The 56,331-nt window shown below is 65.0% G+C and carries 47 protein-coding genes, 6 pseudogenes and 1 riboswitch (2 of these 54 only partly in view); of the genes and pseudogenes, 22 read left to right on the top strand and 31 right to left on the bottom strand.

The features are described 5' to 3' along the window. A protein-coding gene (locus tag ACQ86E_RS17455) for an MOSC domain-containing protein (RefSeq protein ID WP_431201041.1) crosses the window boundary here: on the top strand, positions 1–626 show its 3' portion. 163 nt of this gene lie to the left of the window's left edge; the window shows 626 of its 789 coding nt (coding positions 164–789); the start codon falls outside the window, past its left edge; its stop codon occupies positions 624–626. Positions 627–747: 121 nt separating this feature from the next. Here ACQ86E_RS17455 and ACQ86E_RS17450 read toward each other — a convergent pair whose 3' ends face one another. Then, positions 748–1,548, bottom strand: coding sequence for a TIGR02594 family protein (locus ACQ86E_RS17450; RefSeq protein WP_431201040.1), 801 nt, complete (start codon positions 1,546–1,548; stop codon positions 748–750). A 215-nt stretch (positions 1,549–1,763) separates the two neighbouring features. Here ACQ86E_RS17450 and ACQ86E_RS17445 point away from each other — a divergent pair, with 215 nt between their 5' ends. Then, positions 1,764–2,627, top strand: coding sequence for an alpha/beta fold hydrolase (locus tag ACQ86E_RS17445; RefSeq protein ID WP_431201039.1), 864 nt, complete (start codon positions 1,764–1,766; stop codon positions 2,625–2,627). 110 nt (positions 2,628–2,737) lie between these two features. On the opposite strand, the gene metW is transcribed toward ACQ86E_RS17445, so the two are convergent. Both metW and metX read right to left on the bottom strand, forming a co-directional pair. After that, complete coding sequence (metW, locus tag ACQ86E_RS17440) at positions 2,738–3,400, bottom strand: methionine biosynthesis protein MetW (RefSeq protein WP_431201038.1); 663 nt, start codon at positions 3,398–3,400, stop codon at positions 2,738–2,740. A gap of 2 nt (positions 3,401–3,402) precedes the next feature. Continuing rightward, complete coding sequence (gene metX / locus ACQ86E_RS17435; protein WP_431206498.1) at positions 3,403–4,605, bottom strand: homoserine O-acetyltransferase MetX; 1,203 nt, start codon at positions 4,603–4,605, stop codon at positions 3,403–3,405. A gap of 86 nt (positions 4,606–4,691) precedes the next feature. Beyond that, a riboswitch (SAM riboswitch) is annotated at positions 4,692–4,771 on the bottom strand. Positions 4,772–4,931: 160 nt separating this feature from the next. Here metX and ACQ86E_RS17430 point away from each other — a divergent pair. Genes ACQ86E_RS17430 through ACQ86E_RS17420 form a run of 3 tightly spaced genes read left to right on the top strand, consistent with a single transcriptional unit; the run spans position 4,932 to position 7,844 of the window. Further along, positions 4,932–5,780, top strand: coding sequence for a chorismate mutase (locus ACQ86E_RS17430; protein ID WP_431201037.1), 849 nt, complete (start codon positions 4,932–4,934; stop codon positions 5,778–5,780). Positions 5,781–5,814: 34 nt separating this feature from the next. Further along, complete coding sequence (locus ACQ86E_RS17425; RefSeq protein ID WP_431201036.1) at positions 5,815–6,912, top strand: pyridoxal phosphate-dependent aminotransferase; 1,098 nt, start codon at positions 5,815–5,817, stop codon at positions 6,910–6,912. After that, on the top strand, positions 6,909–7,844 hold the full coding sequence (locus ACQ86E_RS17420; RefSeq protein ID WP_431201035.1) for a prephenate/arogenate dehydrogenase family protein: 936 nt from the start codon (positions 6,909–6,911) through the stop codon (positions 7,842–7,844). Before ACQ86E_RS17425 ends, ACQ86E_RS17420 begins: the two co-directional genes overlap by 4 nt. A gap of 11 nt (positions 7,845–7,855) precedes the next feature. On the opposite strand, the gene ACQ86E_RS17415 is transcribed toward ACQ86E_RS17420, so the two are convergent. The 3 genes from ACQ86E_RS17415 to ACQ86E_RS17405 form a co-directional block, all read right to left on the bottom strand. Then, the gene (locus tag ACQ86E_RS17415) at positions 7,856–9,424 is read right to left on the bottom strand and encodes a hypothetical protein (RefSeq protein ID WP_431201034.1); all 1,569 of its coding nucleotides are present in this window, start codon (positions 9,422–9,424) and stop codon (positions 7,856–7,858) included. Positions 9,425–9,688: 264 nt separating this feature from the next. After that, positions 9,689–9,916, bottom strand: coding sequence for a hypothetical protein (locus ACQ86E_RS17410; protein ID WP_431201033.1), 228 nt, complete (start codon positions 9,914–9,916; stop codon positions 9,689–9,691). A gap of 248 nt (positions 9,917–10,164) precedes the next feature. Continuing rightward, positions 10,165–11,349: a DUF2125 domain-containing protein gene (locus ACQ86E_RS17405; protein ID WP_431201032.1), complete on the bottom strand. Its 1,185-nt coding sequence runs from the start codon at positions 11,347–11,349 to the stop codon at positions 10,165–10,167. A 110-nt stretch (positions 11,350–11,459) separates the two neighbouring features. Between ACQ86E_RS17405 and ACQ86E_RS17400 the strand changes: the two genes are divergently transcribed. Beyond that, a complete protein-coding gene (locus tag ACQ86E_RS17400) occupies positions 11,460–12,071 on the top strand; it encodes a gamma-glutamylcyclotransferase (protein ID WP_431201031.1) in 612 nt (203 codons plus the stop codon). Here the strand turns inward: ACQ86E_RS17400 and ACQ86E_RS17395 are convergent. The 4 genes from ACQ86E_RS17395 to ftsE form a co-directional block, all read right to left on the bottom strand. Continuing rightward, positions 12,068–12,841 (bottom strand): lysophospholipid acyltransferase family protein, encoded by a 774-nt coding sequence (locus tag ACQ86E_RS17395; RefSeq protein WP_431201030.1) that lies wholly within the window; start codon positions 12,839–12,841, stop codon positions 12,068–12,070. The genes ACQ86E_RS17400 and ACQ86E_RS17395 overlap by 4 nt on opposite strands. Before the next feature lie 21 nt (positions 12,842–12,862). Next, positions 12,863–13,567: a YdcF family protein gene (locus ACQ86E_RS17390; RefSeq protein WP_431201029.1), complete on the bottom strand. Its 705-nt coding sequence runs from the start codon at positions 13,565–13,567 to the stop codon at positions 12,863–12,865. A gap of 73 nt (positions 13,568–13,640) precedes the next feature. Next, on the bottom strand, positions 13,641–14,609 hold the full coding sequence (locus ACQ86E_RS17385) for a cell division protein FtsX (protein ID WP_431201028.1): 969 nt from the start codon (positions 14,607–14,609) through the stop codon (positions 13,641–13,643). Next, positions 14,602–15,261, bottom strand: coding sequence for a cell division ATP-binding protein FtsE (gene ftsE, locus ACQ86E_RS17380; protein ID WP_015688842.1), 660 nt, complete (start codon positions 15,259–15,261; stop codon positions 14,602–14,604). The genes ACQ86E_RS17385 and ftsE overlap by 8 nt, the downstream gene beginning before the upstream one ends. A gap of 181 nt (positions 15,262–15,442) precedes the next feature. On the opposite strand from ftsE, the pseudogene ACQ86E_RS17375 reads away from it, so the two are divergent. Both ACQ86E_RS17375 and ACQ86E_RS17370 read left to right on the top strand, forming a co-directional pair. Further along, positions 15,443–16,320 (top strand): annotated as a pseudogene (locus tag ACQ86E_RS17375) (MJ0042-type zinc finger domain-containing protein). 50 nt (positions 16,321–16,370) lie between these two features. Next, the gene (locus ACQ86E_RS17370) at positions 16,371–16,745 is read left to right on the top strand and encodes a response regulator (protein WP_431201027.1); all 375 of its coding nucleotides are present in this window, start codon (positions 16,371–16,373) and stop codon (positions 16,743–16,745) included. A 106-nt stretch (positions 16,746–16,851) separates the two neighbouring features. On the opposite strand, the pseudogene ACQ86E_RS17365 reads toward ACQ86E_RS17370, so the two are convergent. Then, a pseudogene (locus tag ACQ86E_RS17365) lies at positions 16,852–17,507 on the bottom strand (DUF4175 family protein). A 240-nt stretch (positions 17,508–17,747) separates the two neighbouring features. Beyond that, positions 17,748–19,876 (bottom strand): annotated as a pseudogene (locus ACQ86E_RS17360) (TIGR02302 family protein). A 164-nt stretch (positions 19,877–20,040) separates the two neighbouring features. Here ACQ86E_RS17360 and ACQ86E_RS17355 point away from each other — a divergent pair. Beyond that, positions 20,041–20,424: a carboxymuconolactone decarboxylase family protein gene (locus ACQ86E_RS17355; RefSeq protein WP_014491654.1), complete on the top strand. Its 384-nt coding sequence runs from the start codon at positions 20,041–20,043 to the stop codon at positions 20,422–20,424. A 136-nt stretch (positions 20,425–20,560) separates the two neighbouring features. After that, the gene (locus tag ACQ86E_RS17350) at positions 20,561–21,451 is read left to right on the top strand and encodes an NAD(P)-dependent oxidoreductase (protein WP_431201026.1); all 891 of its coding nucleotides are present in this window, start codon (positions 20,561–20,563) and stop codon (positions 21,449–21,451) included. Between the two features lie 153 nt (positions 21,452–21,604). On the opposite strand, the pseudogene lysA reads toward ACQ86E_RS17350, so the two are convergent. From lysA to argH, 3 genes and pseudogenes are all read right to left on the bottom strand, one after another. After that, positions 21,605–22,869, bottom strand: a pseudogene (gene lysA, locus ACQ86E_RS17345) (diaminopimelate decarboxylase). Between the two features lie 23 nt (positions 22,870–22,892). Continuing rightward, positions 22,893–23,183, bottom strand: a complete 291-nt coding sequence (lptM, locus tag ACQ86E_RS17340) for an LPS translocon maturation chaperone LptM (protein WP_431201025.1) — start codon at positions 23,181–23,183, stop codon at positions 22,893–22,895. Between the two features lie 93 nt (positions 23,184–23,276). Continuing rightward, positions 23,277–24,675, bottom strand: a pseudogene (gene argH, locus ACQ86E_RS17335) (argininosuccinate lyase). Between the two features lie 105 nt (positions 24,676–24,780). On the opposite strand from argH, the gene tlpA reads away from it, so the two are divergent. After that, positions 24,781–25,446, top strand: coding sequence for a thiol:disulfide interchange protein TlpA (gene tlpA / locus ACQ86E_RS17330; protein WP_431201024.1), 666 nt, complete (start codon positions 24,781–24,783; stop codon positions 25,444–25,446). Between the two features lie 4 nt (positions 25,447–25,450). Here tlpA and ACQ86E_RS17325 read toward each other — a convergent pair whose 3' ends face one another. After that, positions 25,451–25,645: a hypothetical protein gene (locus tag ACQ86E_RS17325; protein WP_431201023.1), complete on the bottom strand. Its 195-nt coding sequence runs from the start codon at positions 25,643–25,645 to the stop codon at positions 25,451–25,453. Positions 25,646–25,802: 157 nt separating this feature from the next. On the opposite strand from ACQ86E_RS17325, the gene ACQ86E_RS17320 reads away from it, so the two are divergent. Then, the gene (locus tag ACQ86E_RS17320) at positions 25,803–27,167 is read left to right on the top strand and encodes an IS1182 family transposase (protein WP_431201022.1); all 1,365 of its coding nucleotides are present in this window, start codon (positions 25,803–25,805) and stop codon (positions 27,165–27,167) included. A gap of 175 nt (positions 27,168–27,342) precedes the next feature. Here the strand turns inward: ACQ86E_RS17320 and ACQ86E_RS17315 are convergent. The 5 genes and pseudogenes from ACQ86E_RS17315 to ACQ86E_RS17295 form a co-directional block, all read right to left on the bottom strand. Then, positions 27,343–28,224 (bottom strand): annotated as a pseudogene (locus ACQ86E_RS17315) (3-hydroxybutyryl-CoA dehydrogenase). A 192-nt stretch (positions 28,225–28,416) separates the two neighbouring features. Further along, positions 28,417–29,367: an electron transfer flavoprotein subunit alpha/FixB family protein gene (locus ACQ86E_RS17310; RefSeq protein WP_431201021.1), complete on the bottom strand. Its 951-nt coding sequence runs from the start codon at positions 29,365–29,367 to the stop codon at positions 28,417–28,419. After that, positions 29,367–30,116 carry an electron transfer flavoprotein subunit beta/FixA family protein gene (locus ACQ86E_RS17305; protein ID WP_431201020.1) on the bottom strand — a complete coding sequence of 250 codons (750 nt, stop codon included), beginning with the start codon at positions 30,114–30,116 and terminating at the stop codon, positions 29,367–29,369. The genes ACQ86E_RS17310 and ACQ86E_RS17305 overlap by 1 nt, the downstream gene beginning before the upstream one ends. A gap of 139 nt (positions 30,117–30,255) precedes the next feature. Then, positions 30,256–30,828 carry a cob(I)yrinic acid a,c-diamide adenosyltransferase gene (locus tag ACQ86E_RS17300; RefSeq protein WP_015688857.1) on the bottom strand — a complete coding sequence of 191 codons (573 nt, stop codon included), beginning with the start codon at positions 30,826–30,828 and terminating at the stop codon, positions 30,256–30,258. Beyond that, positions 30,829–31,023, bottom strand: coding sequence for a twin transmembrane helix small protein (locus ACQ86E_RS17295; RefSeq protein WP_015688858.1), 195 nt, complete (start codon positions 31,021–31,023; stop codon positions 30,829–30,831). A 290-nt stretch (positions 31,024–31,313) separates the two neighbouring features. On the opposite strand from ACQ86E_RS17295, the gene ACQ86E_RS17290 reads away from it, so the two are divergent. Beyond that, the gene (locus tag ACQ86E_RS17290; protein ID WP_431201019.1) at positions 31,314–32,207 is read left to right on the top strand and encodes a YihY/virulence factor BrkB family protein; all 894 of its coding nucleotides are present in this window, start codon (positions 31,314–31,316) and stop codon (positions 32,205–32,207) included. On the opposite strand, the gene ACQ86E_RS17285 is transcribed toward ACQ86E_RS17290, so the two are convergent. Continuing rightward, the gene (locus ACQ86E_RS17285) at positions 32,134–33,396 is read right to left on the bottom strand and encodes an ATP-binding protein (protein ID WP_431201018.1); all 1,263 of its coding nucleotides are present in this window, start codon (positions 33,394–33,396) and stop codon (positions 32,134–32,136) included. The genes ACQ86E_RS17290 and ACQ86E_RS17285 overlap by 74 nt on opposite strands. Positions 33,397–33,467: 71 nt before the next feature. Further along, the gene (gene gluQRS, locus ACQ86E_RS17280) at positions 33,468–34,370 is read right to left on the bottom strand and encodes a tRNA glutamyl-Q(34) synthetase GluQRS (protein WP_431206497.1); all 903 of its coding nucleotides are present in this window, start codon (positions 34,368–34,370) and stop codon (positions 33,468–33,470) included. A gap of 120 nt (positions 34,371–34,490) precedes the next feature. Here gluQRS and ACQ86E_RS17275 point away from each other — a divergent pair, with 120 nt between their 5' ends. From ACQ86E_RS17275 to ACQ86E_RS17255, 5 genes are all read left to right on the top strand, one after another. After that, entirely contained in the window at positions 34,491–35,138 is a 648-nt protein-coding gene (locus tag ACQ86E_RS17275) for a DNA-3-methyladenine glycosylase family protein (protein WP_431201017.1), read from the top strand. Between the two features lie 186 nt (positions 35,139–35,324). Continuing rightward, complete coding sequence (locus tag ACQ86E_RS17270) at positions 35,325–37,100, top strand: NAD(P)/FAD-dependent oxidoreductase (protein WP_431201016.1); 1,776 nt, start codon at positions 35,325–35,327, stop codon at positions 37,098–37,100. A 130-nt stretch (positions 37,101–37,230) separates the two neighbouring features. Beyond that, positions 37,231–38,208, top strand: coding sequence for a peptidyl-alpha-hydroxyglycine alpha-amidating lyase family protein (locus ACQ86E_RS17265; protein WP_431201015.1), 978 nt, complete (start codon positions 37,231–37,233; stop codon positions 38,206–38,208). Positions 38,209–38,379: 171 nt separating this feature from the next. Continuing rightward, positions 38,380–38,937: an HNH endonuclease gene (locus ACQ86E_RS17260; RefSeq protein WP_008142962.1), complete on the top strand. Its 558-nt coding sequence runs from the start codon at positions 38,380–38,382 to the stop codon at positions 38,935–38,937. A 430-nt stretch (positions 38,938–39,367) separates the two neighbouring features. After that, positions 39,368–40,642, top strand: a complete 1,275-nt coding sequence (locus tag ACQ86E_RS17255; protein WP_431201014.1) for a glycosyltransferase family 87 protein — start codon at positions 39,368–39,370, stop codon at positions 40,640–40,642. A 5-nt stretch (positions 40,643–40,647) separates the two neighbouring features. On the opposite strand, the gene ACQ86E_RS17250 is transcribed toward ACQ86E_RS17255, so the two are convergent. Further along, positions 40,648–41,529: a DMT family transporter gene (locus ACQ86E_RS17250; protein WP_431201013.1), complete on the bottom strand. Its 882-nt coding sequence runs from the start codon at positions 41,527–41,529 to the stop codon at positions 40,648–40,650. A 182-nt stretch (positions 41,530–41,711) separates the two neighbouring features. On the opposite strand from ACQ86E_RS17250, the gene ACQ86E_RS17245 reads away from it, so the two are divergent. Next, positions 41,712–41,933 (top strand): dodecin, encoded by a 222-nt coding sequence (locus ACQ86E_RS17245; protein WP_431201012.1) that lies wholly within the window; start codon positions 41,712–41,714, stop codon positions 41,931–41,933. Between the two features lie 6 nt (positions 41,934–41,939). Here the strand turns inward: ACQ86E_RS17245 and ACQ86E_RS17240 are convergent, their stop codons facing one another. Further along, complete coding sequence (locus ACQ86E_RS17240; RefSeq protein ID WP_431206496.1) at positions 41,940–45,374, bottom strand: autotransporter domain-containing protein; 3,435 nt, start codon at positions 45,372–45,374, stop codon at positions 41,940–41,942. Positions 45,375–45,798: 424 nt separating this feature from the next. Here ACQ86E_RS17240 and ACQ86E_RS17235 point away from each other — a divergent pair, with 424 nt between their 5' ends. Further along, the gene (locus tag ACQ86E_RS17235; protein WP_431201011.1) at positions 45,799–46,821 is read left to right on the top strand and encodes a helix-turn-helix domain-containing protein; all 1,023 of its coding nucleotides are present in this window, start codon (positions 45,799–45,801) and stop codon (positions 46,819–46,821) included. Positions 46,822–46,827: 6 nt separating this feature from the next. Here ACQ86E_RS17235 and ACQ86E_RS17230 read toward each other — a convergent pair whose 3' ends face one another. From ACQ86E_RS17230 to ACQ86E_RS17205, 6 genes are all read right to left on the bottom strand, one after another. Next, entirely contained in the window at positions 46,828–47,796 is a 969-nt protein-coding gene (locus tag ACQ86E_RS17230) for an ABC transporter ATP-binding protein (protein WP_143843103.1), read from the bottom strand. After that, positions 47,793–48,788, bottom strand: a complete 996-nt coding sequence (locus tag ACQ86E_RS17225; RefSeq protein WP_431201010.1) for an ABC transporter ATP-binding protein — start codon at positions 48,786–48,788, stop codon at positions 47,793–47,795. The genes ACQ86E_RS17230 and ACQ86E_RS17225 overlap by 4 nt, the downstream gene beginning before the upstream one ends. Continuing rightward, positions 48,788–49,705, bottom strand: a complete 918-nt coding sequence (locus ACQ86E_RS17220; RefSeq protein WP_431201009.1) for an ABC transporter permease — start codon at positions 49,703–49,705, stop codon at positions 48,788–48,790. Before ACQ86E_RS17220 ends, ACQ86E_RS17225 begins: the two co-directional genes overlap by 1 nt. Next, positions 49,671–50,630 (bottom strand): ABC transporter permease, encoded by a 960-nt coding sequence (locus tag ACQ86E_RS17215; protein ID WP_431201008.1) that lies wholly within the window; start codon positions 50,628–50,630, stop codon positions 49,671–49,673. The genes ACQ86E_RS17220 and ACQ86E_RS17215 overlap by 35 nt, the downstream gene beginning before the upstream one ends. Positions 50,631–50,659: 29 nt before the next feature. Continuing rightward, on the bottom strand, positions 50,660–52,453 hold the full coding sequence (locus ACQ86E_RS17210; RefSeq protein WP_431201007.1) for a peptide ABC transporter substrate-binding protein: 1,794 nt from the start codon (positions 52,451–52,453) through the stop codon (positions 50,660–50,662). A 262-nt stretch (positions 52,454–52,715) separates the two neighbouring features. Beyond that, positions 52,716–54,134 (bottom strand): M20 family metallopeptidase, encoded by a 1,419-nt coding sequence (locus ACQ86E_RS17205; protein WP_431201006.1) that lies wholly within the window; start codon positions 54,132–54,134, stop codon positions 52,716–52,718. A gap of 292 nt (positions 54,135–54,426) precedes the next feature. Here ACQ86E_RS17205 and ACQ86E_RS17200 point away from each other — a divergent pair, with 292 nt between their 5' ends. Both ACQ86E_RS17200 and ACQ86E_RS17195 read left to right on the top strand, forming a co-directional pair. Continuing rightward, on the top strand, positions 54,427–55,398 hold the full coding sequence (locus tag ACQ86E_RS17200) for a S1C family serine protease (RefSeq protein ID WP_431201005.1): 972 nt from the start codon (positions 54,427–54,429) through the stop codon (positions 55,396–55,398). Between the two features lie 24 nt (positions 55,399–55,422). After that, positions 55,423–56,331, top strand: partial view of a phospholipase gene (locus ACQ86E_RS17195; protein ID WP_431201004.1) — the 5' portion only. It continues 162 nt past the right edge of the window; only the first 909 of its 1,071 coding nucleotides appear in the window; its start codon is at positions 55,423–55,425; the stop codon falls past the right edge of the window.

Here is a 56,331-nt window from a genome sequence, read left to right as displayed (position 1 = left end):
AGCCCCAGTGGAAGCCGAAAATCCAGTTCCTGATGCTGGCGCGCAATGAGCGGCTGGCGTCCCTCGACAGCCGGTTCGAGGACGCGACCAACCGCCTGACCATCCGCAAGGACGGCCAGATCGTCGCCAGCGGCGATCTGGAGACCGAAGCCGGGCGCGCCGCTATCGAGGATTACTTCCGCGCGAATTTTCAGCCGGAGCTGAAGGGGCCGCCAAAAATCCTGTCAGGACGCGACCACAGTTTTTCCGACGTCGCCCGCAAGGTCGTGTCGATCATCAATATCGGTAGCGTCCGCGCCATAGAGACCATGCTCGGGGGCACCAAAGTGCATCCGCTGCGCTTCCGCGGCAATCTCTACGTGAAGGGCTGGCCGGCCTGGTCAGAGCTCGACCTGGTCGGCCAGACGCTTGCAATCGGCCAGGCCCGGCTGAAAGTGGTCAAGCGCATCGTCCGCTGCCCGGCCGTCAACGTCGATCCCGAGACCGCCGTGCGCGATCTCGAGATTCCGCCGACGCTCTCGCGCAATCTCGGCCACATGGATTGCGGCATCTATGCCGAGGTGATCGTCGATGGCGAGATCGGCTTGGGGGATGCGGTGGCGGTGGAAGAGCCGAAGCTGGTGTGAGCCGACGTCGGCTCAACACACTCCGTCATTGCGAGGAGCCCTTGCGACGAAGCAATCCAGACTGTTTCCGCGGAGGGATTCTGGATTGCTTCGCTTCGCTCGCAATGACGAGGCAGCTACGTCAGTTCGGCATCACATACGCATAGATCCGGCCGCGCGAGACCGGCGCCTCGCGGACGCGGTTGCCGTTGTTGCCGGAGATCATGATCGGATTGCCCTGCGCATCGACGCCGGTGATGATGCCGACATGCCCGCCGCGGCGGCCGCGCGACATCACCGCGATGGCGCCAACCTGCGGGCCGGAGACGCGCGTGCCGTAATGCGCGAACGAATTCGCCATGTCCGATCCGGTGCCGCGATGGCCGGTTTTCTCCAGCACCATGTTCATGAAGCGCGCGCACCACAGGCTGCCGCGCCCGGTCGGATTGCCGCCGACATAGCGGCGCGCCTCGGACACGAGACCCGATCCGCCGCCGAAGCCGCTGCTCATGCCCGGGTTGCCGGCATTGCCCATGTCGCCCGTGCCGGCCTTGTTGACGGCGTAGCGCTTGCTCGCGGTACGGCTCATCCTGCCGGCGCGGCTCATGTTTTCGCCGATGCCCATGTCTGCACCGCCGGCGTAGCGCATGCCACCAAAGCTGCCGCCACCCAAGCTGCCGCTATTGGCATTCGGATCGTAGCTGGCCTGAGCGTTCATGAACCCGGTCATCTGCGATTGTGCCTCGCTGCGCTCGAAGCGCGCTCTGCCCGCATGGTGACGGTAGTGATGATATCTTTTGGCGTGCACGTAAGCGTGCCGCTCTGCGCTATGACGATGATGCGGCCGCGCTGAGGCCGGAGATGAAAACGCGGCGACCGCCGCGAAGAAGAGCGCCAGCGCGACAACACAACGCGACAGGCGAGACGCAAACAACTCGAACATTCTTCATCCTTCGTTGACACCCCCAGTTCCCGATCGGCCCGTGCACGGCCGACATCCACGAGGCCGTTAAGCCGCCCGATGTGGCGAGAAAAAGACGCCGCGGCAGCGAATACCTGCGATGATTTTGCGCCGATGCTCGGTCGATGCTGCCGCATTGCGGACAACAACATTAACTGCGATCCTGCAAAGGCGGCTTGAAGAGAGGGAAACAGTTAATGCCCCACGCCACGACCAGGGACGACGTCCGCATCTATTTCGAAGAAGCGGGTCAGGGAACGCCGATACTTTTTCTGCACGAGTTCGCGGCCGACTACACCAATTGGGAGCCGCAGATGCGCTATTTCTCGCGCGGCCACCGCTGCATCACCTATTCGGCTCGCGGCTACACCCCATCGGATGTGCCTGACGGTGAGGTCTACAGCTATCAGCATTTCTACACCGACGCGCTCGCCGTGCTCGATCATCTCAAGATCGAGCGCGCGCATCTCGTTGGCCTGTCGATGGGCGCCTATTCGTCGCTCCAGATCGGATTGAACGCGCCGCAACGCGCGCTGTCCATGACGCTGGCCGGCGTCGGCTCCGGCTCGGAGATCGAGAATCTCGACGCCTGGCGCAAGCAGTGCCGCGCCAATGCCGAACAATTGGAGACGCTTGGCTCGGCGGAAGTCGCAAAGGTCACGCGCGAGGCACCAAGCCGGATTCCGTTCCTGGTCAAGGACCCGCGCGGCCATGCGGACTTCTACGCCGCGCTGGCGCGGCATGACGCGAAGGGTTCGGCCAACACGATGCGCGGCTTCCAGGGCGGCCGTCCGTCGATCTTTACGATGACCGACGCGATCAGAGGTGTGGCAACGCCTGCGCTGATCATCTGTGGCGACGAGGACGATCCCTGCATCGGGGCGAGCCTGTTCCTGAAGAAGCATCTGCCTGCGGCGGGGCTCGCGATGTTTCCGAAGTCGGGCCACGTGCTCAATCTCGAGGAGCCGGCGCTGTTCAACGCAAGCGTGGAGCGTTTCATGACGCTGGTGGAAGCCGGGCGATGGCCGGTGCGAGATCCGCGGTCGCTGGCTGCGCATTAGCGCGGGACGCCATTGCCACATACTCCGTCATTGCGAGCGCAGCGAAGCAATCCAGAATCCCTCCGCGGAAAGACTCTGGATTGCTTCGCTGCGCTCGCAATGACAAGAAACTACTTCCCTTGCCCGCGCGTCAGCAGGAACACGCCCTGCTCGCCGAACAGATTCCACACCCACCACGGCATCCGCAGCCGCAGCGGGCGACCGTAGAGATCGAGCGCCTCGGCGCGCTCCATCTTGACGCCGATCGCATCGCAGAGCTCGACGAAATCCTTGATGGTGCAGAAATGGATGTTGGCGGTGTCGTACCAGCTTGCCGGCAGATTCTCGGTGCGCGGCATGTGACCGCCGACCAGGAGCTGGAGCCGCATCCGCCAGAAGCCGAAATTCGGGAACGAGACGATGGCGCGGCGACCGATGCGCAGCAGATTTTCCAGCACCACCTTCGGCTGCCGTGTCGCCTGCAGCGTCTGCGACAGGATCACGTAGTCGAAAGCGTCGTCGGGATAGTTGACGAGGTCGGTGTCGGCATCGCCCTGCACCACCGCGAGGCCCTTGGCGACGCAGCGGTTGACGCCCTCGCGCGACAATTCGATGCCCCGGCCGTCGATGCCGCGGGTCTCCAGCAGCTGGAGCAGGTCGCCCTCGCCGCAGCCGACGTCGAGCACTTTCGAGCCCGGCTTGACCATCCCGGCGACCAGCAGATGATCGGCGCGAAACGGGCCGGGCTGCTCCGTGGTGAGGCCGCCCAGCGGCAGCACTTCCTGTACGGACATCGCTAGCCCTCCTTGCCGGTGAGCCCGCGCGCCTTGCCGGCCGATTGCAGGAAAGCGCGGGAAATGTCGAGGAATTCGGGCACGTCGAGCAGGAAGGCGTCATGGCCGCGATCGGTTTCGATCTCGGCGAACGACACCCGCGCGCTCGACGCATTGAGCGCATGCACCAGCGCGCGCGATTCCGAGGTCGGGAACAGCCAGTCGCTGGTGAAGGAGACGACGCAGAAGCGCGTCTGAATGCCGGCAAACGCTTTCGCCAGCACGCCGCCGTGATCGCCGGCGATATCGAAATAGTCCATCGCGCGCGTCAGATAGAGATAGGAATTGGCATCGAACCGCTCGACGAAGGACGAGCCCTGGTAGCGCAGATAACTTTCGACCTGGAAATCGGCGTCGAACGAGAAGGTCGGCAGCTCGCGGTCCTGCATGCGCCGGCCGAACTTGCGATGCAGCGCCGCGTCCGACAGATAGGTGATGTGCGCGGCCATCCGCGCCACCGCGAGCCCGCGATGCGGATGGATGCCGTGATCAGCGTAGCCGCCATTGTGCCAGTCGGGATCGGCCATCACGGCCTGGCGGCCGAGTTCGTGGAAGGCAATGTTCTGCGCCGAGTGCCGCGTCGCGCAGGCGATCGCGAGCGCGGAATAGACGCGCCCGGGATAGGCCGCGGTCCATTGCAGCACCTGCATGCCGCCCATCGAGCCGCCGACGACGGCGAACAGCGTATCGATGCCGAGCCGGTCGATCAGCATCGCCTGCGCGCGCACCATGTCGGGAATGGTGATGACGGGGAAATCCAGGCCCCACACCTTGCCGGTGGCGGGATTGATCGAGGCCGGCCCGGTCGAGCCCATGCAGCCGCCGATCACGTTGGAGCAGATGATGAAGTAGCGGCTGGGATCGAGCGGTCGGCCGGGGCCGACCAGGGTTTCCCACCAGCCTGGCTTGCCGGTGACGGGATGCAAATTGGCGACGTGCTGGTCGCCGGTCAGCGCATGGCAGATCAGAACCGCGTTGGAGCGATCGGCGTTGAGCTCGCCGTAGGTCTGGTAGGCGATCTGGAACGGGGTGAGATCGACGCCGCAATCGAGCCGCAGCGGCTGGTCCGCGCCGAACTGCGCAACCTGCGAACTCGGATGATCCACCTCATGCGACCGGTCGTCGGCACTGATCGCGGGACTTGGAATCGACTTGACGCCAACCATCATCGACCTCGTTTGCGACCGGCTGCCAAGCCGGCGCTAAATTCAGGCCATGAAAAACCCGGCCTGAACGATAGGTTCGGCCGGGATCGGAAGCGTCCCCGGCCTGTTTAGCGAGTTTTTTAACGTGGCTGCAAGCCGGCCGGCTCAAATGACCACGGAACGGGCAAAAACTACTGTCTTGGCCGGTTTTCGTCAAGTCGCGGCCTGAATGAACCGGATCTGCCTCTGCCCGGCATGACCAACAGGGCGTCATTTCTCTTTGCTTTCACCGCACTGACTGCCTAATCAGGGCATTCTCCGCAGCCTCTCAGCAGCCCTTGTCAGATATGTCCCAACGCCCGCCCGCGCCACCATCGCTCCAGGAATTGCGCAAGGAGATCGACGCGATCGACGAAGGCATGCACCGTCTGCTGATGCAGCGCGGCGACATCATCGACCGCCTGATCCAGGTGAAGCAGACCCAGGAGGTCGGCTCGGCATTCCGCCCGGCGCGCGAGGCCGCCATGATGCGCGACCTCGTGCAGCGTCATCGCGGCATCCTGCCGCTCGACACGGTCGAGAGCATCTGGCGCGTCATCATCTCGACCTTCACCTATGTCCAGGCGCCGTTCTCCGTGCACGCCGACATCTCGGTGAGCGAGCCCGCCATGCGCGATTCCGCGCGTTTCCATTTCGGCTTCACGGTGCCCTACGTCGCGCATTTCAGTGCGCAGGCGGCGGTCGAGGCGGTGGCGAAATCCAAGGGCGATCTGGCGCTGGTCTCGGCGACCTCGAGCCGCACGCCGTGGTGGCTGGAGCTGGAAGCAGCGGGTGCGCCCAAGATCATCGCGCGGCTGCCCTTCGTCGAGCGCGCCGACCATCCGGCAGCGCTGCCGGTGTTCGCCATCTCGCGCGTCGCCGACAGCGCCCTGGTGACGGAGGTCGAGACCTTCAGCGTGCGCGTGTCCGGCTGGAATGCCGACGTGGCACGCGCGCTGTCACCGCTCGCCGAGATCGTGGCGGTGCCCGATACCGCCTTCGACGGCGCGGCGCTGCTGGTCTCGGTCACGAGCGCGACCAGCATCGACAAAATCAAGGCTGCCCTGATCGAAGCGGGGGCCTCGGTGCGATCCACGGCCCTCGTCGGCAGCCACGCAACGCGCTATATGGTGCCCCCGACCGGGCCGAAATCGTAAATCGCGAACCGCCTTAGCCTATCCGGAGTTGAAGATGTCCCGCCCCGTGCCGGATCCCGGCATTCTCGATATTGCGCCCTACACGCCCGGCAAGAGCCCTGTGCCGGAGCCGGGCCGCAAGGTGTTCAAGCTCTCGGCCAACGAGACGCCGTTCGGGCCCTCGCCGAAGGCCATCGAGGCCTTCAAGAGCGTGGCGGATCATCTGGAGGATTATCCGGAAGGCACCTCGCGCGTGCTGCGTGAAGCCATCGGCCGCAGCTTCGGCCTCGATCCCAACCGCATCATCTGCGGCGCCGGCTCCGACGAGATCCTCAACCTGCTCGCCCACACCTATCTCAGCCATGGCGACGAGGCGATCTCCACCACGCACGGCTTCCTGGTCTATCCGATCGCAACCATGGCGGTCGGTGCCAAGAACGTGGTCGCCGCCGAGAAGAACCTCACCACCGACGTCGACGCCATCCTCAAGGCGGTGACGCCGAAGACAAAGCTGGTCTGGCTCGCCAACCCGAACAATCCGACCGGGACCTATATTCCGTTCGACGAGGTCAAGCGCCTGCGCGCCGGCCTGCCCTCGCATGTGCTGCTGGTGCTGGACGCCGCCTATTCCGACTACGTCTCGCGCAACGATTACGAGATGGGGATCGAGCTCGTCGCCACCACCGAGAACACCGTGGTGACGCACACCTTCTCCAAGATTCATGGCCTTGCGGCGCTGCGCATCGGCTGGATGTTCGGCCCCGAGCACATCATCGACGCGGTCAACCGCATCCGCGGTCCGTTCAACGTGTCGACCCCCGCGATGTACGCCGCCGTCGCCGCGATCGAGGACACCGCGCACCAGGCGATGTCGAAGCAGTTCACCGAGACCTGGCGCAACTGGCTGGCCGAGGAGATTGGCAAGCTCGGGCTGAAGGTGACGCCGGGTGTCGCGAACTTCATCCTGATCCACTTTCCGACCGACAAGGGCAAGACCTCGGACGACGCCGACGCGTATCTCACCAGGCGGGGCCTCGTGCTGCGCGGGTTGAAGAATTACGGTCTACATCATGCGCTGCGCATGACCATCGGCACCGAAGAGGCCAATCGCCTCGTCGTCGAAGGCTTGCGCGACTTCATGGCCGGCAAATGAGCGTCCAGCCGCACTTCCAGCGCGTCGCGCTGATCGGCTTCGGCCTGATCGGCGGCTCGATCGCGCGGGCTGCGAAGCTCCAGGGCCTGGCCGGCGAGATCGTCACCACCGCGCGCTCGGAGAAGACGCGCGCGCGGGTGCTCGAGCTCGGCATCGTCGACCAGGTCGTGGCGACCAATGCGGAAGCCGTGAAGGACGCCGACCTCGTCATCCTCTGTATTCCCGTCGGGGCCTGCGGGCCGGTGGCGCAGGAAATCGCTGATTATCTCAAGCCGGGCGCGATCGTCTCCGACGTCGGCTCGGTCAAGGGCGCGATCGTCAGGGACATGGCGCCGCATCTGCCGAAGAGCGTTCATTTCGTGCCGGCCCACCCCGTGGCGGGCACCGAACATTCGGGGCCGGATTCCGGTTTCGCCGAGCTCTTCATCAACCGCTGGTGCATTCTCACGCCGCCGGAGGGCGTCGACGCGGCGGCCACCGATCGGCTGCGCGCGTTCTGGGCCGCGATGGGCGCCAAGGTCGAGGTGATGACGCCGGATCATCATGATCTCGTGCTCGCGATCACCAGCCATCTGCCGCATCTGATCGCCTACACCATCGTCGGCACCGCCGACGAGCTGGCGCAGGTGACGGAGTCCGAGGTCATCAAGTTCTCAGCCGGCGGCTTTCGCGACTTCACCCGCATCGCGGCCTCCGATCCGACGATGTGGCGCGACGTCTTCCTCGCCAACAAGGAGGCCGTGCTTGAGATGCTCGGCACTTTCACCGAGGATCTCGCCAAGCTCACCCGCGCCATCCGGCGCGGTGACGGCGAAGCGCTGTTCGACCACTTCACCCGCACCCGCGCGATCCGCCGCGGCATCGTCGAGATCGGCCAGGATTCGGCCGCGCCCGACTTCGGCCGGCCGCTTGCGGCACTGAAGAAGCCGTAGCGGCGTCCTGACTAGAACGGATAGTAGCGGATCTGCGTCATGACGACGTTGTCGTCGGTTTTCGGCGCCCCGCCGACGCCGGCGAAAGCGAACCGCTGCGTGTGGGAATACTGCAGGCCGGCTTTCAGGGTGCCGTAATTGCCCTGATAGATGGTGTCGTAAAGTCCCGCCGTGATCTGCCGGACCTCCCTTGTGTTGCCGTTGCAGGTCGCGGCCGGTGAGCTCTCGATGCCGCAGCCGGTGTTGTTGTAGAGCGGATTGCCGTAGCCGAACGGCACCGTTCCGACATTGGCGAAATTCGCCTTGGCCTTCTCAAGACCTGCATAGGTATAGACATCGAGGCTCGGCGTGGCGTGCCAGATCAATCCGGCAGCAGCCGCGGTGATCGTCAGCGGCAGGATGGTGCCGTCCTGCGCCACCGCCGCATCCGGGAACGGCGTCGCAGTGAAGCGGCCGAGCACACCGTGCGAGCCGTACAGCTGGAGGTCGAGCGTCTTCGGAATCAACTCGGCATAAATGTGGCCGCCGAAACTTCCGGTGTCATAGGTGTGGTTCGCATTGTTGAAGCGGTCGAACAGCTGGCGATAGAGCGCCCAGGCCTCGATGTGCAGCTTGTACGGCCCGAGCCGCGGGTCCCACGCCGCCTTCACAGTAACGTCGGGCACCTGGTTCAGGCTGACATTGTTGAGGTTGTTGAAGAAGCTGCCACCCGGCCCGGTCAGATTGACCTGCAGGTTCGGGTTGAGCACGCCCTGCGGCCCGACAGCGGGCGTGCCGACCGCCGGAACGTTGCCTCCGAAGAACGCCGTCTGGGCATTCTCGACGGATGCCGCGATCTTGAACTCGGGTCCGATGTCCTGCCAGACACGCAAGCCCGGCTGGCGGGCGGCCAGAAATCCCGGAACGGATTCAAAGTCGATCACGCCGGGCGCATCGACGCCGCGGGGATCTATGCCCGACCTTGCCGGCGCGTTCAGCGACCAGGATTGTCCGGCGAGGACGTGAAGGCCGAGATCGCTGCGGTCGATTTCGAGGCTGAGCTGCCGCATGCGCGGATTGAACGAATTGGTCGCGACCGAACTCGCCGTCTGCGCCGCGCCCTCGAAGTCAATCTCGCCGTAACCGGCCAGATGCGTGTCGGCGTCGGCGTTACCCTCTGCCAGCACCGAAAACCGGCTCTGGCGCGCGGAGAAGCGCGTTTCCGGAATATTGAAGTTGCGGCTCTGCTGATAGGGGATGAAATTGTAGACCGAGCCGGTATCGGACGCGAGATTGCGCGAGCGGTAGATACCGGTGAGATCGACCCAGCCGCCAAATGTCAGCGTGACGCCCTTGTAGCAGACCTTGCCGGCCGCACATGGATCGGCAGCGAGCGCCTTGTAACTTGCCGGCAATTGAATTGACTTCGCCTGCGCTTCAACCTGCCGCGTCTTGCGTGCTTCCTGGTCGACACGCTGCTGCAGCTCCTTCAGCTTCGCCTTCAGCGACTGGATTTCGGTTGTGACATTGTCGTCGGCAAGTGCTTGCCCCGAACAGGCAGCGAGCATTCCCAGCATCAGTCCGCAATTGATGATCCGCACGTAGACCTCCCTCAACTTGGGAAGCTCGCGCCGTCTGCGGCACCTGCATGCTTCCCTGGTGAGGAGTGATTGCGATCAGGCTGCGATTATTCTCGGTGAGCTGCATCTTCCGCATCACGTTTTCCTGACGATCATGTTCGGAATAATTTCGCGGGATCACCGATCCGCAGGTGCGATTGTCGCCATTGTCCGAGGTCGCGCGCATTGGGCCCGGCCGGGACATGACCGAGCCCAACTGCGCGACGGGCACGTGATGGATGGCGGCTATTTGCCCTTGGTCGCGCGCATCACCGTGGGGCGCGGTGATTTCGGTGAGGGGACGGATGCCATCGTCTCCCGCGTTGCGGGGCTCGCAAGACTGCGATCGCCGTTCGGATACATCGAGGCGTATGCGGCCGGCTCCTGCGACTGAAATTGCCACTGCGCGAACGCTGGCGTCGCGAGCGCCGACGAGACCGCCATGGCGGCAACGAACAGTTTCGACTTGGTCATGATATCTCTCCTGCCTGGGCGAACCGCATCATCGTGCGGCCGGTATGGAGAGAGAGCGGGGATTGCGGCTCCGCATTCCCGGCGGGCAATCACGATCCGGCGAAGAGATCGTGACGAGGTTTCGTCGTGCGAACGATGGAGAGCCTCAGAGCTTTTTCGGTTCTGATTGAATCAGAGCCGAATCTCTAGATTCTTGTTTTGACGCGTTTTATTCACGCGAACCGGCATCCACTTCACTCGAAAACGCTCTAGTACAGCGGCGGGATCTGGCCGACCTTGACCGGGCCGAGCAGCACCGCGCCGTCGGCGAATTTCAGCGGGAAGCTTCTCGCCTTCTTGCCTTCCAGCGTGCTTTCGGTGCCGATCGAATTGATGCCGGCGGCAAGTCCGGCATTGGCGTTCTGCTTGATGACTTTGCCGAGGCCGGGCACGGCACGGTCGAGCGCGCCGAAGAGATTGTTGAGGTCCTGCGACTTCACGCCGGGCGCGACGCGGTCGAGCGTTGCCTGCGGCACGCCCTCTTCCAGCATCTTCTCGATGCCGAGCGCCGGAATCACCCGCTCGAGGCCCGTCACCGTCATCTGCAGCTCGCCGTCGAGCCGGCCATTCGCCGAGAGCCCGAGCGTACCGGCCGCGATCGCGATCATCTCGCCCTGCTGGATGCGCGACTGCACGATCTCGATATGGCCGCCGGCCGCCTGGATCTCGCGGAAGCGCTGCGGCCATGGCTTTGGCGTGAGGTCGGAGAGGCCGGTGATCTTCGCGCGCGTGTCGGCTTCGAACGGCTCGGCCAGCAAGGGATGAACACCCTGGATGCTGCCCTGCGCGATATGGGCCACCGTCTCGATCACGGGATGATCGGCCGGCGATCCGTCGGCGAGACGTCCGTGCAGTTCGACCTGCTTGGCGCGCGCGAGCGGCACCTGCACGCTGCCGTCGAGACGGTTGATGGTGGGATCGTCGAACACGATGGAGGCGCGATCCGGGATCGCCGGCAGGCCGACCACGCTGCTGCGGCCCTTGCTCCAGTTCACAACGAAGGTGTTTTGCGTGACGCCGTCGGTCAGCGTCGCCGGAGAGGAGAATTCGGCGATGACGAGCTTGGGATCGTAGACCTGGGCGACGACCAGGATGTTGTCGAGCCTCGCCGTGAACGGCGTCTTGCTCGCGTTCTGCGACACCAGCGCGACGCTGGCGCCTGAGCACTGGACCTCGAAGCGGAACGGGAAACCCGCGATCGAGCGCTTGGCGCAATCATAGATGCGGCCGGCCTTGGCCTCCTGCGCGCGCCAGGCATCTGCCGCCACTTCGGCCTGCGACGCGGCATAGAACCAGAAGCAGCTCCACGCGACCGCGAGGATCAGGAGGAGAACGGGGGCGATAAAAAGGCCCCAGCGGGAGCGCCGGCCTGCGGCAACGGTCATATCGGACATGCGGCGACCCTTTGGCCCCAGATGATGGCAAATGTAAGCGAGGTTGGCTGGCTCCGAAAGGCGGAGAATTCGCTTCGCTTGCGCGCGCGCTTCTGGTAGCCGTGCCCGAAATGTCGGAAATCACCCTCCCCTCCGTCAGCACAGCCAAGGGCGACCTCTGGGTGTTCGGTTACGGCTCGTTGATGTGGCGGCCGGGCTTCGAATTCGAGGAACGCGTCCCGGCGCGGCTGGTCGGCGAACATCGCGCGCTCTGCGTCTATTCCTTCGTGCATCGCGGCACGCCGGAAAAGCCGGGGCTGGTGCTCGGGCTCGACCGCGGCGGCGCCTGCCGCGGCATCGCCTTCCGCGTCGCCGAGAAAAAGCGCGCCGACGTCGTCGCCTATCTGCGCGAGCGCGAGCAAGTCACCTCGGTCTATCGCGAAGTGATGCGCTCGGTGTGGCTCGAGAACGATGCCCGGGAGCGCGTCTCCGCGCTCGCCTACGTCGTCGACCGCGGCCATGTGCAATATGCCGGCCGCCTGTCGCTTGCCGATCAGCATCGCCACGTGCTCCAGGGCCATGGCCAGTCCGGCGCCAACCGCGACTATGTTACAGCGACGGTGAAAGCGATCGAGGCCGAAGGTTTTCGCGACACGCAATTGCATCAGCTCGCGACGATGCTGCATGGAGATGCGCATCCCCTGCACGCGCCGGCTCCTGCGCAGGATCGGGACAACCGCTAGCTCTCCGACGGAGCATAACTCGGCGAGACGCCGATGAGCTGCTCCTGCTCCTTCCGGCCCGCTTCGACAAGACGTCCGGTCGCGTCTTCGATCGCCGTCTGCACACGCGAGAGAAACTCGTCCTTCGGCAGGCCCGGCGGCAGCGGATCGAGGAATTCCACCACCAGCGTGCCGGGATAGCGCATGAAGGTGCGGCGCGGCCAGAACAGGCCGGAATTGAGCGCGATCGGCAGGCACGGCACGCCGCAGGACGAATAGATCTGCGCAAAACCGGTCTTGTAGTCTGGCGAAGCGCCCGGCGAGCGGCGCGTGCCCTCCGGAAAGATCACGAGCTGCCCGCCGCCGCGCACCGCCTCGCGCGCGCGCCGCGTCATGTCCAGCAGCGCCTTCACGCCGGCCTTGCGGTCGATCGCGATCATCCCGGTCTTGACCAGGAACTGACCGAACACCGGAATCTGCATGAGCTGACGCTTGAGGATGAAGATCGGTCGATTGAAGAAGCCCGGCAGCACAAAGGTTTCCCAGAACGACTGGTGCTTCGCCACGATCACGAGCGGTCCCTGCGGGATCTTCTCCTGTCCGCGGAATTCGACCTTGATGTTGCAGATCACCCGCATCAGGACCAGCGTCGCCTTCGCCCACCAGTTCGCAACCGTCAGCATCGCGCGCGGCGGCAATGCGAAGGTTGGCAGCGCCACGATCGCAAGGCACACCAGCACGGCGTAAAACAACACGTTGAACACGAGCGAGCGCAGGAAAATCAAGAACATCGACGGTCCATCAATTGCCGGTCAATTGGCCTGTGCGGTGGCGGGCCGCTTCGGCTGCAGCCCGGAAGGCTGCTCCGACATCTCGGGCGAAAGGTCAATCCCGAAATCCTCCAGCCGGACCCTGAGCTCGGCCGCGATGTACTTGACGTATTCGGACATCAGTAGCCGCAGCGTCGAAGGCGAGGTCCACCACGGCTCCTCGCGCCATTTTTCACCGACCACCGCGAACGGAATCAGCGTCGTCTCCGGCATCGCGTGCGAGAATTCCACCAGCGCACGCGGCATGTGATAGTTCGAGGTGACCACGATCAGCGATCTGAAGCCCCGCACTTCGGCCCAGCGCCGCGCCTCGGCCGCATTGCCGCGGGTCGAGAGCGCGGTGCGGTCGAGATCGACGCAGCAGGTCATGAAAGACTGGTTTTCCGGCAGCGTCCGCGAGATGTCGCTTGCCGTCGAGGTCGGGTGCACGCCGGAGATCAGCAGCCGCTTCCCGTAGCCCGCCGCAAGCAGTTCCATCGCATCCGAGACCCGCGAGGAGCCACCAGTCAGCACCACGATGCCGTCAGCCTTCCGGCTAGGTGCGATCTCGGCGCCGCGCAATTGCGACAGGAACGCGATGAACCCCGCCGCCGCTCCGACGAAGACGAGCGCGATCGTCGACACAACAGTCGCGCGCAGCCAGCCGCGCGGCAATTTCGGCGATCGATCGTCGGTCGGCGAGGTCATGTGATGTCGGTGATCCCTTCCCCGGATGATTTTAGGACGTTTTGAGGCGAAGTGGAGTCCGGTTTGTCGGGCCCTAGTCGACATCGTTCAGTGTCGCGAACAGCGTCTGGCGCGAGGCGACGGCGGTGATGGCGCCGATCAGTACCGCCTGCACCGCGAGCACGGCATAGCCGGACGGCCGCAGCGAGAAGGTGCCGAGCAGCGCGGCGAACTGGTCGCCGACGGGCGTGCCGGAAAACCAGCCGGCGATCGACTCGGAGAAGCCGAACACCAGCATCGCGGCCCCGCCGCCGATCAGGCCGCCCTCCAGCCCCAGGCGGAGGAAATGGCGCAGGAAGCGGTTGGCGATGTAGCGGTCGCCGGCACCGACGAAATGGAGGACCTCGACGATCGGGCGGTTCGCCGCCATGGCGCCGCGAGTCGCGAACGAGACCGAGATGATGGTGGCGATGATGACGAGCGCGAGAATGCCGAGACCCGCGAGCACCGTGGCGTTGGTCATCGAGCGCATCCGCTCGATCCAGGCGCGGTGGTCGTCGACGCTGGCGCCTGGGGCCGCCTGGGTCACGCGGGCGCGCAAGGCGCCGAGATCGAGCGCCGTGCCCGGCTGCACGCGTGCGATGATCATGCGCGGCACCGGCAGATCGTCCATCGACAGTCCGGTGCCGAGCCATGGCTCGAGCAGCTTGCCGCTCTCATCTTTTGTGAACGGCTTGACCTCGACGATGCCGGCTTGCGCGCGCATCGCCTCAGTCACCGCGGCCGTGTCGCGGTCGAGATCGCGGCCGGGCTGCGGACGGACCTGGATGGTGATTTCGCTCGCGACGTCCGACTGCCATTCGGCAGCGGAGGCGCTGACGAGCAGCACCGCGCCCGTGGTCATCGAGGCGAGGAACGTCATGATGGCGACGACGGCGACCAGCGCACGGCCCTGGATCGAGGCGCGCGGCACGATCGGCGACATGTTACGCGCTCTGGCCGGAAGCTGCGGACGCTCTTGTCCGAGGTCGACCAGCACGCCGCGCTCGTCGGTCCTACTCATAGACGTGCAGCCGCCCCTGATGCAGCACGAAGCGGCGCGCCTCGTACTGGTCCATCAGGGCGATGTCGTGGGTGGCGATGATGACGGCGGTGCCGGACTTGTTGAGCTCGATGAACAGCCGCAGCAGGCGGCGCCCGAGCGTCGGATCGACACTGCCGGTCGGCTCGTCCGCGAGCAGAAGCTGCGGCCGCGAGATCACCGCGCGTGCGATCGCCGCACGCTGCTTCTCCCCGCCCGACAGGATCGGCGGCAAGGCGTCCATGCGCTCGCCAAGCCCGACCCATTTCAGCAGATCGATGACTTCCTTGCGATAGCTCGACTCGCTGCGGCCCATGACTCGGAACGGCAGGGCCACGTTCTCATACGTCGTCATGTGGTCGAGCAGACGGAAATCCTGGAGCACGATGCCGATGCGCTTGCGCAGGTCGGCGATCTCGTCCTTGCCGAGTTGCGAGACGTCGTGGCCGAACAGATTGACGAGGCCCCGCGTCGGCCGGTGCGACAGAAACAGCAGGCGCAGCAATGACGTCTTGCCGGCGCCGGACGGGCCGGTGAGGAACTGGAACGAATGCGCCGGGATCTGGAAATTGAGGTCGCGCAGAATCTCCGGCCCCAGACCGTAACGCAATCCGACATTTTCGAACCGAACCAAGTTCAGCTCCGTTCGAGAGGTGGCGACAGCCGCGCCGCGACGCTCCGCCACACGCGATCAAGGGGTTGTGCGGCCGTTATGGTTTCCGGTTCGTTAACGGTCGGCCTGTAGCATTTGGAGTGCCCGGCTCTCCCGAGCCGGGGCATCGTCAAGACCTGTCCGTGCATCAAGGCTCGTGTCCATGCATATCGTCTGTCCCCATTGTACGACATCCTACGCCATCAAGCTTGGAAGCCTGGGGGCCAACGGCCGGACGGTCCGTTGTTCCCGCTGCAAGGAGACCTGGGTCGCCTATGCCGAGGATGCCATCGAGGAGGCCTCCGTCCCGGCCATGGCCGCAGCCAGCCGGGGCAACGACCAGTCCGACCTCGCCGCAGAGTGGAACTCCTACGCCGAGGACGACGGTGCCGCCGATACGCCCGTCGTCGACAGTCCGTCGATCGCCAGCGACTGGCCGGCCGAGGACGCCAGGGAGATCGAGGACGAGTGGTCAGCGGCCGCCCGCGCCGCCGAGGAAGATGTCGCCGGCGCGCGGCACCAGTCCTGGTTCCGTAGCCTGTTCCCCGCCGCGGGGCGCGGGTGAGCCGCCCGGTCGCCGCCACGGCTCCGCGAAAATCCTACTTTGGCTTGCCGGCCGCCTGCACCGCCATGGGCGCGCTGGTGCTGGCTCTGGTGATCTGGCGCGGCGACATGGTGCGGCTGCTGCCGCAGACGGCCGCCTTCTACAAGATGGTCGGCTTCGATGTGAACCTGCGCGGGCTGGCCTTCAGGGACGTCAAGCTCTCCAGCGAGACCGTGGAGGGTAAACAGGTACTGGTGATCGAGGGCGTCATTGTCGGCCAGGGCAAGAAGCCGCTCGATATCCCGCGCTTGCGCTTTGCGGTGCGCGACGCACAGGGCGCCGAGATCTACGCCTGGAATACCGTGCTGGAGCAGACCGTGCTGCAGCCCGGCGAGCGCGCCTTCTTCCGGTCGCGCCTCGCCTCGCCGCCGCCCGAGGGCCGCAATATCGACGTTCGCTTCTTCAACCGGCGCGACATTGCCGGCGGCAGCGTATAATCAGCCTCGCAGGGGCCCGCAGGGGAGGGCTCGTCCCAAGGGTTGGTCTGATGCCGAAAGTCCTGATCGCCGACGACGAGGATTCGATGCGCCAGTTGGTGGCGCGCGCCATCGCCATGGACGGCCACGAGACCGTCACCGCGCAGGACGGCGCCGAGGCGCTGGAGATCCTGACCCGCGAGAACGGCGCGTTCGATCTTCTGCTCACCGACATCCAGATGCCGGTGATGGACGGCATCGCACTCGCCCTCTCCGTCGCGCGCGACTTCCCCGATCTGACCATTTTGCTGATGACCGGGTTTGCCGATCAGCGCGAGCGCGCCTCCAACCTGAACGCGCTGGTGCATGACGTCGTGACGAAGCCGTTCTCCGTCGCGGACATCCGCACGGCAGTGGCGGACGCGCTCGCGGCGAAGAAGGGGTAGCGCCTCCGATATCGTAGCCCGCATGCAGCGCAAGCGGAATGCGGGGAGTTCCGCGCGACAGCAGTCCCGGATTACGCGTGCGCTCCATCCGGGCTACAAGCGTGCCTCAGAAATCCTTCAACAGACGCTCGAGATAATCGAGCTCGATCTGCGGACGCGCCGGATCGCTCAGGCGACGGCGGAGTTCTTCGAGGATGCGGCGGGCTCGCTGGGCGTCGATCTCCCCGGAATCTTGACCGTGTAGTCGTCGCTATATTCCTTGCCGCGGAGCGGCCGGCCCAGCGGATCGGTCCGTTCGCCGTTGCCCTGCTGGCGTCCGACAGCCTGGCCGGGGCCCTCGCCGTCGCCCGGCTCCTGGCCCTCGCCCTGTTGCTGCCCGCCCATCGAGTCGGCCAGATCCTGCATTCCCTTGCGCAGGGCGTCGATGGCCTTGCCCTGCGATGCCGTCGCACCATCGGCATCGCCTTCGCCGATCTGATTGCCGGCGTCGCCCATGGCGTTCCCGGCGGCGTCGAAGCCGTCATCGCCATCCTGGTCGCCGTCCTGGTCACCCTGGCCCTGCTGTCCTTGTTGACCCTGCTGCCCCGGCTGCTTCTGCCCGCGCTGGCCTTTCTGGCCATCCTTCTGCAGGCCCATCTCGGCGAGCTTCTTCTTCAGAGCCTCGAGCCGCTTCTTCAATTGTTCCTGTCGATCCTGCGTGTCCTGAGACCCCTCGCGCTGGGCCGATGGATCGTTTGGATCGGGATAGAGATATTTCTCCATGTCCCGGATCGCCTTGGACTGCTGGCCGACGCTTTCGTCGGTGTTCTTGTCCTTCAGGCTGTCGGCAGATTGCTTCATCGACCGGTCGGCACTATCGAGCAGCGCGTCCAGACTCTTTTGGTCGGCGCGCGACGACTGGGCGAGGCTGATCGAACTCGTGGAACAGGATAGCGCAAGGGCGAGGCATGTGGTCGCAAGCCCTGTCTTTCCTTTGTGCCAGATCGAGATGTGCTTCATGAGCTATCTGTTCCCCTGGGATTCACGCCAGGTCTTGAGCTCTTCACGCAAGGCTTCCTGCTGCTTTGCCAGATCGTCCAGCTGATCGCTGGTGGCGCCGCGCGTCTTCTGCCGCAGCTCCCTCGACTTGCGCAGGATCTCCGCGACCTTGGGAGGCAGGGGCTTGGTCCGCGGACCGCGCTTGGCGTCCTTGCTCTGGCGGTCGGTTTCGTCCCGCAGTGCGTTCTGCTCGCGGAGCAGATCGTTCAGTTCGCGCGCGATCTCATCCATCTCGCGCTGCTCGGCGCTGGGTGGCCCCGGGGGCCGCTCCAGCAAACGCGCCAGCCGGTCCAGCTCGCGCGCGGCCGCGTCACGGTTGCCGCGCTGGATCAGCCGCTCGATCCGCTTCATCTGGTCGTCGAGGCCGACGGCCGGCCGCGCCAGCGGATTGTTGCGCATCTGCTGCGCATACTGGCGCATGTAATTGTCCAGCGCGGTCCGCAGATTATCCATGAGCTTCTTGAGCTCTTCGTCACTGGCGCCGCGCGCAAGCGCCTGCTTGAGCGCGTCCTGCGCTGCGCGCAATGCCTTGGCGACGTCGCTGATGTTGCCGTCCTCGATCGTCACCGCCAGCGCCCACAGGCTCGCCACGACCTCGCGCAGGGAGTCGTCGGTTCGCGCCGCCTCGAGCTGGCGCGCGACGCTGTGGAGGCCGAGATACTGGCCGGCTTCCGGCGTGAACATCTCGGGCGCGATCATCAGTGCGTCGAGCGCGGTGTAGACGTCGGCGTTCCTGTTGGCGTCGAGCGCGAGGATGCGGCGCTGCTCGATCAGCGCGCGGGCCAGCGGCTTGGTGAACAGCCGCCCCGGCAGGCGCATGTTGAAGGGCTCGCTCGTCGCCTCGTTGCCGGCCTCGTCCTTGGCCGTGAGGGTGAGCGTAACCTCCGCGCCGGAATAGGGATCCTCGCTGAGGTCCTTCACCGTCTGGCCGACGCCGTTGCGGGTCCGCGCATTGGGCAGCGTCAGCGGAAATTGCGGCGGCTGGTACAGCGGCCGCGCGGCCTTGCCGTCAGCATCCTTGCTCGGATCTTTGGCCGTGTCCGTACCCTCGGCAATACGCGGAACGATTTGCGCGGCAGCGGCGGTGACGCCGTAATCGTCCTCGATCTTGTAGGACAGCTGCAAGGCGCCGTAGGCCTGACGTTCGGGATCCTTGGCGAGCGCAATCGTCGGCGCACGGTCCGGCATCGCCGTGAAGGCCCATTGCGGCTGGCCCGAGGGCGCACGGACGTGCGCGCTGCCGTCGCCCGCGATGGTGAAGTGCTTCTCGTTGGTGCCCTTGGGCGCGGCCTCGGTGGGTGCGACCTCCTTGAGGCCGCCGGAGATGGCGACATCCAGGCTGCCGCCGGACGAGCGAACGATCAGGGTCGAGCCGGCGGGCACCGCGAGCGGACCGCTGGCGGGCAGCGCCGCGGCCTCCTTGTTGGCGGCCGACAGGATGATCGGCGGCTTGCCGGTGTAGAGCGGCGGGGTGACCCAGGCATCGACGCGAACGTTGCTCGGTGCCAGCACGCCGTTCCAGTCGAAAGCGGCTCCGAGCCGCATCGCGCGCTCGCTGCCGGCGGCGAAAAAGTTGCGACCAGCATCACCATGACCAGCGCGCGCAACGCCCAGGGATCATGCAGGGCAAGGCGCGGATGCGGCAGACCGGCGCGGATGCGCTTGAGCGAGGCCAGCGTGCGCTCGCGCTGCGCCTGCCACAGCGCCTGCGCGATCGGGTCCTGCGAGGTCAGTGTGTCCGTGAGCGTCGTGGCCGGGCGGTGACGGATGCCGGAGCCACAGTCGAGCCGGGCCAGAGCCTCTTCGCGACGCGGCCAGCGGAAACGAATCAAGGGAACAAGGGCGGCAATGGCGATGCCGGCAAAGAGGACGAGACCGATGGCCCGGACGACGGACGGCAGCGCCAGCCACAGGCCGGCCCAGGACACCACCAGGAACAGGCCGACAACCGTCAACACCCGAGCCAGATGCGGCCAGGCACGTTCCCACGCGATGGCATAGGTGGCCCGTTGCAGGGCCTGCGCCAGCTTCAGCCGCGACAGAGCGTCGCCATCGCGGATCGGGTCTGACGGGTCGGGGGTGACGCCGTTCAATCAACTCTCCAGGTTGCCCGGAAGGGAAGCCTACCACAACGGCAGCACTGAGGCATCCATTCCCGTACGGGAGAGCCCCCTTTTCCCGCATAACACGAGGACGTGACTGGCCCGCCGCAACCCCGTAGTTTCCCCGCCGTCATCCAACGAAAAGAGGGAACGCCATGGACAAGAAGATGCACGACAAGGGCCTGGAAGTCCGCAAAGCGGTGCTGGGCGAGGCCTATGTCAACAACGCCCTGAAGAACGTGGACGACTTCAACCGTCCGTTCCAGGAGATGCTCAACGAATATTGCTGGGGTACGGTGTGGGGCCGCGAGGAGCTGCCGCGCAAGACCCGCAGCATGCTCAACATCGCCATGATCGCGATCCTCAACCGCCAGCACGAGTTTCGCGCGCATCTGAAAGGCGCGCTCACTAACGGCGTCAGCCGCGACGAGATTCGCGAGATCCTGATGCAGGTCGCGATCTACGGCGGCATGCCGGCCGCAGTCGACAGCTTCCGCATCGCGCGCGAGGTGTTCGCGGAGATCGACGGCAAGGCGTGAAGACGGCAAACAGCATCTAACGTATTGCTCCGTCATTGCGAGCGAAGCGAAGCAATCCAGAAATGCCTCCACGGCGACAGCCTGGGTTGCTTCGTCGCCTCGCTCCTCGCAATGACGACGGAAAGGAAACGACACAATGGACATCGGATTCATCGGCCTCGGAAACATGGGTTTCCCGATGGCGCGGCGGTTGATCGAGGCAGGCCACAAGCTCGTCGTGTTCGACGCGCGCAAGGAGGTCACGGAAAAGCTCGTGGCCCGCGGCGCGACTGCCGCCACATCACCAAAGGACGTCGCCGACCAGGTCGAGACGGTGATGGCGAGCCTGCCCTCGCTGCAGGCTTCGCTCGAGGTCGCCACGGGAGCGAACGGCGTCATCGAGGGGAGCCGCGCCAAACGCTTCATTGATCTGTCCACCGTCGGCTCGACGATGGCGACGAAGATTCACGGCCTGCTGGCGAAACACAATATCGTGCAGATCGACTGCCCCGTGTCCGGCGGCGTCGGCGGCGCCGAGAAGGGAACGCTGGCGGTGATGGTGTCGGGCCCGAAAGCGGAGTTCGAGCTGCTCAAGTCCGCACTCGACGTGATCGGGAAGGTGTTCTTCATCGGCGAGAAACCGGGCGCGGCGCAGACCATGAAGCTCGCCAACAATTTCCTGTCGGCCACCGCGATGGTGGCGACGTCGGAAGCCGTGGTGATGGGCGTCAAGGCCGGTCTCGATCCTGCCGTGATGATCGACGTCATCAACGCCGGCTCCGGCATGAACACCGCGAGCCGCGACAAGTTTCCGCGCTCGGTGCTGCCGCGCAGCTTCGACTTCGGTTTCGCCACGGGCTTGATGGTGAAAGACGTGCGGCTGGCGCTGGAGGAGATGAAATCGCTCGGCCTTTCGATGGAGGTCGCGGACGCGGTCGGGCGACTGTGGGAGACGGTCATCAGCGCGGAAGGCGCCGATTCCGACTTTACCGCAGCGATCAAGCCGATCGAGAAGAAGGCGGGGGTCGTGGTTGGCGGAAAGAGGTAGCGCTCACGCCGATTGCGCTGACACTGTTGATTTGCATGGCCTATCAAGCAGTTTCGCCGGACCACCCCGTGTCATGCAGGCAACCCCAAGGCTACTGTGCATGGGGTTGTTTTGGCATTTTTCGTTGGCCCCGCGAACAGGCGCGGCGACCGCTCACAACCACGGCGCCGGCTTGTCCATCGCAATGAGCTGCTCGACCTCGATGCGCGGGCGCACCACGGCGTACTGATCGCCCTTCACCAGCACCTCGGCACCAGCGGTCGCGTGTTGTAGGTGCCGGCCTGCACCGCGCCATAGGCGCCCGCGGTCATGATGGCGATGAGATCGCCGGGCTTCGGCGTCGGCAGGGCGCGGTCCAATGCGAGATAGTCGCCGGTCTCGCAAACCGGGCCCACGACGTCCGCCAGGATGGTGGCCGCGCCCTTCGCGGCTTGCGTCACCGGCAAGATGTCGTGATGGGCTTCGTACAGCGTCGGCCGGATCAGATCGTTCATCGCGGCATCGATGATGACGAAGTTCTTGCCGTCGCCGTGCTTCACATAGATTACCTTGGCGACGAGGATGCCGGCATTGCCGACGATCATGCGGCCCGGCTCGAACATCAGCGTGCAGCCGAGATTGTGACTGACACGCTTGACCATGGCGGCATAGACGTCGGCGCCGGCGGCGCCTCGCGGTCCATGTAATAGGGGATGCCGAGGCCGCCGCCGAAATCGACGTGGCTGATGTCGTGACCGTCGGCACGTAGCGTCTGCACGAATTCGGCAAGGATGCGGAACGCGGTCTCCATGCTGGAGAGGTCGGTGATCTGGCTGCCGATATGCACGTCGGTGCCTGTCACCTTGATCCCCGGCAGCCTCGGCGGCGCGCGCATAGACCTCGCGGGCATGCGCGATCGGGATACCGAACTTGTTCTCGGATTTTCCGGTCGAGATCTTGGCGTGCGTGCCGGCGTCGACGTCCGGGTTGACGCGCAACGAGATGCGCGCGGTCTTGCCCGTCTCGGTCGCGAGCCGCGACAACAGTTCGAGCTCCGGCTCGGATTCGACGTTGAGACAGAGGATGTCGGCGGCGAGCGCGGCGCGCAGCTCGTCTTCGGTCTTGCCGACACCGGAGAACAGGATCTTGTTGGCGGGGATGCCGGCGGCCAGCGCGCGCTTCAGTTCACCGCCGGAGACGACGTCGGCGCCCGCGCCAAGCTTCGCCAGCGTGCGCAGCACCGACTGGTTGGAGTTCGCCTTCATGGCGTAGCAGACCAGCACCTTCTCGCCGGCGAAAGCGTCGGTGAAGACGCGGTAGTGGCGCTCCAGCGTCGCGGTCGAATAGCAATAGAACGGCGTGCCGACGTCTGCGGCCAGCTCGGACAGGCTCACCGCCTCGGCGTGCAGCACGCCGTTGCGATAGTCGAAATGGTTCATGGCATTGGCTCAGCTACCCGGCCTTAGCGGCTGGGTCTTTCGTCCAGAAGCGGGTCGAGGATAAACGGTTTCTTCTTGCCCTTGGTCGCCGCCGGCGCGGCGTCCGCACCATAGGTGGGATTGAACACGCTCGGCGTCCTCTGGGCTTCGGTCTCGGTATCGGTTGGAGCCGCGACATTGGCTGTGGGCGCGCCGGAGGCGGTCGGCGGCAGATCGAGCGGGCCCTTGCGGCCGCAGCCGGCAAGCGCGAGCGCCGTCAGGCTCAAGACAATGATGGCCCACCCCGAGCCGGCCGGGCGAAACTTTGACGTCACGACGAAATCCCCACTACGCGGGCCGCACCATACAGAGTTTGGCGCGCTCTGGCGAGAGCCGGATGACCATGAAACATAAGCGAAATTTTGCCCTCAGCCCAATTTTCGCTCTTTTTCCAGCCGCTTCACCCAGGCCTTGGCCTGAGCCGCCACGTTCTTCGGCGCGGTGCCGCCAAAGCTGGTCCGGCTCTTCACCGACGATCTCGACCGAAAGCACGCCGAGCACGTCCTTGGTGATCCTGGGCTCGATCGCCTGCATCTCCTTGAGCGGCAGTTCGTGCAGCGCCACGCCGCCCTCGGCAGCCCTGGCCACGATGCGGCCAGTGACGTGGTGGGCATCGCGGAAAGGCATCTTCAGCGTCCGCACCAGCCAGTCGGCGAGATCGGTCGCGGTGGCATAGCCCTCGCCGGCAGCAAGTTTCATCTTCGCCTCGTCGGGGACGAGATCGCGAACCATGCCCGTCATGGCGCGGATCGCCAGCGAGAGCGCCGCAAAGCCCTCCATGGCGCCCTGCTTGTCCTCCTGCATGTCCTTTTGATAGGCCAGCGGCAGGCCCTTCATCACGATCAACAGACCGTTGAGCGCGCCGATGACGCGGCCGGTCTTGGCGCGCACGAGCTCGGCGGCATCCGGATTGCGCTTCTGCGGCATGATCGAGGAACCGGTGGTGAACTTGTCACTCAGCCTGACAAGGCCGACCAGCGGCGAGGTCCAGATCACGATCTCCTCGGCGAAGCGCGACATGTGCACGGCGCAGATCGAGGCCGCCGACAGCGTTTCCAGCACGAAGTCGCGATCTGACACCGCATCGAGCGAATTCGCCATCGGGCGGTCGAAGCCGAGCGCCTTGGCGGTGGCGTGGCGATCGATCGGGAACGAGGTGCCGGCAAGCGCGGCGGCGCCGAGCGGGGATTCATTGAGACGCTTGCGCGCATCCTGGAAGCGGCCGCGATCGCGCGCCGCCATCTCGACATAGGCGAGCAGGTGGTGGCCGAAGGTCACGGGCTGCGCGGTCTGCAGATGCGTGAAGCCGGGCATCACGGTCGCGGCATGTTCGAGCGCGCGGTTGACCAGCGCCGCCTGGAACGTGGCGAGCGCGGCATCGGTCTCGTCGAGGATATCGCGCACATAGAGCCGAAAATCGGTCGCGACCTGGTCGTTGCGCGAGCGCGCGGTGTGCAGGCGGCCGGCGGCCGGGCCGATCAGCTCCGACAGGCGGCTCTCGACGTTCATATGGATGTCTTCGAGCGCGCGCTTGAATGTGAAGCCGCCCGAGCCGATCTCTGACAGAATCGTGTCTAGACCCTTGCCGATATTTTTCGCATCAGAGGCCGTGATGATGCCCTGGCTGGCAAGCATCGCGGCGTGGGCCTTGGACGCGGCAATGTCCTGGGCAAAGAGGTGACGATCGACGTCGATGGAGACGTTGATCTCTTCCATGATCTCATCGGGACGTTCCGAGAACCGGCCGCCCCACATCTTGTTGCTCATGATCCCCTGCTCACGCCTTGCCTGCCGCTCACCACGTTTGCTGGCCGGAGCCAGCCGTATTAAGAGGCCCCTGATAGCCATATCTGCGACCGGATGACAAACGATATGCTGGAACAGAAGCCCTCCGCCACGCGCCGGATCCCCCTCGTCATCGCCACGGTGGCGATCGGAGGGCTGGCGGGCTTTGCCGCGCTGTACGGGCTCGGCCTGAGCCGGGCGCCTGCGGGGGATCCGACATGCAAGCCGGCGGTGGCGACGGCGCAGAAGATCGCCCCGCTCGCCCATGGCGAGGTGGCCGCCCTTACCATGGCGAGCGCCCCCCTCAAGCTGCCCGACCTGGCCTTCGAGGACGCCGACGGCAAGCCGAAGAAGCTGTCCGATTTCCGCGGCAAGACGCTGCTGGTAAACCTCTGGGCCACCTGGTGCGTGCCGTGTCGCAAGGAGATGCCGGCGCTGGACGAGCTCCAGGGCAAGCTGGCGGGCCCGAATTTCGAGGTGGTGGCGATCAATATCGACACCCGTGACCCCGAGAAGCCGAAAACCTTCCTGAAAGAGGCCAATCTGACCCGGCTCGGCTATTTCAATGACCAGAAAGCAAAGGTCTTTCAGGATCTTAAGGCCATAGGCCGGGCCCTGGGCATGCCGACCTCGGTGCTGGTCGACCCGCAGGGCTGTGAGATCGCGACCATCGCGGGGCCGGCGGAATGGGCGAGCGAGGATGCGCTCAAGCTGCTCCGGGCCGCGACGGGCAAGGCCGCCGCATCGTTTTAGGAATTCAGGCGGTGACGTTGAGGTTTCCGCCGACGCCGGCGCCGACATTGGCGAGCGAGGGCTGACCGGCGCCGAGCAGCGTCAGGACGGTGGATTTCTCCGCGTCCGCGTTCTGCTTGATCAGCGTCGCCGAAATATTCGACTGCAGCGCGCCTTGCTGAGCGGCCAGCATGGTGCTGACCATCGCCATCATGTCCATTACGCAAAACCTCTTTAGCGGGCGCAGCCTAGGGGCGACGGGTTAATGCGACATGAATTGTCACAGATCCCGTAGGGTGGATTAGCCGAAGGCGTAATCCACCTCAGACTGCTGACAAAGTCCTCGCCTTTGGCGGGGACTTTTGATTCATTGGTGCATGCTTCGCAAACCCTCGCCGCAACAAACCGCGCTGGAGATGGTAAGTCTCGACGGTCTGGTTCCGAAGGATCACCTGCTTCGCAAGATCGAGGCGGTGATCGACTTTTCCTTTATTCATGATCGGGTTGCCGGGCTTTATTGCCCGGACAACGGACGCCCACCGCTCGATCCGACGGTGATGTTCAAGACGCTTTTCATTGGCTACCTGTTCGGGGTGCGGTCCGAACGGCAACTGATGCGCGAGATCGAGGTCAATGTCGCCTACCGCTGGTTTTTAGGGCTGAAGCTGACCGATCCGGTGTTCGATGCCTCGACACTGAGCCAGAACCGCCGGCGGCGTTACAACGACACGAGCGTTGCACAGGATATCTTCGATGCGATCGTGGAGCAGGCGATCGCCAAGGGACTGGTCGACGGCACGGTGCTCTATACGGACTCGACCCACCTGAAGGCCAATGCCAACAGGAACCGCTACGACACGGCGGTGATCGCCAAGTCGCGGGCGGATTACTGGGACGCGCTGGATGCGGCGATCGAGCAAGACCGCACCGAACACGGCAAAAAGCCGCTGCCGGACAAGGAACGCCAGCCGATCGAGAAGGAGACCAAAGTCTCGCGAACCGATCCAGATGCCGGCTACATGGTGCGCGAAGGAAAGCCGAAGGGCTTCTTCTATCTCGATCATCGTACCGTGGACGGCCGGCTCGGCATCATCACCGATACCCACACGACACCCGCCAACGTGCATGACTCGATTGTCTATCTCGGCAGGCTCGATCGCCAGCGACAGCGCTTTGACTTCGATGTTGGCGCGGTCGGGCTGGATGCCGGCTATGCCACCTCGGGGATCGCCCAGGGGCTGGAGCAACGCGGGATCCTTGGCGTTACCGGCTATCGCCGGCCAACTCCGCCGCGTTCCGGCATGATGGCGAGCAAACTATTCGCCTATGAAGCGAAGCTGGATGGCTACCGCTGTCCGCAAGGTCAACTGCTCCCCTATGCCACCACTGATCGCACCGGTTACCGCCACTACAAGAGCGATCCGCTGATCTGCAGAAGTTGCCCGCTGCTGGCCTCATGCACGTCGAGCCGCAACGCCACCCGGCTGATCATCCGCCATGTCTGGGCTGACGCCCGCGAGCGTGCCGATGCCCATCGGCTCACCCCGTGGGGCAAGCGCATCTACAAGCGCCGCAAGGAGACCGTCGAACGCTCCTTCGCCGACGCCAAGCAGCTCCACGGCCACCGCTATGCCCGCTTTCGAGGCCTCCTCGCCGTAACCTGCCAATGCCTGCTCGCCGCCGCCGCGCAGAACATCAAGAAAATGGCTCTGGCCCTGGCTCCCAGGGCCATATGGGCCTGAGCCCCGCTGCAAGCCTTCACCTCAACGTCTTCAAAACAAAACCCCGCCAAAAAATGACGGGGTTTGTCATCAGTCTGAGGTGGATTAGCCGAAGGCGTAATCCACCTCTTTGGTGTCCGCGGAGATAAACAGCGGTGGATTACGCTTCGCTAATCCACCCTACGGCACCGCTGCCCTATCGCGTCGGAACGGGCTTGGCGCCGCGGTAGTCGTAGAAACCGCGCTGGGTCTTGCGGCCGAGCCAGCCCGCCTCGACGTATTTCACCAGCAGCGGGCACGGGCGGTATTTGAGTCGGCGAGCCCTTCATGCAGCACCTGCATGATGGAGAGACAGGTATCGAGGCCAATGAAATCGGCCAGCTCCAGCGGACCCATCGGATGATGCGCGCCAAGCTTCATCGCCGCGTCGATCGCCTCGACGTTGCCGACGCCTTCATACAGCGTGTAGATCGCCTCGTTGATCATCGGCAGCAGGATGCGGTTGACGATGAATGCCGGAAAATCCTCGGAGACCGCGACCTGCTTGCCGAGCTTGCCGACGAATTCCTTGGACGCCTCGAAGGTCGAATCGTCGGTGGCGATGCCGCGGATCAATTCGACCAGCTCCATCAGCGGCACCGGATTCATGAAGTGAATGCCGATAAAGCGCTCGGGCCGGCTCGGTGGCAGCAGCCAGCCGTGTGATCGAGATCGAAGACGTGTCGGAAGCGACGATCGCTTCCGGCTTCAGCACCGCGCAGAGCTCGTGAAAAATCTTCCGCTTGACCTCTTCCTTCTCGACCGCGGTCTCGATCACGAGATCGCAGTCTGAGAGGTCGTCGAGCTTCTCGGCCAGCGAGATGCGCGCCATCGCCTTGGCCTTGTCGTCCTCGGTGACGCCCTTCTTGGAGACCTGGCGCGCCAGATTGCCATTGATGGTGGCCATGCCGGATTTAAGGCGGTCGGCCGAGATGTCGTTCAGCACCACGTCGAAGCCGGCCAGCGCCGCGACATGCGCGATGCCGTTGCCCATCTGCCCCGCGCCGATCACGCCGACCTTCTTGATCACTGCCGCCATAATGTCATCCACCGGAACGGCGCGCATATCGCGCCTGCTTAATTCCCCGAGCCGGGAGGTCCGATTTAACCAGAACCTTGGCTCGAAACCTAGATTGGATCGCTTCCCCGGCGTGCCCCACGCCAAAGAAAACGCCTCGAAAAGAAACACCGGCCGGAGTGTAGCACTCCGGCCGGTGTTTTTATCGCGTTTTTACTTGCCGAGCTTGGCGAGCGCGTCGGTGAGCTCAGGAACCGCCTGGTAGAGGTCGGCGACCAGGCCGTAATCGGCGACCTGGAAGATCGGCGCGTCCTCGTCCTTGTTGATCGCGACGATCACCTTGGAGTCCTTCATGCCGGCCAGATGCTGGATCGCGCCGGAAATGCCGACCGCGACGTAGAGCTCGGGGGCGACGACCTTGCCGGTCTGGCCGACCTGCCAGTCGTTCGGCGCATAGCCGGCGTCCACCGCCGCGCGTGAGGCACCGACGCCGGCGCCGAGCTTGTCGGCGAGCGGCTCGATGTATTTGGCGAAGTTCTCACGGCTCTGCATGGCACGGCCACCGGAGACGATGATCTTGGCCGAGGTCAGCTCGGGACGATCGCTCTTGGCGACTTCTTCGCCGACGAAGGACGACAGGCCCGGATCGGCCGCAGCCGCGACGCTCTCGACGGCGGCGCTGCCGCCTTCACCGGCTGCAGCGAAGGTCGAGGTGCGAACCGTGATGACCTTCTTGGCGTCCTTCGACTTCACCGTCTGGATGGCGTTGCCTGCATAAATCGGACGCTCATAGGTGTCTGGCGCGACCACCTTGGTGATCTCCGAGACCTGCATGACGTCGAGCAGCGCCGCGACGCGCGGCATCACGTTCTTGAAGCGCGAGGTCGCGGGCGCGACGATCGCGTCATAGGACGGGGCGAGCGAGACGATCAGCGCGGCCAGCGGCTCGGCGAGATCGTGCGCATAGGTCTCGCCTTCGGCGACCAGCACCTTGGCGACACCGGCCAGCTTGGCGGCCGCCTCGGCCGCAGCCTTGGTGCCCTGCCCGCCGCCGGCGACCAGCACGTGGACATCACCACCGAGCTGGGACGCCGCGGTGAGCGCCTTGTTGGTGGAGTCCTTGAGGATCTCGTGTTCGTGTTCGGCAATCAGCAACGTCGTCATCAGAGCACCCCGGCTTCGTTCTTGAGCTTCGACACCAGCTCGGCGACGTCTTTGACCTTGACGCCGGCCTTGCGGCCCGCGGGCTCAGCCGTTTTCAGAACTTCGAGGCGCGCGGTGACATCGACGCCGTAATCGGCGACGGTCTTGTCCGCGATCGGCTTCTTCTTGGCCTTCATGATGTTGGGCAGCGAGGCATAACGCGGCTCGTTGAGACGCAGATCGGTGGTGACGATCGCCGGTCCCTTCAGCTTCACGGTCTGCAGGCCGCCGTCGACTTCGCGGGTGACCTTGAAGTCAGAGCCTTCGACCTCGAGCTTCGAGGCGAACGTCGCCTGCGACCAGCCGAGCAGCGCGGCCAGCATCTGGCCGGTCTGATTGCTGTCGTCGTCGATCGCCTGCTTGCCGAGAATGATCAGCCCCGGCTGCTCTTCTTCCGCGATCTTCTTCAGGATCTTGGCGACAGCGAGCGGCTCGACGATGCCCTCGGCCTTCACCAGGATGCCGCGATCGGCGCCCATGGCAAGACCGGTGCGGATCGTCTCCGACGCCTGCGCAGGTCCGATGGAGACCACCACGACTTCGGTCGCCTTACCGGCTTCCTTCAGGCGCAGCGCTTCCTCGACCGCGATTTCGTCGAACGGGTTCATGGACATTTTGACGTTGGCGAGTTCAACGCCCGATCCATCGCTCTTGACGCGGACCTTGACGTTGTAATCGACCACCCGCTTTACCGGCACCAAGACCTTCATCGATCCTCTTTCACTCAATTTGGGAGGGGGTTATCAACTGGCGCGGAACCTAAAGGCCTGATCCGGCCGGGTCAACGCGCGCAGGGGCCAAATTTTAGACCTTAGAAATGCGCGGCTCAATGGGCAGCGATCCCGGTGGTCAGCGATTCTGACCGGGAACCCAAAGCACGTCACCGGCACCGTTATGGTTAGCGGCACGGCTGGCCACGAACAGGAAGTCCGACAGGCGGTTCATATAATGGATGCCAGCCGTACCCACGGGCTCGCCGGGCCGGGCTGCCAGTTCCACCATCACCCGTTCCGCCCTGCGGCAAATCGTGCGGGCGACGTGGAGGTAGGCGGCGGCAGGCGTGCCGCCCGGCAGTACGAAGGAGGTCAGCGGCGCGAGCTTGTCGTTGAGCGCGTCGATGTCGCGCTCGAGCCGCTCGACCTGGCTTGCCACCACCCGAAGCCGTTCGGCCTTGCCCTCGCGTTCGGGAACAGCGAGATCGGCGCCGAGATCGAACAGATCGTTCTGGATGCGGCCGAGCATCGCGTCGAGTTCGGGCGCGTCCTTTGTGTACAGACGAACGACGCCGATCGCGGCATTGGTCTCGTCGACCGTGCCATAGGCCGCGATGCGCAGATCGTATTTCGGGCGCCGCTCCCCGGTTCCGAGCGCTGTCGTGCCGTCGTCACCGGTCTTCGTATAGATGCGGTTGAGCGTGACCATTTAGCGCCCCATCGCCCAGACTGCGAGCATGGCGACGACGATCGCCACGAACTGAAGCAGCACGCGCCAACGCATCAGCTTCTGCGAGGTGTTGGGCGAGCCGCCGCGCATCATGTTGACGAGACCGAGCAGCAGCACCACCGCCACGGCGCCGGCTGCCACCGGCAGGATGAAAGTACTCAAAAGGGATGCCATTGGCTGTAGATAACACCGTGTGGGCCGGTGCGCTATCTCCCGAACCGGTCATTCCGCAGCGACGCGGCCGGACGCGGAAGGAGCATCGAACCCGAATCCATTCCGCGACGTATATTAGGGCTGAATGGATTCCGGGGGCTCGCTGCGTGTGTCCGGATTCACGACGGGACACTTCACGATCTGGCTTTTAAGCCAATAATATCAGATGGTAGTTGAATGATTTCCGGTTTGCGCCAATGGCCTCGGTTCTTCGCCTCTCCCCGCCTGCGGGACGAAGGCCGGGGGACGCTGTGAAGGCAATGCGCTACATCTATCTGGTCGTGATGGACGCGTTCTACACGTTCCTGGCCGACGACGGCTGGGCGATCGCGAGCCACATTGCGCTGTCTTCGCTGATGGCGTTGTTCCCGTTCCTGATCGTGCTGACCTCGCTCGCGGGTGTGTTCGGGTCGAAGGAGCTCGCGGACCAGGCTGCGGGGCTGATGCTCCAGGTCTGGCCTGCGCAGGTCGCGGACTCGCTCTCCGGCGAAATCCACGACGTGCTGACCACCACCCGCAGCGGCGCGTTGACGATCGGCGCTCTGCTATCGGTCTATTTCGCCTCGAACGGCGTCGAGGCACTGCGGGTCGCGCTCAACCGGGCCTATGCCGTAGTGGAGATGCGGCGCTGGTATTGGCTGCGGCTGGAATCGATCGGCTACACGCTGGTCGCGGCCTTCACCGCGCTTGCCATGGCGTTCCTGATCGTGCTCGGACCGCTCTTCATCGAGGCGGCGCGGCGTTACATTCCGCTGTTCGTCGAATCCAACGAGAGCATCCTGACCTGGCTGCGCTACGGCATCACCGTCGGCGCGCTGGTGGTGGCGCTGCTGATCCTGCATGCCTGGCTGCCGGCCGGACGGCGCGGCCTCCTCCAGATCCTGCCCGGCATCGTCTTCACCATCGTGGCTTCGCTGATCTCGGGCATCGTGTTCGGACAATATCTGGCGCGCTTCGCCAACAACTACGTGACGATGTATGCGGGGCTCGCCTCGGTGATCATCGCGCTGGTGTTTCTGTATTTCATCGCCGCGATCTTCGTTTACGGCGGCGAGCTCAACGCCGCGATCATCAAATCGCGGCTTCCTCACGGCGTCTCGCTTCAAGCAGCGCAGTCGCTAAAGCCCTCGGAGACACAGGCTTGACCAGGAAGGCGTCGGCGCCGGCCTGGCGCGAGGCCGCCTCGTCCTCGCCACGGCCGGACACGCCGATGATCGGGATCTGAGCCAGCGGCGGCGCCATGGTGCGAATCCGCCTGATCGCCTCGACCCCGTCGATGCCCGGCAGCACCATGTCCATCAGCACGGCGTCGAACGCGCCCTGCGTGAGCCGGTTCACCGCGTCCTCGCCGCGCCCGACGAACTCGGCATGATGGCCGAGCTCGGTCAGGATGGTATTGAGCACGACGCGGCCGAACGGATTGTCCTCGACGCTGAGCACGCGCAGCGCTTCCATTGCGTCAACGTCGGCCTCCTCCTTCGACTTGCGGGACTTGCCCGATCCCGTCGCATCCAGAGCGACCGTCAACGTGAAGGTGGCGCCGCCGCCGCGCCGCGGCGCGACCGAGATGTCGCCGCCCATGGCGCGCGCCAGTTGCTTTACAGAGGACAGCCCGAGGCCGGCGCCGCCGAAGCGCGAGGCGATAGTGACATTGGCCTGGGTGAACGGGCGGAACAGCCGCTTGATCTCGGCCATAGTCACTCCGATGCCGCTGTCGGAGACCGAGAAGGCAACCCCCACCCTGGCTTTCGTCCTGCCCCTGGCTTTGGCAGGACGCCACGGCGCGACCGCGAGCGCCACGGCGCCATGCTCGGTGAACTTCACGGCATTGTCGATCAGGTTCTCCAGCGCGGCGCGCAGCCGGACGGAATCGCCGACCACCAGCCCTGGCAGCTTTTCGGAGATATCGACCTGGGCCTGCAGGCCCTTGGCCGCAGCGCGGCCGGCGAGCGAATCGCCCGCGCTGCGAGCCAGCGTTCGCAGGTCGAACAAATCCTGCCGCAGCGTGCCGCCGCCCTTTCCCTTGCCGGTTCTGGCGGCATCGACGAACAGGGTGGCGAGGCTCGCCAGATGCTCGGCACCGGCCTTGATGGTGTCGGCCCAGCGCCGTTCCCGCTCGCCGAGATCGGAGGTTGCGAGCAGATCGCTGATCGCCAGAATTCCGGTCAGCGGGGTGCGGACCTCATGGGCAAAGGCGGCAAGCGCTGCCTGGATCACGTCAGGCGCCGCCCCTTTACGGCTAGGCTTGCGCACCTTCGCGGCTGGCACGGACCGTTTCCGAACCACTCGCCTGGACGTCCGCGTAGTGCGCGCTGCGCGCGATTTCGCCGCCATAACTCCCCTTCGAAGTATCCCCTTCGAACCCCGGGCCGTCAGGCAAGCATGGCACGGCGGAACCCCCGGAGTCACGGCGGCGTTTTGCTAACCCCCAGAGAAACTTGGTTTAATCCCACCAACCGGCGGATACTGGCCGGCGATGCGCCGGCTTTGCGCAACTCCCGCAGGCCGGTCGAGAGGCTCGATTTCGACAGCTTCCGTCCCTCGCCATCCCGAATCAGGGTGTGGTGGCGGTACGCGGGCTTCGGCAGGCCGAGCAGGGCTTGCAGCAGACGGTGCACGGACGTGGCGTGAAACAGGTCCTGCCCCCGCACCACCTCGCTGATCCCCTGGAGGGCGTCGTCGACGACCACGGACAGATGGTAGCTGGTCGGCGTCTCCTTGCGGGCCAGGATCACGTCCCCCCAGGCCTCGGGGCGCGCGGGGACGATGCCGCGCTCGCCATCGGGCCCCTCGCCCAGCTCATTCCAGGTCAGGCTGGCGACGCGGCGGCAGGCGGCCGTCATGTCGAGCCGCAGCGCATAAGGCGCGCCACTTCCGATCAACCTCGACTGTTCATCAGCCGGCAGCGATTGGGCGGCGCCGGGATAAAGCGGCGCGCCGTCGGGATCGCGCGGCCACGGCCCGTCGGCCTCGCGCGCGGCCACCAGCCTTGCGATCTCGGCGCGGCTTTCGAAGGCGGGATAAACAAGGCCGAGAACGGAAAGTTTTTCGAGTGCGGCGCGATAGTCCGCAAGATGCTCCGACTGCCGCCGCACCGGCGTTTCCCAGACCATCCCCAGCCAGGCGAGATCCTCGTAGATCGCCGTCTCGAACTCCGGCCGGCAGCGCGTAACGTCGATGTCCTCGATCCGCAGCAGCAGCAGCCCGCCGGTCTCGCGCGCGCGATCGAAGTTCAGCAGCGCCGAATAAGCATGGCCGAGATGCAGGTGGCCGTTGGGGCTGGGGGCAAATCGGAAAACGGGTGGCATCGCTTTCATGGTACGCATCATTGCCGGGCATAGCGTCAGAAGGACGGCGTCGCTTCCGCTCGCCTCTGTTACGATAGGAGATGGCTGCGCGGGTCAAGCGCGCATGACGAGTGAGCCACGATGACGACCCACCTCGAAACCCAGTCCGATCTCGAAGAGGCTGTCCACGCGCTGGTCAAGCGCGATCCGCGCCTGAAGCCGGTGCTTGAGATCGCGGGCATGCCGGCGCTACGGCGGCGCGAGCCGGGGTTCGCCGGGCTTGCCCACATCGTCTGCGGGCAGCAGCTCTCCACGGCCAGCGCCGCGGCGATCTGGGGACGGCTGTCCACAGCCTTCAATCCGTTCGACCATGACGCGGTGCGCCGCGCCCGCACCGACCGGCTGGGGCGGCTCGGCCTTTCCGCCGCCAAGATCAAGACGCTCAAGCATCTCGCGCGGGAAATCACCGCGGAGCGGCTGAACCTCGACGTGCTCGCCGAGGAAGACGCCGACGCGGCACATCACACGCTGATCGCGCTGCCCGGCATCGGGCCGTGGACCGCCGACGTCTATCTGCTGTTTTGTCTCGGCCATGGCGACGCCTGGCCGGCCGGCGATCTCGCCGTGCAGGAAGGAATCAGGATTGGCCTCGGCCTGCAGGCGCGGCCGACGGAAAAGCAGATGGCGCCGCTGGCCGAACCCTGGCGCCCCCTGCGCGGCGCGGCTGCGCATCTGTGGTGGAGCTACTATCGCGCGGTGAAGAAGCGCGAAGGCGTGCTGTCGGCCTGACGCGACCGTATTCCGCCTGAGCAGGGCCACATGCTCTTGCTGCTCGGGTAAAGCGCTTTTGGCGACCGGAGAACCGGTATAGCGTTCGATTCCATATAATATGAGCATGATCTCTTCGGAAAACAGCTGCCACTTTTCCGGATCGTGCTCGAGAGGAAACGCCGCGAAGACGGCACGAGGTCGCGCATGCTGGACAAGACCAAGGATATTGCCATTTCCGCGCAAGCCTGGCTCGACGAGTTCGAGCGCACGCTTGGCAGGCCCGATCGAGCCGCGCTCGACCGCCTGTTCGTGGCCGAATGCTTCTGGCGCGATGTGCTGGCGCTCAGCTGGAACCTGCAGACGCTTGCCGGCCGCGAGGAGGTCGCACAAGCGCTGACCATATTCGCACCAAAGGCAGCGCCAACCAGCTTCAAGATCGCCCCCAACCGCGCACCACCACGCTGGGTGACGCGCGCGGGCACCAATACCATCGAGGCCATCTTTGACTTCGAAACCGCGACGGGGCGCGGCAGCGGCATCGTGCGGCTCGTGCCCGATCTTGCCGACGGCGACCGGCTGAAAGCGTGGACGCTCCTCACCGCGCTCGACGAGCTCAGGGGTTTCGAGGAACAGCTCGGCACATCGCGGCCGCGCGGTCAGGCCTATTCGCGCGACTTCCGCGGTCCGAATTGGCTCGATCTGCGCAACGCCTCACGCGACTATGCCGATCACGATCCCACCGTGCTCGTGGTTGGCGGCGGCCAGGCCGGGCTTGCCATCGCGGCACGGCTGAAGCAGCTGAAAGTCGACACGCTGATCGTCGATCGCGAGGCACGGATCGGCGACAATTGGCGCAAGCGCTACCACGCGCTCACCCTGCACAACCAGGTGCAGGTCAATCACATGCCCTACATGCCGTTCCCGCCGAACTGGCCGACCTATATCCCCAAGGACAAGCTCGCCAACTGGTTCGAAGCCTATGTCGACGCCATGGAGCTGAACTTCTGGACCGGCACCGAATTCGAGGGCGGCGCCTATGACGAGGCCAGGGGCCGCTGGACGATCACGCTGCGGCGCGCCGACGGCAGCAAGCGCATCATGCATCCGCGCCATGTGGTGATGGGGACCGGCGTCAGCGGCATCGCGAACGTGCCTGACATTCCGACCCTCGACAATTTCAAGGGCACGCTGCTGCATTCGAGCCGTTACGAAGATGGCGAGAACTGGCAGGGCAAGCGCGCCATCGTCATTGGCACCGGTAACAGCGGCCACGACATCGCGCAGGACCTCTATTCCAGCGGCGCCGAGGTGACGCTGGTCCAGCGTTCACCGACCCTGGTCACCAATATCGAGCCGTCGGCGCAGCTCGCCTATGCGACCTACAACGAAGGCACGCTCGAGGACAACGATCTGATCGCGACCTCGATGCCGACGCCGCTCGCGAAGAAAACGCATGTGATGCTGACGGAGCAGTCGAAGGAGCTCGACAAGGATCTGCTCGAGGGCCTGTCCCGTGTCGGCTTCAAGCTCGACTTCGGCGAGGCCGGCACCGGCTGGCAGTTCAAATACCTTACCCGCGGCGGCGGCTATTATTTCAACGTCGGCTGCTCCAACCTGATTGTCGAAGGCAAGATCAGGCTGACGCAGTTTTCCGACATTGAGGGCTTCACGGCCGGCGGTGCGCAGATGAAGGACGGCACCACCGTTGCAGCCGATCTCATCGTGCTCTCCACCGGCTACAAGCCGCAGGAATATCTGGTGCGAAAGCTGTTCGGCGACGGCGTGGCCGATCGCGTCGGTCCGGTCTGGGGCTTCGGCGACGGTCTGGAGCTGCGCAACATGTATGTGCGCACCGCACAGCCCGGCCTGTGGTTCATCGCCGGCAGCCTCGCTCAGTGCCGGATCAACTCGAAATACCTTGCGCTCCAGATCAAGGCGATTGAGGAAGGGATTTTGGGGCGTGAGGTGAGCACGGCTTGAGCCCTTCGTCATCGCGAGCGTAGCGAAGCAATCCAGAATCTCTCAGCAGAGGCAGCCTGGATTGCCTCGCTGCGCTCGCAATGACAATGTGGAGACAATTGCGGGCCACCACGAACAGAAGGGATTACAGATGCCAGCCATTCTCGGCACCGGCGAGCACCGCTACCGCGTGGTCGAAAATTTTGCGAAGCTGCCGGACGGCTGGACGCTGACCGACGTCGCCTCCGTCGCTGTCGACAGCAAGGATCAGGTCTACGTCTTCAACCGCGGCGCCCATCCGATGGTGGTGCTCGACTGCGACGGCAATTTTCTGCGCAGCTTCGGCGAAGGCCTGTTCTCGCGCGCGCATGGACTTCATATCGACGCTGACGACAATCTCTATTGCACCGATGACGGCGACCACACCGTGCGCAAATGCACCACCGACGGCAAGGTGCTGTTGACGATCGGCATCCCCAAGAAGCCGGCGCCGTTCATGAGCGGCGAGCCGTTCCACCGCTGCACCCACACCGCGCTGTCGCCGAAGGGCGAGATCTACGTCTCCGACGGCTATGGCAATGCACGCGTGCACAAATACACGCCGGACGGCAAGCTGATCAGGAGTTGGGGCGAGCCGGGCACCGATCCCGGCCAGTTCAACATCGTGCACAACATCGCCACCGATTCCGACGGCTGGGTCTATGTCGCCGACCGCGAGAACCATCGCGTGCAGGTGTTCGACGGCGAGGGCAGATACGAGACGCAGTGGAACAATCTGCACCGGCCCTGCGCGCTGTGCTGCTGTGGCGGGGCCGGGAGCCCGACCTTCGTCATCGGCGAGCTCGGCCCCGGCCTCGACATTAATCGCAATGTGCCCAATCTCGGCCCGCGACTATCAATCGTCGATGCGCAAGGCAAACGCATCGCGCGACTCGGCGGCGAAGACGGCCCGGGCGTTGCGAGCGGCAAATTCCTGGCGCCGCACGGCCTCGCCTTGGATTCGAAGGGCGACATCTATGTCGGCGAAGTTGGCGTGACCAACTGGAAAGCAAGCTTTCCGGACGAGGAGATGCCGGCAGTCGTCCGTTCGACGCGGTGCTTGCAGAAATTGGAGCGGGTACGGGAGTAGGCCGGCCTGAGCGGCCCCCAAATCGCGGCGTTTTTGAGCGTTTCGCCACCCCGCCGCCGCATTGCATGCGCCTGAATAAGTCGCTCAACGGGCTTCACAATCCCGTCACGCTGCATGTAGTATGTCAGCACATGCTGCTTCGCAGCGTATGTTGGAGGCCGGGAGCGTTACTTGAACGCACATGTCTCGCAAGGCAGTTGGCCGGTGCTGGTCCTGAACGCGGACTTCCGGCCGCTGAGTTACTACCCACTGTCTCTGTGGTCGTGGCAGGACGCGATCAAGGCGGTGTTCCTCGACCGCGTCAACATCGTCGCGCATTACGATCAGGCGGTTCACAGCCCCACGCTGCAAATGCAGCTGCCGAGCGTCGTCTCGCTCAAATCCTTCGTCAAGCCGACCACCCATCCGGCCTTCACCCGGTTCAACGTCTTCCTGCGCGATCGTTTCGCCTGCCAATATTGCGGCTCGCCCGAAGACCTCACCTTCGATCACATCATCCCGCGCAGCAAGGGCGGCCAGACCACCTGGGAGAACGTCGTCGCGGCGTGCTCGCCATGCAATCTGCGCAAGGGCAATCTGACCCCGGCGCAAGCCAAGATGTTTCCACGCCAGAGCGCATTCGCGCCGACCGTGCACCAGCTCCACCGCAACGGCCGCCTGTTCCCGCCAAACTATCTGCACGACAGCTGGCTGGATTATCTCTACTGGGACACGGAACTGGATCCGTAGCAATTGGCGCGCATGGCCGCAGCTGTGCTGGGAGATCTCTATCACCCTCTCCATATCGATCTGATACCGAAATCCGGTCGATCTCGATAGGCGACGCTCACGCCCTGCGTGGTGACAATCCCCCAGATGTACTCGTTTTTGAACGTCCTTGATGCTGAACGGGGCGGGCCCAAGCGGCGTCGCGGCGCGCCCCGGGATAGCGCGGATCGACATAAATCTGCTGCTCCCCATGGGCGCTGGTCTTGCGCTTGAAGTTGGAACCGTCGCCGCTCCATAGCGCGCTTCCGATCCTCACGCCTTCACTCCACCCCGGAGGCGCCATCCGGCCGATTTCGTTACCGTCCCTTAATGCTCCGATGGCAATTTGGCCGGATTCGCGGAGCTATCCGCCTAACCGCCGATTGATCTAGTCCAAGCGAGGTCGTCGCTGATGTTTGCCGAGACGCTAGAAGCGGTTCAGTCCTCGCCGTCGAAGCAAAAGATCTATGTCCGCTTCGTGCTGGCGGTGATCGCGGTGATGGTGCTGTTCAAGACGTTCAGGTTTGGTCGCTGGGGCGCCTGGCAAGTCCGCGAACTGTCCGATTTCGACGCCTTCTACATCGTCGCGCTGCAGGTCTGGCACGGTCAGCTCGATCTCGTCTACCGCTTCGAGACGCTGGTCAAGCTGCAAGAGGCTTACAACGGGGCGACCAGTTTCATGCCCTGGACCTACCCGCCACAATTCGACCTGTTGGTGGCCCCGTTCGCGCTCGTACCGGCCGGCATCGCTTATCTGCTGTTCATAACCGTAACGCTGGCCGTCTATCTCCTGACGCTTCGGGCCATAGCCGGCAGAAATTTCGCACATGTCCTGGTCGTCATGTTTCCCGCGCTCGCAATCACGGTCGGTTGCGGACAGAATGGCTTTCTCACGGGCGCCATGATCGGCATCGTCTGCCTCAATGTCGAGCGACGCCAAATCGTTGCCGGCCTGGCATTGGGCGCAATGGTAATCAAGCCGCACCTGGCCATTGCCGCAGGCGTCTATATGTTGGCGACGCGCCGCTGGGTGGCGCTCGCAACCGCAGCGACCGTCGTGCTGGCCAGTTCGTTTCTCTGCACGCTGGTGTTCGGGTGGCAGATCTGGACCGCGTGGCTTGGCGCGATCAGGGAATCGGCCATCTTTCTGGAGCATGGCTTTTACCCGCTGTTCCGCATGGTCTCTGCTTACGCAACTTTTGACCGGGCCGGCGCTCCCCCGAACGTTGCCTTCTGGGCCCAGGCTACCGTCGCGTGCTTCGCCCTGTTTGCGGTCGTGCTGGCGATCCGGCTCGGCACGGCGCGAGAGATGTCGCCCGCATTCGCGCTCGGCGTCACCGCCATGGTCTCGGTGATGATCAGTCCCTACGCCTACGACTACGACCTGCCGATGATCGGGATTGGACTCGCGTTGCTGCTTCCCAATCTTGCACAGCTCGCAAAAGCGCGCGAGCGTAGCCTGATATACGGGTTGATCCTGCTTGCCGGCGCCTACGGCATGCTGCAGTCGGCGCGGCTGGCGGCGCAGTTCGACAATGAGGCCAGCCTCACTGCAATGGACGACAAGTTCGCCCCCGCCGTCGGAGGCTTCGCAATGTTGGCGTTGCTGATGGTGCTTCTGAGGCTGCTGTGGCGCGGGATGCGACCGGCACCCGTTCTGCCAGAGTCCGCGCAAGCCGCGGAATAGCGTCTCTAAGTCCGCTGCAAGGCCAGCGTCACACCGCCGAGCGTGAGCACCATCGCCGCCCATTCACGCCAACCAAGCGGCTCGCCCAGAATGATCGCGGCGGAGACCACACCGATTACGGGGACGATCAGCATGCCGGTCGAGGCCGAGGTCGGCGGCAGGCGACGCAGCGTCTCGAACCAGGTGACGTAGCAGACACCCATCGGCACCAGCGTCATATAGACCAAGCAGCCGAGTCCCAGCGGGGTGATAGCGGTGACATCGGGATGCTCGAACAGAATGCCGAGGATCAGCATGGTGGCGCAGCCGAGCCCGACCTGCCAGGCGACCACGACCAGCGGCGGCATCGGCAGCGGCTTGCGGTTGAGCACATTGCCGAGTGCGAACAGGATGGCACAGAGCAGCGCGAGCGCAATCCCGACCAGCTTGTCCGTGCCGAACGCGAAGCCGTTGCCGCTCAGGAGCAGCGTGACGCCGGCGACGCCGAAGACGAGCCCGAAGATATCCCGCGGGGTCGGCCGCGTATGCAGCACCGGCCAGGCAAACAGCATTGCCCAGATCGGCATGGTATAGGCGAGCAGAGCGCCCTCGCTCACCGTCACATATTTCATCGCGACCGTGCCGAGCCCCATCCAGGCCAAGACGTTGGTGAAGGTCGCGAACACCAGCCGTGGGATGGCTTCGCGCGGAACGGCGAACGATTCTTTCCGGCTGAGCACCAGAGCACCGAGAATGAGCGCGGCGCAGACACCCGCAACCCCTCGCGCGAACAGGGGCGGCCATTGCTGGAGCAACAGCTTCATCAGCGGCCAGTTCAGCGCCCAGCCGAACGCCGTTACACCGAGGCAGAGAGAGCCGATCGTCCTGTCATGCCGCACCGAATCCATGGATAGCGCTTAGCAGGCGGATGCTGGCCACTCCACCTCGGCCAGCGCATGCGGGGCATCGCGGAGGACGGAACCCGATGCGCCGGCGTCCGTTCAGAGTGGGGGCCCCGGCGTCTCACGGACACGGATTATCCTGCCGGAGACATTTCTGGGGCTCGCTACAGCACGAGGGGAGATATGCCATGCCCACAGCCGAGAAAGATCACGTCTACAAGATCCTGGAGCTGGTCGGATCGTCCGAGACCTCGATCGAGGATGCGATCAAGAACGCGATAAGCCGTGCCGCCAGGACCATTCGCGAAATGAAATGGTTCGAGGTGACGCAGACGCGTGGTCACATCGAGAACGGCACGGTCCGCCATTATCAGGTGACCCTGCGCGTCGGCTTTACGCTGGACGAGTGAGGCGGCTTACCAGGCGTAGCGAACGCTGCCCTTGCCTGCGTAGCTGCGGGTGACGTCCGAGAATTCACCCTCAAACGTTGCCGCCGCGGACCAGCCGTTCACCCAGCTCATGGCAGCGGAAGCCGTGGTGAGTCCGGAATCGCGGGCCTGCGCGGCGCCGTTGACGACGAAGCTTGCGCCAGGCAGCGCCTGGAAGGTCGCTGCAATCGAACGGTCCGGATTGAAATCATGCGCCCACGCAAGGCGGCCACGCAATGTCAGCACGCCAGCCTTCATGGCGAAGGATTTATCGGTACGCAAGCCGAGCTCGCCACGGGTGTCCGTGACGTTCCTCGCGGCGTAGCTCAAGGAGAAGGCGGCGGATCCGGCAACGGCCTGCTCGGCATAGGCGGGCAGATCCAACGTCGTGAACTGTACCGCGCCGTAAGGCGTGACGCCGATCCCGCCGATCCATGGCCCGACATGGCGATAGCCGCCCTCAAGACGGCCGGAATACGCATTGGCGTCGAACTCGGCGCGCAGGCGATCGGCGCCTGCAATCGTCACAGTGCGATCGGTCGTGATGTCCTGCCAGCCATAGGCCAGCGCCGCCGACAGATAAGCCGGCCCGCTCGTGTGTCGCAGATAGGCGGCGGCCTGGAACAGGTCGGAACGGCCCGACCCGAGGCCGTTCACGCCGAAGCTGGTGCCGCCACCGGCAAGCGCGAAGCCGAGCAACGTGTGCGGAGAGAGCAGATAGTCGGCTCCGATCACGGTGCCGGCGATGCGGCTGGTCGCTCCATTCGAGCCGATCACCGCGTTGCCGTCGGTCGACTGCGACCCGCCGAAGCCCGCGGCCCACACGCTCCAGCGTTGCGCAAAGGTCTGCGGCCGGGCTTTTGCCATCATCGAGAATGCGTCGGCGTGTTTGCGTACGGCGTAGGCGCTGGCCTGATCCTCCTCGACGAATCCGGCAGCGCCACTGGCCGAACCCGGCCCGCCGTCACGCTGCGCGGCGGGATCAGTGAGCAGTCCCATGAACTGGCTCATCGCGTTGAACGTCGTCTGCTGCGAGCCTGTTGCGGACTCGCCGGAGGCCTGCGTCAGCCCGCCCGCCGTCAGCGTGGCGTAGACCGCGGCGATGCCGCCATTGGCGTTGAAGACATTGGTCAGCGCGTCGCCGACGCGCTGCTGGTTGCCGTTGAGGCCGGACGGAATCCCGAAATTCAAAGTCAGGTCGAGATAGACATCATTGGTGTCGTAGCTCAGGCTACTGTGGAAATTGGACGGCAGGCTGGTGTTGACGATGGTCGTACTGAAGGTGCCGCTGACGCCGCCGCTCGCGGTCAGAATCATGTAACGCTTCGCAACGTAACTACCGGCGGCGAAATTCGCCGTCACCGTCGCGCCGCCGAGCTGCGCTGCGCCGGTGACACTCGCATAGGACGCCGTCGACGGGTCGAGCTGGACGAGATAGATCGCGCCCGACTGAAAGGCGAGGCTGCCGTTCACCGCCATCGCGCTGCCGGGCGTGCCGTTGCCCGGCGCGAATGTGCCGCTGGCATGGACGGCAATTGGGCCGAGCGAGCCATCGCCCATCAACACGCCGCCGTTGACAGTCGTACCGCCGCTGTAGGTATTGCTCCCCATCACGACCGTAGTCCCACCCGTCGTCGTCAGGCTCGCGGTGCCGCCGATGCCGTTGACGACACCGCCGCTCGACGTGATCGGCGCGTCGAGGCTACCGTTCCGGATCGCGCCGCCGGCGAGGTTCACTGTTGCCTGGACCTGCGTCGTGCCGCTGAGATCGAGCGTGCCGCCGGACACCGTGGTCGTGCCGATCGCGGCGCCGAGCGTCCCCGCGCCGGAGAGAAGCAAGGTGCCGCCGGAAACGATGGTGCCGCCGCTATAGGTGTTGGCGCCGGAGAGGACGAGCGTTCCAGCATAGCCGCTCTGGGCGTTGACGACGACGTAGCCCGTGCCGGACAACACGCCCGTCAGATTGACCGTATCGCCCGTCTGGACATTGTAAGTCGGATCACCGGTCGCAACGATGTCGTTGCCGACGCTGAAGCTGCCGTCGAAGGTCACGGTCACGCCCGTGGTGCCGCCGTTGAGCATCAAGGTGCCGCTGCCAAGTGCGCCGCCATTGCCGACGACCAGCGTCGCGCCCTCGTTGATGGTGGTGCCGCCGCTATAGGTGTTGGCGGCCGACAATGTCAGCGTGCCACCATCGCTCTTGGTGATCGCGACGCTGCCGCCCTGGTCGGCGGCATTGCTGCCGCCGTCGGGATTGGTGCCGCCGGAGCCGATATAGTCGGCGATGGTGTCGGCGATCGTCTGGTTGCCGGCGCCGAAGCCAAGCGTGGTCGCGCTGCCACTGGTACCCTGGAAGAAGATGCCCGACCCGAAGGCCGATCCATTGCCACCGCCATTATAGCCGGAGCCGCCCGAGACGCTGCCCGCGGTCTGCGAGAGATCGCCCTGAACGGTCACGGTACCGCCGCTCTGCACGAAGATGGCGCCGCCGGCACCGAGCCCGCCGCCGCCGGAATTGTAGCCGGCCAATGATCCGGCGGCGCCGCTGCCGGCCCCGAAACCTCCGCTGCCGGCATTGGTCTTCGCGCCGCCGCCCCCACCGCCGAAACCACCGGCTCCGCCGGCCGAGGTGGACGAGCCCCAAGCCGAGCCGCCGCCGCCGCCGTAGCCGCCCGAACCGCCCGTTGTTGCTCCTTGCGCATTGGCGCCTCCACCGCCGCCGCCAAACCCGCCCCTGCCGCCAACCGCAGTGCTATCGCCGGACGAACCACCGCCGCCACCGCTGGCAAAACCACCGGCTCCGCCGGTATGAGGACCGGTACCGCCGTTATGCACCCCGCCGCTCGGACCGCCGCCCTTACCCGAGCCGTCATCGTCCGAGCCGACGAACAATCCGCCGCCTCCCGTCGGAGTGTAAGGAGCCGACTTGCCGCCCATCCCACCGCCGCCACTTACCTGTCCGGTGTTGTCTACGACGCTGCCGCCCTTGGCCTGCGCATTTGAGACGATCACGTTCGACAGGGTCAACGCGCCGTTGCTGGAGACGAAGACCGCGCCGCCGAGGCCGGCACCGGCGCCTGAGCCCAGACCGGCGCCGCCCTGCGCCACCGCGTCGGCGATGGTCAGGTTCTTCAGCGTCGCCGCATAAGTTGATCCGGTGGTGCCGGCATCGCCGATGAAGAACGGCCGGTACGTCCCTGCGCCGCTGATGGTGGGGTTGTTACCGTTGCCGTCGATGGTGATGTTCTTGGTGATGACCGGCAGTTCGCTCAGGAGCGTGATGGTACCGCTGACCTGAAACAGGATGGTGTCGCCGCTCGTGGCGCTGGTGATGGCCGTCCGCAGGCTGCCGGCGCCGCTGTCGGCCGTGGAGGTCACCACCAACGTTGCAGCGCGCGCCGCACCGGGCAGGCCGAGCGTCATTGCCGTGACGGCGATGCCGGCGAGGACCTCCCGCCGCCGGGCGGCAAGCCGGGACTTCGTCGGTCCAATCAAGGAGACGAGCGGCGGACGCAATCTGATTGTCATGACGTGCCTCGGACGCGAACCTTGCCGCAAGCGTTCCCGCGGTAAGGCCGGGATTTCGAGATGCTCGTTAGCAGACCGGCCAACTGTGCGATGTGCCCGCTGTCTCAGCCTTTGATTTCGGCGAACACTGATGCGCGCATGGCACATCGGCACCGCGTTCGCGCGAAGTCCGCTGCATCTCGCGAACTCGCTTGCGCACCGATTTCCAAACGATTACATCCCGGGAAGATGCTGGTGCACCGCCGGTTCTGAAACGTCGGGTTGAAGCGGTGCGGCTGCATCGTGGGGTGATGTGGACGGGACGGCGTTAAGCGAAAGCATGGTGGCGGACGACCCCGAACGCGGGGCGCGTGCGCTTGCGCAGTTACAAGTCATGACGGCCGACATCTGCGATGTCATCCCTCACACCGCGGCAGGCGATTTCCACACCACCACGACCACGATGATGGCCGGCAACGCTTTACTGGTCGAGACCGCCGTCACCGACCTGGAATACGACCGAACCCCCGCGCATATCGCCCGCGGCGGCCTCGATCACTATCACATCACGCTCTGCGTCGCCGGAGAGATGCGTTTCAGCTCCGGTCGTCGCGACGTGACGGCGCGGCCCGGTGACATCTGCCTGCTCGACATGGCCCAACCGAACCGGACGGTGCTGCGCGCCGCCGGCGGCCGCACCCGCCTGATAGCGATCATCCTGCAACGCGCCATGCTGGCGCCGCGGCTCGCGCATCCAGACTCGGCCACGGCAACCCTGCTGCCGTCGGACCACCCGCATGCCCGCCTGATCGCCAGCCATTTTGCTGCGCTTGGCCTGCCACCGGGTCCCGAGGCCGGCGACGTCGAGGCGACGGTCGAGGCGATCGCCGACCTCGTGGCCGCAGCCGCTGGCGGGACGGCCGACATCTTGGCGGGCGTCGAGCGAGCTGAGCGGCATCTTTATCTTGCGATGATCAAGCGCCGCATCGCGGACAATCTTCAGACCGACGCGCTCACCGCGGGCGAGCTGTGCCGACACTTCCGGATCTCGCGCGCGACCCTCTACCGGCTGTTCGAGGCCGATGGCGGGCTTGCGCATTACGTGCGCGAGCAGCGGCTCAACCTTGCCTTCCGCGAGCTGATTGCGCCATCAGCACACGACATGCGGCTGATCGACCTCGCCATCGGCATGCGCTTCAGCAGCGATTCGACCTTTATCCGCTCATTCCGCCGCAAGTTCGGGCTGACCCCGGGCGAACTCCGCGAGTTGGCCGACAATTGGCTCCGCGAAACCGGCGCGGTCCCGGCCGTCGACACCGTGCTGCATCAGCTGGCCCGCCGCCGCACGTCGCAACCACGATAACGGACGTCAGGCGAGATGACACGCCACGAAATGCCCGCCAGCGCCCTCTCTCAGCTCCGGCGCGCTCTCCGAGCAGCGCGGCTGGGCGATCGGGCAGCGGGTGTGGAAGTGGCAGCCTGACGGCGGCTTCATCGGGCTCGGCACGTCGCCCTTGAGGCGGATGCGTTCGCGCTTGAGCTTGGGATCCGGCACCGGCACCGCCGACAACAGCGCTCTGGTGTAGGGATGCTGGGGATTGCGGTAGAGATCGCTCGCCTTCGCCAGCTCGACGATGCGGCCGAGATACATCACCGCGACCCGGTCGGAGATGTGCTCGACCACAGAGAGGTCGTGCGCGACGAAGAGATAGGTGAGGTTCAGCTCGGCCTGGAGATCTTCCAGCAGGTTGATGACCTGCGCCTGGATCGAGACGTCGAGCGCGGACACCGGCTCGTCGCAGACGATCAGCTTCGGCTCCACCGCAAGCGCGCGCGCGATCACGATGCGCTGGCGCTGGCCGCCGGAGAATTCGTGCGGATAGCGGCGCATGTGCTCGGCCTTGAGCCCGACCTTGACCAGCAGGCTCGCAACGCGCTCCTCGCGCTCCCTGGCGTTGGCGCCGAGATTGTGAATGATGAGCGCTTCGCCGAGGATCGCGCCGACCGTCATGCGCGGATTGAGCGAGGCGAACGGATCCTGGAACACGAGCTGCATGTTCCGCCGCATCGCCCGCAGGTCGTTGCCGCTGAGCTGGCGCACGTCCTGACCGTCGAAGGTGACTTCGCCGTCGGTCGGCTCGATCAGGCGCAGCACGCAACGTCCCGTCGTTGATTTGCCGCAGCCGGATTCGCCGACAAGGCCGAGCGTCTCGCCGCGGTTGACCGAGAACGAGACCCCGTCGACCGCATAGACACTGCCGACCTGGCGCGACAACAGGCCGCCGAGCACGGGGAAATATTTCTTCAGGCCGCTGACGCGGAGCAAGGGCTCGGTCATGCCGTGCCTCCCAACTGCGTATCGCCGAGGTGGCAGGCCATGCGGTGGCCGGGCGAGATCTCGCGCAGCAACGGCTCCCTCTCGGTGCAGACGTCCATGGCAAACTTGCAGCGCGGGGCGAAGCGGCAGCCGACCGGCGGATTGATCAGGATCGGCACCGAGCCGCCGATCGCCTCCAGGCGCGTCTTGTGCTCGCTGTCGAGATCGATGCGCGGGATCGAGCGGATCAGGCCCTGCGTATACGGATGGCCGGGATGGCCGAAAAGGTCGTCGACATCCGCCTCCTCCACCACCTTGCCGGCATACATCACGACGACGCGCTGCGCGGTCTCGGCGACGACGCCCATGGCATGGGTGATCAGCATCACCGCCATGCCGAAGCGTTCCTTCATGTCCTGTAACAGGTCGAGGATCTGCGCCTGGATGGTGACGTCGAGCGCCGTGGTGGGCTCGTCGGCGATGATCAGCTTCGGCTTGCAGGCGAGCGCCATCGCGATCATCACGCGCTGGCGCATGCCGCCGGAGAACTGGTGCGGATAGTTGTGAACCCGGCCTTCGGCGTTGGGGATCTGCACCAGCTTGAGCATCTCGATGGTACGCTCGAGCGCCTGCTTTCTGGTGACGTTCTCGTGGCGGCGCAGGCTCTCGGCGATCTGTTCGCCGATGGTAAGCACCGGATTGAGCGAGGTCATCGGTTCCTGGAAGATGAATCCAATCTCCTTGGCCCTGATCTCGTCGAGTTGGTTGCTCGTCAGCGGCACGAGATCGCGGCCCTCGAAGATGATCTGGCCGGCCGCGATGCGGCCCGGCGGCATCGCGATCAGCTTCAGGATCGACATCGCCGTCACGGTCTTGCCGCAACCGGACTCGCCGACGACGCAGAGGGTCTCGCCGCGGTTGATGGAGATGTCGACGCCGTCGACGGCCTGCAGGATGCCGTCGTCGGTGGAGAAGTGGGTTTTCAGCCCTTTGATTTCGAGCAGGGGCGCCATCAGATCACCCGTCGCGCATCGAGCGCGTCACGCAGGCCGTCGCCGATGAAATTGATGGCCACCACCGCGATGAAGATCGCGCCGCCTGGAAACAGTGCCCAGTGCGGGCCGATGTCGAGGAAGTCCTTGGCATCATAGAGCAGGCGGCCCCAGGTCGGCGTGTCCGGCGGGAAGCCGAGACCGAGGAACGACAGCGTCGATTCCGCGATGATGGCGGCGGCGACGTCGATGGTGCCGGCGATGATGACAGGACCGAGCGCGTTGGGCAGGATGTGCTTCACCACCTGTCGCACCGGGCTCGCACCGAGCGCGCGGGCGGCCTCGACGAACTCCTTCTCGCGGATCGACAGGAACTGCGCGCGCACGAGCCGCGCGACCGGCATCCAGCGCAAGCCGCCGATCACGAGTACGATCAGGATGAAGATGCCGCCTTCAGGGCCAAATGCCTGCTTCAGCCCATCGCGGAAAAGGTAAATCAGCAGCAGCAGTAGCGGCAGTTGCGGCAGCGACAGGAAGAGATCGGTCAGCCACATCAGGCCGTGGCCGAGCGCGCCGCGCGACATTCCGGCGAGCGATCCGACCAGTACACCGATGATGACCGAGACCAGCATCGCGGCGAGCCCGACCGCGAGCGAGATCCGCCCGCCATAGATCATGCGCGCCAGAATGTCCTGGCCGAGATCGTCGGTTCCGAAAGGATGCGCGAGCGACGGCCCCTGCATGCCCGCCACGATATCGATGTCGTCGATCTTGACGCGCCAGATGAAGGGCCCGACCACGACGGCCAGGATGAGGACGAGAAGCAGGAAAGCACTGACGACCGCGAGCTTGTGGCGGCTGTAACGCCGCCACGTCTCGCGCCAGGGCGAGTAGGTGCGCCGCTCAGCGGAGGGAGATGCGAGGGTCAAGCCAGCCATACAGGACGTCCGCGATGAGATTGAAGAGGACCACCAGGCACGCGAAGACGAAAGTTACCGCCATCACCACCGGCGTGTCGTTGGACAGGATGGAGGTGATCAGCAGCGAGCCGATGCCGGGGATGCGGAAGATCTGCTCGGTGACGATGGCGCCGCCGAACACCGCGGGCATCTGCAGCGCAATCAGCGTCACCACAGGGATCATGGCATTGCGCATCACGTGCTTGACGATGACCTTGGCCTGCCCGAGGCCCTTGGCGCGTGCCGTCGTGACGTAGTCGAGCCGGATCACGTCGAGCATCGCCGAGCGCACGAAGCGCGTCATCGACGCGGCCTGGAACAGGCCCAGCACCGCCACCGGCATGATTGCCTGCCGGATCATCTCGAGCACCCAATGGATGCCGGTGCCCTTGATGTCGGTCGTATAGACGAAAGGCAGCCAGTCGAGCGTGACCGAGAAGATCAGGATGAACAGGATGCCCGTGAAAAAGGTCGGCAGCGAAAAGCCGACGAAGGCGAGCGTGTTCGCGACCTGGTCGAACAGCGAATAGGGTTTTGTCGCCGCATAGACCCCGACGGGAATCGCGATCAGAAGGGCCAGAATCTGCGCCGAGCCGATCACGTAGAGCGTCGCCGGCAGGCGCTGGAGGATCAGCGTGTCGACATTCATCCGGCTGACAAAGGAGAACCCCCAGTCGCCATGCAGCATGGCGTTGAGCCAGTGCACGTAACGCAGGTAGATCGGATCGTCGAGGCCGAACTTGGCCCGGAGCGCCGCCTGCACTTCGGGCGGCACGTTCGGGTTGGTCGCCAGCTCCGAGAACGGATCGCCGGGCGCGAGTGCGAGCACGACAAACAGGACGACCGAGATTCCGAGCAAGCTCGGAATCGCGATCATCAGTCGACGCAGGATGTACTGGTACATAGGGAAGGATCCCGCCTAGGCGTGCGTGATCATTCCTCGCGGTACCAGTCGAAGAGATTGTCGGTTTCGTTGGCCCAGCCCGAGATCACCGGACGCAGATTGTTGGCGGCAGCCTCCACTTTCAGACGATGCATCACTGGGATGAACACCGTGTCCTGCCACATCAGATCGTTGGCCTTGATATAGAGCGCCGCGCGCTTGACCGGATCCATCTCCGAGTCGGCCGCGTTGATCGCGGCGTCATAATCCTTGTTGACCCAGCGCGGGAAGTTGGTGCCTTGCCACTTGTTCTCCTTGGTCGCCACCGCGGTCGAGAGATAGCGGCGCATATGCTGGGAGGGATCCGGCTGGCTCAGCGGAATCTGGAACATCTCGATGTCGGCATAGAACTTGGGATAGGTATCGGGGTTGGCGACGTCCGACGAGAAGAATACCGAGGCGACCACCGACTTCAGTTCGACCTCGATTCCGGCCTTCTGACAGGCCTGTTTGACGATCGCCTGGGTCTTCTGGCGCGGGCCGTTGATCGAAGTCTGGTACACGATCTTAAGCTTCTTGCCGTCCTTCTCCCGGATGCCGTCGGCGCCGGGCTTCCAGCCGGCATCGTCGAGCATCTTGGCAGCCTTTTCGATGTTGAATTCCCAGCTCGTGTTCTTGGAGACGAACTTCTCCGGGCCATTGAGGAAGTTCGCGGTGGTGCGGCCCGCGCGGCCGTAAATGGCCTTCTTGACGGACTCGCGGTCGACCAGCATCGACAGTGCCTTGCGCACCACCGGATCCGAGAACAGCGGATGCTTGGTCTTGATCGACGAACGCTCGCCATCAACCTCGACGTTCGGATCGGTGAAGTTGAGGGCGATGAACTCGGTGTCGCCGCCGACGGCATAGACGGTCTTGCCCTTGCCGCCCTTCTCCAGGCGCAGCAGCACGTCGTCCTCGACCTGGATGTTCCATCCGAAGTCATATTCGCCGGTCTGGATCACCGCACGCGCGGCCGACACAGCGTCGCCGCCGCCCTTCATCTCGACGGAATCGAAATAGGGGCGGTTCGCCATGTGGTAGTCGGGATTGATCACGCCGCGGATGAGATCGCCGGGCTTGAACTCGACGAACTTGTACGGACCGGTCCCGACCGGGGCGAGATTGGCCGGCGCGTCGCGGGACTTCGACCCGATGTAGTCGGCGAATTGGTGCTTGGGCAGGATCTGGCCGGCGCCGGCCCCAACGAATGCATCGGCCCAGAACGGGGTCGGCTTCGGGAAGGTGATCTTGACGGTGAGGTCGTCGATCTTCTCAACCGTGATATCGCGATAGACGCCGATGGTAATGGCCGCAGTCGCTGGATCCTTGGCATATTGCCAGGTGAACACGAGATCGTCGGCGGTAAACGGCTTGCCGTCGTGCCATTTCACGCCAGGCTTCAGCTTCCAGGTCACCGACGTGCCGTCGGCGGCGAGCAGGCCGTTCTGAACCGAAGGAATTTCGGCCGCCAGCACCAGCTTCATGTTGCCGTCGGGATCCCAGCAGGCGAGCGGCTCGTAGAACAGGCGCGAGCCGTCCTGGTCCTTGGTGCCGGTGGCGAAATGCGGATTGAGCAGCGTCGGGCCCTGCCACCACAGCAGCTTCAAGGCGCCGCCGCCGCCGCGCTTGGTCGGCTTGTAGACAGACGGGCCCTCGGCCATCGCCACTCCGCCCAAGGCAAGCAGCTGGTAGGCCGCGGGCGCGGCGAGGCCAACGGCGGCCAGGCGCTGGATGAAGGCGCGGCGGTTCATCCGCCCGTCCTTCACGTCACCGATCATCGAACGCAGTTCTTTATCCAGCATGGTTGTCCCCCGTCTGGTTCCCGTTTTTGGATGCAGGCGGCCGCGGGGCGGCCGCCGGGTTTTGGCTGGCGGTAGATGGCACACCGAATAGGGTGCACGTCAACTGGGACCGTGTGTATGCAAACGGTCTTCTGGCTGCCGGTTGGGCAAAACCATGTTCCGCAGCCCAAGCGTTCGGCAATCCGGCGTCAAAACGCGCCGGAATCCTCGTTGCACTGCGGAAAATTTGTTCGTCGCATCAGACGAAGTATCGAGGCGAATTCTACGCCACGGACATGGTCAGCGGCGGCTCGACGTGCTCTGGGAGCGGACAGACATAAGGCGTCCTGGCGGTCCGCTTCTTCAGGTCTGCCTTCGCGGCCTTGATCAGCTCCGGATCCGTCAGCGCCTTGATGCCGATACCGGCCATCGCCTTGGCGGCCTGCACCATGGCCTTGTGGGCGTGTCCGCTCTTGCCCTGCGCCACCACCTGCCAGGTGTGGAAGGGCGTGCCGATTGCAACCGTGGGTGCGTGAACCTGCACGGTCGGCACCACCCAACTGACATCGCCGACATCGGTCGAGCCGACCAGCGGGTTTCGCTTGGCATCGAGCGGCACCAGGAAGTCGGCCAGCGGCCGATCGGTCGGCTCCATCCCGATCGCGTAGTAGACGGACTCGATGTCCTTGTCGCTGAGCGTTGCTCGGATCTGGCTGGCGAATCCCTTGTCAGCGTCGTCGAAATGCGGCGGTCCGAGCTCTTCCATGACCCGGTGCAGCGCCTGCTCCAGCGGCGTGTTCGGCAGGATGTTGGAGACCGCGGAGATGATCTTCATCTCGACCTTGGTCTCGGTCATCATCGCAGCCCCCTCCGCGATCTTGCTGACGCGACCGACGAGCTCGTTCATGCCCGGCAGATCACGCGCGCGGATCGAGTAGCGCACGCGCGCGTGCGCCTGCACCACGTTGGGGGCGATACCGCCGGTGTCGAGCAGCGCGTAATGCACGCGCGCGTCGCTCGGCATGTGCTCACGCATGTAGTTCACGCCGACATTCATCAGCTCGACCGCATCGAGCGCGGAACGGCCGAGATGCGGCGAGGCCGCCGCATGCGAGGTGCGGCCGGTGAAGATGAAATCGGCGCGCGTATTCGCAAGCGACGGCGTCACGGCCACTTCCCAGAAGCTGTGCGGATGCCAGGTGATGGCGATGTCGGCGTCCTCGAATGCTCCTGAGCGCACCATGAAGGCTTTGGCCGCGCCGCCTTCTTCCGCGGGGCAGCCGTAATAGCGCACGCGGCCGGGCACCTTGTTCTCGGCGAGCCAGTCCTTCACCGCGGTCGCGGCCAGCAACGCGGCGGAACCAAGCAGATTGTGACCGCAGCCATGGCCGTGGCCGCCGGCCTCGGTCGGCCGATGCTCGGCGACGCCGGCCTCCTGGCTGAGGCCCGGCAGCGCGTCATATTCACCCATGAAGGCGATGACCGGGCCGCCCTCGCCCCATTCTCCGATCAGCGCGGTCGGGATGCCGGCAACGTTCTCGGTGATGCGGAAACCCTGGTGGCGGAGCTCGGCGAGATGCTCGGCGGCGGAACGCGCCTCGGTGTAGCACACCTCCGGCATGCCCCAGACCTTGTCGCTGAGATCGATGAAACGCGCCTTGATCGTGTCGACGCCACGCCAGATGTCGCTGCGGTTATCCATTGCTTCGGTCCGTGATCTCTTGGTCAAACGAAGCGACAATCGGTAGCAGCTTCATTGCACTCCGCCTAGCATATCGCGGGACAGCAGCCATGCGGCTGGGGCCGGAATGAGCAGCCGGCCTGCGTCCTGTGCAGCTACCGCTTCTGTACCTTGCGAAGATTTCACGCGGCCTTCTCCGGAATAGTTGGGGAACGAGGCTTTCAAGACGGCCTGCTCCGGCCTAAATTATGCGTGCTTCGCGCGTCGTTCCGCCAGCCACGTCGGAGCCGATGCACCCAGCCAGGAGAACTCCATGCCCGCCTTGACCGAATGGAGAGTGCCGCCGGCCAATCAGCCGCGTGCGAGCGACTACGGCTTCGATCTCGACCGCGCGCTCGCATCCGTCGTCGGCCTGCATGCCATCATCCCGCCGGACGCCTTCAGCGCCGAGACGCTGGGCACCGAGCGCGCCGGCAACGGCGTCGTGATCGACGACGGGCTGGTGCTCACGATCGGCTATCTCATCACCGAGGCGGAATCGGTGTGGCTGCATCTGGCCGACGGGCGTGTCGTCGAAGGACATGCGCTCGGCTTCGATTCCGTCACCGGCTTCGGCCTCGTGCAGGCGCTCGGGCGGCTCGACGTCGAGCCCTTGCCGCTCGGCACTTCGGCCGAGACCCGGCTCGGCGACCGCGTCGTGGTCGGCGGCGCCGGCGGGCGCACGCGCTCGGTCGCAAGCCAGATCGTGGCCAAGCAGGAATTCGCCGGCTACTGGGAGTATCTGCTGGACGAAGCCATCTTCACCTATCCCGCGCACCCGAACTGGGGCGGCACGGCGCTGCTGAACGCGCGCGGCGAATTGATCGGCATCGGTTCGCTTCAGCTCGAGCGCGAACGCGACGGCAAGGCCGAGCACGTCAACATGGTCGTGCCGATCGACCTGTTGAAGCCGGTTCTCGACGATTTGCGCAAGTTCGGCCGCGTCAACAAGCCGGCGCGGCCCTGGCTCGGACTCTATTCGACCGAGATCGACAATCGTGTCGTTGTGATCGGCATCTCCGCCAACGGCCCCGCGGCGCGTGCCGAGTTGAAGACCGGCGACGTCATCCTCGCCGTGGACGGCGAGAAGGTCACGAGCCAGACCGGCTTCTACAAAAAGATGTGGGGACTCGGCGCCGCCGGCGTCGACGTGCCGCTCACCGTGCACCATGAAGGCGTCACCTTCGACGTCACGGTGACGTCGACCGACCGCTTCAAGCTGCTGAAGGCGCCGAAGCTGCACTGATCCCACGCGCGTGAGGAAGCTACGATGAGCGAGGCCGTGATCGACGACATCGTGGCCGTGCTGCCGCCGCTCCTCAATGCGCTGGAAGCGCTCGGCTTCTTCCAGCGGCATTTGCATCCCCCGGCCTTCGCCTCCGTGATGAACGCGATCGGCACGCCGGACGAGACGCTGCAAGCGGCACGGGCTGCGATCGGAGACTGGCCGGAGCAGTTCTCAGCGTTGCGCGAGCGGCTCGATCGTGCCTGCGACGAGACACTCGCAGCCTTCGGCGGCATCCGCGAGGTCGAACGCGGCAATGGCGATCTCGTCGCGGTCTTCCGAGCGCTACGCCACGTGCCACGCACGCAGGAGGCACTCTATCCGTTGGCGGAGCAGTTTCCGCCCGTGAGCAGCTTCTTCCTCAACGCCGCCAATCGCGAAAATGAGGACTTGTTATCGCGACTGGAGGTCGGCGCAGGCGAGCACACCGGTATCTTCCACGACCACAACGAGCCCGGCAGCCGCGGCGGCTTCTCGGTCTATGTTCCCGAATATTATTCGCCGGAACGCGCCATGCCCCTGGTGATGGCGCTGCATGGCGGCAGCGGCAACGGCCGCGGGTTTCTCTGGAGCTGGCTGCGCGATGCGCGCAGTCTCGGCGCGATCCTGGTGGCGCCCACCGCGACCGGACCGACCTGGGCGCTGATGGGCGATGATGCCGACACGCCCAATCTCATGCGTATTCTCGAAACCGTCCGCAGCCGCTGGACCATCGACGCCTCGCGCATGCTGCTGACCGGCATGAGCGACGGCGGCACGTTCAGCTACGTCAGCGGGCTCGACGGCGCCTCGCCCTTCACGCATCTCGCGCCGGTCGCTGCAACGTTCCATCCGCTGATGGCGGAGATGGCCGACGCGACGCGACTGCAGGGCCTGCCTGTCTTCATCACCCAC

Source organism: Bradyrhizobium betae, assembly GCF_050632175.1.
GTDB classification, from domain to species: domain Bacteria; phylum Pseudomonadota; class Alphaproteobacteria; order Rhizobiales; family Xanthobacteraceae; genus Bradyrhizobium; species Bradyrhizobium betae_B.
The sequence above is the reverse complement of the archived record's forward strand: the minus strand, read 5'-3'. Positions and strand labels throughout refer to the sequence as shown.

What these genes read in the sequence shown, in the direction of transcription:
- ACQ86E_RS17450 (WP_431201040.1), bottom strand. Translation starts at nt 1,548, where the DNA reads ATGTTCGAGTTGTTTGCGTCTCGCCTGTCGCGTTGTGTTGTCGCGCTG.
- ACQ86E_RS17445 (WP_431201039.1), top strand. Translation starts at nt 1,764, where the DNA reads ATGCCCCACGCCACGACCAGGGACGACGTCCGCATCTATTTCGAAGAA.
- metW (WP_431201038.1), bottom strand. Translation starts at nt 3,400, where the DNA reads ATGTCCGTACAGGAAGTGCTGCCGCTGGGCGGCCTCACCACGGAGCAG.
- metX (WP_431206498.1), bottom strand. Translation starts at nt 4,605, where the DNA reads ATGGTTGGCGTCAAGTCGATTCCAAGTCCCGCGATCAGTGCCGACGAC.
- ACQ86E_RS17430 (WP_431201037.1), top strand. Translation starts at nt 4,932, where the DNA reads ATGTCCCAACGCCCGCCCGCGCCACCATCGCTCCAGGAATTGCGCAAG.
- ACQ86E_RS17425 (WP_431201036.1), top strand. Translation starts at nt 5,815, where the DNA reads ATGTCCCGCCCCGTGCCGGATCCCGGCATTCTCGATATTGCGCCCTAC.
- ACQ86E_RS17420 (WP_431201035.1), top strand. Translation starts at nt 6,909, where the DNA reads ATGAGCGTCCAGCCGCACTTCCAGCGCGTCGCGCTGATCGGCTTCGGC.
- ACQ86E_RS17410 (WP_431201033.1), bottom strand. Translation starts at nt 9,916, where the DNA reads ATGACCAAGTCGAAACTGTTCGTTGCCGCCATGGCGGTCTCGTCGGCG.
- ACQ86E_RS17405 (WP_431201032.1), bottom strand. Translation starts at nt 11,349, where the DNA reads ATGTCCGATATGACCGTTGCCGCAGGCCGGCGCTCCCGCTGGGGCCTT.
- ACQ86E_RS17400 (WP_431201031.1), top strand. Translation starts at nt 11,460, where the DNA reads ATGTCGGAAATCACCCTCCCCTCCGTCAGCACAGCCAAGGGCGACCTC.
- ACQ86E_RS17395 (WP_431201030.1), bottom strand. Translation starts at nt 12,841, where the DNA reads ATGTTCTTGATTTTCCTGCGCTCGCTCGTGTTCAACGTGTTGTTTTAC.
- ACQ86E_RS17390 (WP_431201029.1), bottom strand. Translation starts at nt 13,567, where the DNA reads ATGACCTCGCCGACCGACGATCGATCGCCGAAATTGCCGCGCGGCTGG.
- ACQ86E_RS17385 (WP_431201028.1), bottom strand. Translation starts at nt 14,609, where the DNA reads ATGAGTAGGACCGACGAGCGCGGCGTGCTGGTCGACCTCGGACAAGAG.
- ACQ86E_RS17370 (WP_431201027.1), top strand. Translation starts at nt 16,371, where the DNA reads ATGCCGAAAGTCCTGATCGCCGACGACGAGGATTCGATGCGCCAGTTG.
- ACQ86E_RS17355 (WP_014491654.1), top strand. Translation starts at nt 20,041, where the DNA reads ATGGACAAGAAGATGCACGACAAGGGCCTGGAAGTCCGCAAAGCGGTG.
- ACQ86E_RS17350 (WP_431201026.1), top strand. Translation starts at nt 20,561, where the DNA reads ATGGACATCGGATTCATCGGCCTCGGAAACATGGGTTTCCCGATGGCG.
- tlpA (WP_431201024.1), top strand. Translation starts at nt 24,781, where the DNA reads ATGCTGGAACAGAAGCCCTCCGCCACGCGCCGGATCCCCCTCGTCATC.
- ACQ86E_RS17325 (WP_431201023.1), bottom strand. Translation starts at nt 25,645, where the DNA reads ATGGACATGATGGCGATGGTCAGCACCATGCTGGCCGCTCAGCAAGGC.
- ACQ86E_RS17320 (WP_431201022.1), top strand. Translation starts at nt 25,803, where the DNA reads ATGCTTCGCAAACCCTCGCCGCAACAAACCGCGCTGGAGATGGTAAGT.
- ACQ86E_RS17310 (WP_431201021.1), bottom strand. Translation starts at nt 29,367, where the DNA reads ATGACGACGTTGCTGATTGCCGAACACGAACACGAGATCCTCAAGGAC.
- ACQ86E_RS17305 (WP_431201020.1), bottom strand. Translation starts at nt 30,116, where the DNA reads ATGAAGGTCTTGGTGCCGGTAAAGCGGGTGGTCGATTACAACGTCAAG.
- ACQ86E_RS17300 (WP_015688857.1), bottom strand. Translation starts at nt 30,828, where the DNA reads ATGGTCACGCTCAACCGCATCTATACGAAGACCGGTGACGACGGCACG.
- ACQ86E_RS17295 (WP_015688858.1), bottom strand. Translation starts at nt 31,023, where the DNA reads ATGGCATCCCTTTTGAGTACTTTCATCCTGCCGGTGGCAGCCGGCGCC.
- ACQ86E_RS17285 (WP_431201018.1), bottom strand. Translation starts at nt 33,396, where the DNA reads ATGGCGGCGAAATCGCGCGCAGCGCGCACTACGCGGACGTCCAGGCGA.
- gluQRS (WP_431206497.1), bottom strand. Translation starts at nt 34,370, where the DNA reads ATGCCACCCGTTTTCCGATTTGCCCCCAGCCCCAACGGCCACCTGCAT.
- ACQ86E_RS17275 (WP_431201017.1), top strand. Translation starts at nt 34,491, where the DNA reads ATGACGACCCACCTCGAAACCCAGTCCGATCTCGAAGAGGCTGTCCAC.
- ACQ86E_RS17270 (WP_431201016.1), top strand. Translation starts at nt 35,325, where the DNA reads ATGCTGGACAAGACCAAGGATATTGCCATTTCCGCGCAAGCCTGGCTC.
- ACQ86E_RS17265 (WP_431201015.1), top strand. Translation starts at nt 37,231, where the DNA reads ATGCCAGCCATTCTCGGCACCGGCGAGCACCGCTACCGCGTGGTCGAA.
- ACQ86E_RS17255 (WP_431201014.1), top strand. Translation starts at nt 39,368, where the DNA reads ATGTTTGCCGAGACGCTAGAAGCGGTTCAGTCCTCGCCGTCGAAGCAA.
- ACQ86E_RS17250 (WP_431201013.1), bottom strand. Translation starts at nt 41,529, where the DNA reads ATGGATTCGGTGCGGCATGACAGGACGATCGGCTCTCTCTGCCTCGGT.
- ACQ86E_RS17245 (WP_431201012.1), top strand. Translation starts at nt 41,712, where the DNA reads ATGCCCACAGCCGAGAAAGATCACGTCTACAAGATCCTGGAGCTGGTC.
- ACQ86E_RS17240 (WP_431206496.1), bottom strand. Translation starts at nt 45,374, where the DNA reads ATGACGCTCGGCCTGCCCGGTGCGGCGCGCGCTGCAACGTTGGTGGTG.
- ACQ86E_RS17235 (WP_431201011.1), top strand. Translation starts at nt 45,799, where the DNA reads ATGGTGGCGGACGACCCCGAACGCGGGGCGCGTGCGCTTGCGCAGTTA.
- ACQ86E_RS17230 (WP_143843103.1), bottom strand. Translation starts at nt 47,796, where the DNA reads ATGACCGAGCCCTTGCTCCGCGTCAGCGGCCTGAAGAAATATTTCCCC.
- ACQ86E_RS17225 (WP_431201010.1), bottom strand. Translation starts at nt 48,788, where the DNA reads ATGGCGCCCCTGCTCGAAATCAAAGGGCTGAAAACCCACTTCTCCACC.
- ACQ86E_RS17220 (WP_431201009.1), bottom strand. Translation starts at nt 49,705, where the DNA reads ATGGCTGGCTTGACCCTCGCATCTCCCTCCGCTGAGCGGCGCACCTAC.
- ACQ86E_RS17215 (WP_431201008.1), bottom strand. Translation starts at nt 50,630, where the DNA reads ATGTACCAGTACATCCTGCGTCGACTGATGATCGCGATTCCGAGCTTG.
- ACQ86E_RS17210 (WP_431201007.1), bottom strand. Translation starts at nt 52,453, where the DNA reads ATGCTGGATAAAGAACTGCGTTCGATGATCGGTGACGTGAAGGACGGG.
- ACQ86E_RS17205 (WP_431201006.1), bottom strand. Translation starts at nt 54,134, where the DNA reads ATGGATAACCGCAGCGACATCTGGCGTGGCGTCGACACGATCAAGGCG.
- ACQ86E_RS17200 (WP_431201005.1), top strand. Translation starts at nt 54,427, where the DNA reads ATGCCCGCCTTGACCGAATGGAGAGTGCCGCCGGCCAATCAGCCGCGT.